39 protein-coding genes and 1 tRNA gene (2 of these 40 running past the window's edge) are annotated in these 57671 nt (G+C 67.1%); 23 read left to right on the plus strand and 17 right to left on the minus strand.

What is annotated here, in order from left to right; all coding sequences use genetic code 11:
* Positions 1 to 596, plus strand: the 3' portion of a protein-coding gene (locus HYV14_01575) for a BamA/TamA family outer membrane protein (GenBank protein MBI2384680.1). It extends 673 nt beyond the left edge of the window; the window shows 596 of its 1269 coding nt (coding positions 674–1269); its start codon lies off the left edge, out of view; the stop codon is at positions 594 to 596.
* On the opposite strand, the gene HYV14_01580 is transcribed toward HYV14_01575, so the two are convergent.
* On the minus strand, positions 593 to 1573 hold the full coding sequence (locus HYV14_01580; GenBank protein ID MBI2384681.1) for an electron transfer flavoprotein subunit alpha/FixB family protein: 981 nt from the start codon (positions 1571 to 1573) through the stop codon (positions 593 to 595). The genes HYV14_01575 and HYV14_01580 overlap by 4 nt on opposite strands.
* 1 nt (position 1574) lies before the next feature.
* Positions 1575 to 2378, minus strand: coding sequence for an electron transfer flavoprotein subunit beta/FixA family protein (locus HYV14_01585; GenBank protein ID MBI2384682.1), 804 nt, complete (start codon positions 2376 to 2378; stop codon positions 1575 to 1577).
* 37 nt (positions 2379 to 2415) lie between these two features.
* Here HYV14_01585 and corA point away from each other — a divergent pair, with 37 nt between their 5' ends.
* On the plus strand, positions 2416 to 3528 hold the full coding sequence (corA, locus tag HYV14_01590) for a magnesium/cobalt transporter CorA (protein MBI2384683.1): 1113 nt from the start codon (positions 2416 to 2418) through the stop codon (positions 3526 to 3528).
* An 80-nt stretch (positions 3529 to 3608) separates the two neighbouring features.
* On the opposite strand, the gene HYV14_01595 is transcribed toward corA, so the two are convergent.
* Together HYV14_01595 and HYV14_01600 are read right to left on the minus strand one after the other, a co-directional pair.
* A tRNA-Tyr gene (locus HYV14_01595) sits at positions 3609 to 3694 on the minus strand.
* A 234-nt stretch (positions 3695 to 3928) separates the two neighbouring features.
* Complete coding sequence (locus HYV14_01600; GenBank protein ID MBI2384684.1) at positions 3929 to 4438, minus strand: hypothetical protein; 510 nt, start codon at positions 4436 to 4438, stop codon at positions 3929 to 3931.
* 549 nt (positions 4439 to 4987) lie between these two features.
* Here HYV14_01600 and HYV14_01605 point away from each other — a divergent pair.
* The 3 genes from HYV14_01605 to HYV14_01615 are packed head-to-tail and all read left to right on the plus strand — an operon-like array spanning position 4988 to position 6355.
* Positions 4988 to 5395 carry a MerR family transcriptional regulator gene (locus HYV14_01605; GenBank protein ID MBI2384685.1) on the plus strand — a complete coding sequence of 136 codons (408 nt, stop codon included), beginning with the start codon at positions 4988 to 4990 and terminating at the stop codon, positions 5393 to 5395.
* Positions 5392 to 6078, plus strand: coding sequence for a hypothetical protein (locus HYV14_01610; GenBank protein ID MBI2384686.1), 687 nt, complete (start codon positions 5392 to 5394; stop codon positions 6076 to 6078). The genes HYV14_01605 and HYV14_01610 overlap by 4 nt, the downstream gene beginning before the upstream one ends.
* Before the next feature lies 1 nt (position 6079).
* Complete coding sequence (locus HYV14_01615) at positions 6080 to 6355, plus strand: thioredoxin family protein (GenBank protein MBI2384687.1); 276 nt, start codon at positions 6080 to 6082, stop codon at positions 6353 to 6355.
* 251 nt (positions 6356 to 6606) lie between these two features.
* On the opposite strand, the gene HYV14_01620 is transcribed toward HYV14_01615, so the two are convergent.
* Positions 6607 to 7005: a hypothetical protein gene (locus HYV14_01620; protein MBI2384688.1), complete on the minus strand. Its 399-nt coding sequence runs from the start codon at positions 7003 to 7005 to the stop codon at positions 6607 to 6609.
* Positions 7006 to 7172: 167 nt separating this feature from the next.
* Between HYV14_01620 and HYV14_01625 the strand changes: the two genes are divergently transcribed.
* The 10 genes from HYV14_01625 (at position 7173) to HYV14_01670 (ending at position 36213) form a co-directional block, all read left to right on the plus strand.
* A complete protein-coding gene (locus tag HYV14_01625; GenBank protein ID MBI2384689.1) occupies positions 7173 to 8294 on the plus strand; it encodes a response regulator in 1122 nt (373 codons plus the stop codon).
* A gap of 125 nt (positions 8295 to 8419) precedes the next feature.
* Positions 8420 to 22168: a hypothetical protein gene (locus HYV14_01630; protein ID MBI2384690.1), complete on the plus strand. Its 13749-nt coding sequence runs from the start codon at positions 8420 to 8422 to the stop codon at positions 22166 to 22168.
* A gap of 52 nt (positions 22169 to 22220) precedes the next feature.
* On the plus strand, positions 22221 to 23111 hold the full coding sequence (locus tag HYV14_01635) for a hypothetical protein (protein MBI2384691.1): 891 nt from the start codon (positions 22221 to 22223) through the stop codon (positions 23109 to 23111).
* A gap of 243 nt (positions 23112 to 23354) precedes the next feature.
* On the plus strand, positions 23355 to 23990 hold the full coding sequence (locus tag HYV14_01640) for a hypothetical protein (protein MBI2384692.1): 636 nt from the start codon (positions 23355 to 23357) through the stop codon (positions 23988 to 23990).
* A 361-nt stretch (positions 23991 to 24351) separates the two neighbouring features.
* A complete protein-coding gene (locus HYV14_01645; protein ID MBI2384693.1) occupies positions 24352 to 24915 on the plus strand; it encodes a hypothetical protein in 564 nt (187 codons plus the stop codon).
* A gap of 25 nt (positions 24916 to 24940) precedes the next feature.
* Positions 24941 to 25489 carry a hypothetical protein gene (locus HYV14_01650; GenBank protein ID MBI2384694.1) on the plus strand — a complete coding sequence of 183 codons (549 nt, stop codon included), beginning with the start codon at positions 24941 to 24943 and terminating at the stop codon, positions 25487 to 25489.
* Complete coding sequence (locus tag HYV14_01655; protein MBI2384695.1) at positions 25486 to 26295, plus strand: hypothetical protein; 810 nt, start codon at positions 25486 to 25488, stop codon at positions 26293 to 26295. Before HYV14_01650 ends, HYV14_01655 begins: the two co-directional genes overlap by 4 nt.
* A 36-nt stretch (positions 26296 to 26331) precedes the next feature.
* Positions 26332 to 27036 (plus strand): rhodanese-like domain-containing protein, encoded by a 705-nt coding sequence (locus tag HYV14_01660; GenBank protein MBI2384696.1) that lies wholly within the window; start codon positions 26332 to 26334, stop codon positions 27034 to 27036.
* A 1-nt stretch (position 27037) separates the two neighbouring features.
* Positions 27038 to 35326: a hypothetical protein gene (locus HYV14_01665; protein MBI2384697.1), complete on the plus strand. Its 8289-nt coding sequence runs from the start codon at positions 27038 to 27040 to the stop codon at positions 35324 to 35326.
* Positions 35323 to 36213, plus strand: a complete 891-nt coding sequence (locus HYV14_01670) for a PorV/PorQ family protein (GenBank protein MBI2384698.1) — start codon at positions 35323 to 35325, stop codon at positions 36211 to 36213. The genes HYV14_01665 and HYV14_01670 overlap by 4 nt, the downstream gene beginning before the upstream one ends.
* A gap of 152 nt (positions 36214 to 36365) precedes the next feature.
* Here HYV14_01670 and HYV14_01675 read toward each other — a convergent pair whose 3' ends face one another.
* The gene (locus tag HYV14_01675; protein ID MBI2384699.1) at positions 36366 to 36938 is read right to left on the minus strand and encodes a hypothetical protein; all 573 of its coding nucleotides are present in this window, start codon (positions 36936 to 36938) and stop codon (positions 36366 to 36368) included.
* A 409-nt stretch (positions 36939 to 37347) separates the two neighbouring features.
* Here HYV14_01675 and HYV14_01680 point away from each other — a divergent pair, with 409 nt between their 5' ends.
* Positions 37348 to 38820 carry a Fic family protein gene (locus tag HYV14_01680; protein MBI2384700.1) on the plus strand — a complete coding sequence of 491 codons (1473 nt, stop codon included), beginning with the start codon at positions 37348 to 37350 and terminating at the stop codon, positions 38818 to 38820.
* A gap of 343 nt (positions 38821 to 39163) precedes the next feature.
* On the opposite strand, the gene htpX is transcribed toward HYV14_01680, so the two are convergent.
* Both htpX and HYV14_01690 read right to left on the minus strand, forming a co-directional pair.
* Positions 39164 to 40030: a protease HtpX gene (gene htpX / locus HYV14_01685; protein MBI2384701.1), complete on the minus strand. Its 867-nt coding sequence runs from the start codon at positions 40028 to 40030 to the stop codon at positions 39164 to 39166.
* Between the two features lie 5 nt (positions 40031 to 40035).
* Entirely contained in the window at positions 40036 to 41115 is a 1080-nt protein-coding gene (locus HYV14_01690) for a TerC family protein (protein MBI2384702.1), read from the minus strand.
* 204 nt (positions 41116 to 41319) lie between these two features.
* Here HYV14_01690 and HYV14_01695 point away from each other — a divergent pair, with 204 nt between their 5' ends.
* Genes HYV14_01695 through HYV14_01710 form a run of 4 tightly spaced genes read left to right on the plus strand, consistent with a single transcriptional unit; the run spans position 41320 to position 43824 of the window.
* A complete protein-coding gene (locus HYV14_01695; protein MBI2384703.1) occupies positions 41320 to 41976 on the plus strand; it encodes a carbonic anhydrase in 657 nt (218 codons plus the stop codon).
* Entirely contained in the window at positions 41973 to 42737 is a 765-nt protein-coding gene (locus tag HYV14_01700) for a glycosyltransferase family 2 protein (protein ID MBI2384704.1), read from the plus strand. The genes HYV14_01695 and HYV14_01700 overlap by 4 nt, the downstream gene beginning before the upstream one ends.
* Entirely contained in the window at positions 42734 to 43414 is a 681-nt protein-coding gene (locus HYV14_01705; protein MBI2384705.1) for an SDR family oxidoreductase, read from the plus strand. The genes HYV14_01700 and HYV14_01705 overlap by 4 nt, the downstream gene beginning before the upstream one ends.
* Positions 43411 to 43824 (plus strand): 6-carboxytetrahydropterin synthase, encoded by a 414-nt coding sequence (locus HYV14_01710; protein MBI2384706.1) that lies wholly within the window; start codon positions 43411 to 43413, stop codon positions 43822 to 43824. Before HYV14_01705 ends, HYV14_01710 begins: the two co-directional genes overlap by 4 nt.
* Here the strand turns inward: HYV14_01710 and HYV14_01715 are convergent.
* From HYV14_01715 to HYV14_01725, 3 genes are read right to left on the minus strand one after another with little or no spacing between them, the layout of a single operon-like run.
* Positions 43821 to 45503 (minus strand): AarF/ABC1/UbiB kinase family protein, encoded by a 1683-nt coding sequence (locus tag HYV14_01715; protein MBI2384707.1) that lies wholly within the window; start codon positions 45501 to 45503, stop codon positions 43821 to 43823. The two genes, HYV14_01710 and HYV14_01715, sit on opposite strands and share 4 nt — an antisense overlap.
* 13 nt (positions 45504 to 45516) lie before the next feature.
* A complete protein-coding gene (locus HYV14_01720) occupies positions 45517 to 45996 on the minus strand; it encodes an Hsp20/alpha crystallin family protein (GenBank protein MBI2384708.1) in 480 nt (159 codons plus the stop codon).
* A complete protein-coding gene (locus HYV14_01725; protein ID MBI2384709.1) occupies positions 45993 to 46931 on the minus strand; it encodes a sensor domain-containing diguanylate cyclase in 939 nt (312 codons plus the stop codon). Before HYV14_01725 ends, HYV14_01720 begins: the two co-directional genes overlap by 4 nt.
* Positions 46932 to 47334: 403 nt before the next feature.
* Here HYV14_01725 and HYV14_01730 point away from each other — a divergent pair, with 403 nt between their 5' ends.
* Positions 47335 to 49893 carry a cation-translocating P-type ATPase gene (locus HYV14_01730; protein ID MBI2384710.1) on the plus strand — a complete coding sequence of 853 codons (2559 nt, stop codon included), beginning with the start codon at positions 47335 to 47337 and terminating at the stop codon, positions 49891 to 49893.
* On the opposite strand, the gene HYV14_01735 is transcribed toward HYV14_01730, so the two are convergent.
* From HYV14_01735 to HYV14_01760, 6 genes are read right to left on the minus strand one after another with little or no spacing between them, the layout of a single operon-like run.
* A complete protein-coding gene (locus tag HYV14_01735) occupies positions 49868 to 50908 on the minus strand; it encodes an AI-2E family transporter (protein ID MBI2384711.1) in 1041 nt (346 codons plus the stop codon). The two genes, HYV14_01730 and HYV14_01735, sit on opposite strands and share 26 nt — an antisense overlap.
* A 40-nt stretch (positions 50909 to 50948) precedes the next feature.
* Complete coding sequence (locus tag HYV14_01740; protein MBI2384712.1) at positions 50949 to 51158, minus strand: DUF2892 domain-containing protein; 210 nt, start codon at positions 51156 to 51158, stop codon at positions 50949 to 50951.
* Positions 51155 to 54319 (minus strand): efflux RND transporter permease subunit, encoded by a 3165-nt coding sequence (locus HYV14_01745; protein ID MBI2384713.1) that lies wholly within the window; start codon positions 54317 to 54319, stop codon positions 51155 to 51157. Before HYV14_01745 ends, HYV14_01740 begins: the two co-directional genes overlap by 4 nt.
* Entirely contained in the window at positions 54316 to 55653 is a 1338-nt protein-coding gene (locus tag HYV14_01750) for a TolC family protein (protein MBI2384714.1), read from the minus strand. Before HYV14_01750 ends, HYV14_01745 begins: the two co-directional genes overlap by 4 nt.
* Positions 55654 to 55711: 58 nt before the next feature.
* Positions 55712 to 55951, minus strand: a complete 240-nt coding sequence (locus tag HYV14_01755) for a hypothetical protein (protein MBI2384715.1) — start codon at positions 55949 to 55951, stop codon at positions 55712 to 55714.
* Positions 55948 to 56517, minus strand: coding sequence for a sigma-70 family RNA polymerase sigma factor (locus tag HYV14_01760; GenBank protein MBI2384716.1), 570 nt, complete (start codon positions 56515 to 56517; stop codon positions 55948 to 55950). The genes HYV14_01755 and HYV14_01760 overlap by 4 nt, the downstream gene beginning before the upstream one ends.
* A 193-nt stretch (positions 56518 to 56710) precedes the next feature.
* Here HYV14_01760 and HYV14_01765 point away from each other — a divergent pair, with 193 nt between their 5' ends.
* Both HYV14_01765 and HYV14_01770 read left to right on the plus strand, forming a co-directional pair.
* The gene (locus HYV14_01765; GenBank protein ID MBI2384717.1) at positions 56711 to 57145 is read left to right on the plus strand and encodes a transposase; all 435 of its coding nucleotides are present in this window, start codon (positions 56711 to 56713) and stop codon (positions 57143 to 57145) included.
* Positions 57146 to 57152: 7 nt separating this feature from the next.
* Positions 57153 to 57671, plus strand: partial view of a PIG-L family deacetylase gene (locus tag HYV14_01770; protein ID MBI2384718.1) — the 5' portion only. 279 nt of this gene lie beyond the right edge of the window; the window shows 519 of its 798 coding nt (coding positions 1–519); it begins with the start codon at positions 57153 to 57155; its stop codon lies off the right edge, out of view.

The following is a 57671-nucleotide window of genomic DNA, read 5'->3' on the forward strand; positions in this document are numbered from 1 at the left end:
TGCGCTCGAGGGGCCTTCGCTCGGGACGGACGGTCTCGCTGACGCCGAGCGTGACCGTCGGACGCCTCGACCGGGACCGCCACCACGTCGTCGGTCACGAGGGCTTCGCGCAGGCCGAGCTGGCCCATCGCGCCTTCGGCTCGGACTTCGGCTTCGCCAAAGGTCTCCTGGGCGCCGCGGGGGGGTGGAGGCCGGCGGAGCGCTGGAACCTCGTCTACCAAGCCCGTCTCGGCAGCAAGACGGGCCGGGAGTTCCAGCATAAGTTCTACCTCGGCGGGCTGGACACCGCCCGGGGCTTCCTGGACAGGCAGTTCCGCGGCGAGCACATGTGGCTGGCCAACCTGGAGGCCCGCCCGACTCTCGTGGACAAGCCGCTGTGGGTGCTGCAGGGCGCGCTGTTCACGGACCTGGCCAAGACCTGGGACGCCCGAAATTTCGGGACGGAAGGCTTCGGCGACCCGATCTTCAGCTACGGGATCGGGGCGCGGGTGATCTTCCCGCGCGTCTACCGGGCGATCCTGCGCCTGGACGCGGCGCGCACCCAGCGGCCGGTCCGGCAGACGGGCGTGAGCCTAGGCCTGCAGCAGTTCTTCTAGGCCGGGACGGCGTGGCCTTTGCGGGCCTTGATCTCGTTGGTGATGAGGGGGAGGAGCTCGGCGTACTCGCCCTGGACGGAGATCGAGGCCATCTGCATCAGCGGGCAGTCCTTGTCCGTGTTGATGGCGATAATGGTCCCGGAGGAGGCCATGCCCGCCAGGTGCTGGATCTGGCCGGAGATGCCGATCGCCACGTACAGCTTCGGGCGGACGGTGCGGCCGGTCAGGCCGACTTGATGCTTGTAGGGAATCCAGCCCGAGTCCACCGCGCGGCGGCTCGCGCCGACGGCGGCGCCGAGGGCGTGGGCCAGGTCGAAGAGGGGCTTGAAGCCCTCGGCGGAGCCGAGGCCGAAGCCGCCGGCGACGACCTTCTCGGCGGCGCCGAGGTCGATCTCCCGGGAGGTCTCTCCCTGGAAGGAGACGAACTCGGTCTTGGGCGCGCCCGGGTCGAAGGCGACGGCCTCGACGGGGGCGGCGGCGCCCGCGGTCTCGGCGCGGGGGAAGGTCATCGGGGCGACGGTCAGCACGCCGACGGGCGTCTTGAACTCGACCTCGGCGATGAGGTTTCCGCCGTAGTAGCCGCGGCGGACTCGGCCGTCCGAGAGGATCTCGGTGACGTCGGTCGCCAGCCCGGCCTTGAGATGGACCGCCAGGCGCGCGGCGAGCGCGCGGCCCGCGATCGTGGAGGGCAGGATGACGCGCGCGGCGCCGGACTTCTCCGCGGCGGCGGCGGCGGCCTTCGCGTAGGCCTCCTCGGTGAAGTCCTTGAGCGAGGCGTGCTCCACGGTGAACGCCTTGGCGACGCCGCGCGAGGCGACGTCGCCCGCGAGGGCGGCGGCGTTGCCGCCGACGACGGCGGCCAGCAGCGGCTGCTTGAGCGCGTCGGCCAGGACCTTGCCGGCGCCGAGGAGCTCGTACGAGGACGGCGACAGCGTTCCCCGCGAGGGGATGACGACGACGAGGATTCCGTTGGCCATGTTAGATGAGCTTCCTTTCGACGAGGATGTCGACGAGTTTGGCCGCTTTCTCGGCGGCCGTGGCGCCTTCCACCTTGAGCCCGGCGGGGCGGGCGGGGGGAAGGGCGGCTTTGACGACGACGGAGCCGGCGCCCGCGGCGCCGACCTGCGCGGGCTGCAGGCCGAGGTCGGCCGCCGTCCACTTGGGGAACACGGCCTTCTTCGAGGCCATCTTGCCCTTGAGCGAAGGCAGGCGCGGCTCGTTGATCTCCTTAATCGTGGAGACGCAGGCGGGAAGCGAGAGCTTCACGGTGTCGACGCCGTCCTCCATGTTGCGCAGGACGGTGACGGACTTGTCGTCGACGGCCTCGATCTTCTTGACGGCCGAGACGCTGGCCCAGTCGAGCCACGCGGCGGTCTGGGTGCCGACGACGCCGGCGCCCGCGTCGGAGGTGTTCTTTCCGAAGAGGACGATGGAGACGGGCTTCTCGGCGTGCAGCTTCTTGAGCGCGGCGGACAGCGCCAGGCTGGTCGCGTAGGAGTCTCCGCCCTCGAACTCGGGGCCGGTGACGAGCGCGCCGGCGTCCACGCCGCGGGCGATGGCCTCGCGGAGGACCTCGGCGGCGGCGTCGGGGCCGACGGTGAGCGCGGTCGCGGTCGAGCCGGGCGCGCCCTCCTTGAGGCGGACGGCGGCCTCGACGGCGAACTCGTCGAACGGGTTCAGCGCGGTCGGGACGCCGGCGATCTTCGGCCGGCCTTCGGCGTCGACGCCGACGTTGACGGTGGAAGGGGTGCTCTTGACGCAGACGACGATGTTGAGTGCCATGGTTTTTCGAGCATAGCAAATTGGCATAATCGGTCAAATGGCGAACCACAAGGAGCTCAAGCTTCCCACCCGCTTCGGGAAAAAGACCCCCGGCGCCGCTCCCGGCGTGTACCCGGACCAGGTCGGGAAGCTGGCCCCGGCCAAGCCCGCTGCGCCGGTCAAGGTCACGGTCATCGACTACTCGCCCGAGCAGGTCGAGATGCGCGGCGCGCTCGACTTCGACGATTTCCTCGCCTCGCACCGCCCGGCGTGGACGACGGTGCGCTGGATCAACATCGACGGCCTCGCGAGCCCCAAGGCGATCGAGGCCTTGGCCAAGAAGTACGAGCTGCATCCGCTCGCCGTCGAGGACCTGCTCAACACGGGCACGCGCCCCAAGGCCGACGCCTACGGCGGCGACCCCGAGGTCGCGGCGCGGCTGTTCATCGTCGCGCGCATGATCGAGCTCAAGGGCGAGCGCCTCGACAGCGAGCAGATCTCGATCTTCCTCGGCCACAAGACCGTGCTCACCTTCCAGGAGACGCCGGGCGACATATGGGACCCGATCCGCTCGCGGATAAACGCCAGGGGCTCGAGACTAAGGACCGCCGACGCGTCCTTCCTCGTGTACACCTTGCTCGACGCGATCGTCGACCACATCTTCCCGGTGCTCGAGCACTACGGCGACCTTCTCGAGGAGCTCGAGGCGCGCGTGCTCGAGGGCAGCCAGGCGAAGATCCTGCGGGACATCCACGCCCTGAAGCGGGAGCTGCTTCTGCTGCGGCGGGCGCTGTGGCCGATGCGCGACGTGGTCCACCAACTGCAGAGCGAGCGCCACGAGTGCCTCAGCGAGACCACCCGCACCTACATGACCGACCTGTACGACCACGTCGTCCAGGCGATGGACATCCTCGAGACCTACCGTGAGATCGTCGCCGGCCTCGCCGAGACCCACCTGTCGGCGGTCAACAACCGCCTCAACGAGGTCATGAAGGTGCTGACCGTGATCTCGGTCGTCTTCATCCCGCTGAACTTCATGGCCGGCGTGTTCGGCATGAACTTCGAGAACTTCCCCTGGAAGGCGCCGCACGCCTTCGAGATCTTCGCGATCTCCTGCCTCGCGATCATCTTCGCGATGGTCGGCTGGTTCCGCCGCCGCGACTGGATATAGTTATAAAAGAAAAACCACTCGCCCTCCAGCTCGGCTGATTTTCAGCCGTCGGGTTCCGGAAAAGAGATCCGGAGGGCGAGTGGTGGTAGGGACAGGATTCGAACCTGTGTAGGCTATTGCCGCCGGTTTTACAGACCGGTGCTTTTGACCGCTCAGCCACCCTACCGTTAAAACTAAACGCTTATCTTTGCTGCGTCTCTTGGCGTCCCGATTTTTCGGGAGTCCGAATTAACCGGATTTTTTGTCGAGATGTCTGTCGAGATTTTCTATCGAGCCGCTTGCTGAGACGCCGCTGTTTCGGACGACTTCCGTCTGCTAATCACTGACAATCGCCATTTCCAGGCGCGTTTCAGCGGAACGGGTACATTATGCCAGTTTTCCGCTCGATTCGAACAACCTTTCACCGTCCAGGCGCGGCGCTCGCCTTTCTCGGGACGGACGCGGCCGGCGCCGCCGGCTTGCGGCCGTTCGGAGTCATCGCTTCAAGGCGCCAGCGGACCTCGCGCTTGCCGAGCTTGCGGACCGCGATCAAGGCCGCGCGGGCCTTGTCGCGCGGCTTGGAGCGGCCGCCTTCCCATGCCAGCACCGCGCCCGCGCTGGCGCCGACGAGCTTGCCGAAGGCTTCGCGGGAGAGCCCGAGCCGCGCTCGCTGCGCGCGGATGAGGCTCGGGCCCAGGTGGGCGTGCTCGAGTTCCTTGCCGGAGGCGACCGCGGGCGCCGCCATCCGCTCTTTGTAGTCCATCAACAGCTTGGCGTTGTCCCGCCGCAGCTGCTCGGCGCTTCGCGTCAGCTCCGCGACCTTGCGTTTGAGGAACACCACGTCCTTGCGGAGTTTGGCGTCCGCTTGGCGCGAGACGCGGCGCGCCAGCCGCTGGATCTCGTCTTTAAGGATTACACCGATGTTGGGCATGGGAACCTCCTGCAGGCGTTACTCGGTCAAGAGCCGATGGACATAATCGACCATCAGCTTCTGACGGCGTTCGCGAAATTTTGGAACCAGGATTTCTCGGACGCGCTTTGCTTTCCGCATTTGCCTGATTGTCTCATTTTTATCTGTCCGGGATCGAACCCCCCCGGGTCAGATGGTTCTATGACGGCTTGTTGCCCAGCGTCGCTACGAGAGGCGGGAGGCCGCGGCTCTCGTCCTGCCCTGGGGGCGGACGGCCCCCAAAACAGTGGCGGACATTGGTCCGAGACGGTGGCGGTCATCGTCCGAAAAACGCACTTATAAACTTCACAGGATTAGGGTCTAAGTTCACCGCGCGCTCGCGCAAACGTGAATGTCAAGAATTAGAAATGAAGGCCAAGGCTCCGGCTCAGCGCGAACTTTCCGCACCGACGGGAGCCCCGTGGCAGAGGGCGGATGGAGTAATGGGCTTCCTGAAAGGCCTGGAGGATGAGGCCGGGAATGCTGCCGGGGCTTGACTCTATACCTAGGTATAGGGTGTAAAATAGAATCATGATCAAAGAGGCGACGATCGGGACGCTCGCCAAGGCGGCGGGCGTCAACATCCAGACGGTGCGCTACTACGAGCGGCGGCGGCTGTTGACGCCGGCGCTGCGGCGCGAGTCCGGCTATCGCGTCTATCGCGAGGACGCTCTGCAGAAGCTGCGCTTCATCAAGAACGCGCAGGAGCTTGGATTTTCCCTCGAAGAGATTCGCTCGCTGCTGCAGCTGCGCAGCGGCGGACCGGCGTCCTGCGAAAGGGTCCAGAAGAAGGCCGCCGAGCATGCTCGCGATGTCAGAGCGCGCATCGAACGGCTGCGCGCGATGGAGCGGGTACTCTCGCAACTCGTCAGGACCTGCCAGAAACGCGGCCGGACGGATGAGTGCCCTATCCTTCGCAGCCTGGAGGCCAAGAAATGACGAGAAACATCCGCTTGCTTTATTTCAAGAACTGCCCAAACGTGGATGCGGCGAGGAGCAGTCTCCGTGCCGCGTTGGCGCAGGCGGGCCTGCCCGTCCACTGGATCGAAACCGATATCGAGGCGCCTGACTGTCCGCCTGATTTGAGGACCTTTCCTTCTCCAACCGTGCTCGTGGAAGGTCGGGATGTCTCCGGTGGAGGGCAAGCGCCGGAAGGAACCGGGGCCTGCCGCCTGGGAGGCGCGCCCAGCGCAGAAGCAATCTCAAGGGTGCTCAATGATCACTCCTGGCTCGGCTCCGTGGCGGCTCTGCCCGCGGCCTTGATTGGTCTTCTTCCCGCGACGTTCTGTCCATTCTGCATCCCCGCGCTGGGCGGTCTGCTCGGGGCGCTGGGTCTCGGGGCCTTCGCAGGCCGCATCCTGGCACCCTTGACCCTGGCTCTCCTGGCAGTCGCCCTGGGTGGATTGGCCTTTCAATCCCGCCGAAGAGGCGATTACCGGCCTCTAATCGCCGGAGCGGCCGGCGCCGCGGCTCTCTTCGCCGGACAGTTCTTCCTCGAATCGGCGCTGTTGAAGGGTCTCGGCATCTCAGTTTTGGTCGGGTCGTCGCTTTGGAATATCATGCCGAGAAGGCAAACTGCAGGCGGAGGACCCTGCTCCGCTTGCGCGAAAGGAGGTGAGTAAAATGGCGAAGCGAAGAGTAGAGGTGTTCACTGCCGGTTGTCCCGTCTGCGAAGACGCGGTCAAGAAGGTCAACTCGGCCGCCTGCTCCGATTGTGAGGTCACGATCTATGACCTCAATCGAGGGTGCGCGACGAATGAATGCCGCGAGAAGGCCAAGGGATACGGCGTCACGCGGCTTCCCGCCGTCGTGGTGGACGGACGCCTGCTCGACTGTTGCAGCAAGGGTTCTGTCGAGATCAAAGAACTCGAGGCTGCTGGAGTCGGCAAGAAGCGATAGAACGCCTGAATCGAAAAGGAGCCCCGGCGCGCGGAATCCGCCGGGGCTCTTTCATTCGGGCTGGCCGTTCTACTTATGTTGCCTAGAACCTGCCGCCTTCGTCGAAATTTGCGGCCATCCGCAACATAAGTGCGACCGCAACATAAATGATGCCGGACGAGGACTAAAGTCGGAGGTCGTCCGCCGAAAGGCGGGCGGCCGCTGCGGCGGGTCGGTCCGCGGCGCTCCACCCCGCAAGCGGGGTCCGAAAGTCAGGAAGTCAGGTCCGGATGATGCTTGAAGCCCGCCTGACGGAGCCGGACATAAAGGGGGAAGGCGTAGTCGTAGATCTCCCGGCCCCGCGCGGATTGCAGGCGGCGGATTTTCCGGGCGTCCAGGCCGAGTTCCTCGATCAACCGGTCGATGAGCGCGAAGAGCCGCGCGGGCGTCATGCCGCGGAGCTTCCGACTCGCTTGGGGGTCGCCGTATGGCTGGTGCAGCTCGTCCGGCCCGAGGATTTTTCTGTAGAGCCCGCCGGGGAGGCGGCAGTGGAAGTTGTTCAGATACGGCCAGCCGTCGCGCCCGAGCTCCCGGCGCTTATGCGCCGCGATCTCTCGGTCGATCCGTTTGAGCAGGTCGCGCCTGGTCCCGCCGCGCTGTCGATTCCACATGGGAGCCTCGCCTTGATCCTGCGCAGGATATCAATTATGGGCGGCGGAACCATGATAAATAGGAGGCTCCTTCGGACTTCCCGGCGGGTGAATTTCCATTGACAGATCGCGAAAGGAGCATTATCCTGGGTCAGTCAGGTTTGCAATACCCTCTCGAGCCCAAATAAATGATGACGCCCGCCGGCGGCTTCCCCGAATCCCGTGCGCCCAGCTCCCAAGCGGGGCTCGTCTTGGTCGTTGACGACGACAACAGCGTCAGGCATACGCTGCTCGACCTCCTGCACGGCACCGAGTTCCGGAGCGCCGGCGCCGCCTCCGCGGCGGAAGCCTTCGAGGCCGTGAAGAAGTGCCAGCCGCGGGCCATCCTCCTTGACTGGGCTCTGCCCGGGGGAATCGACGGCTTGGCCGTGTTGAAGGCGCTCAAGGCGGCCGCATCGACGAAGCACATCCCTATCATCATGATCTCCGGCCTCAAGCGAAGCGCGGCCGAACGGCTGACGGTCAAGCAGGCCGGGGCGGAGGACCTTTACGACAAGACGGACTTGATGAGCCGCAGAGCCGACTTCCTGAGCCTCTTGCGCGACGCCGTGGCCAAGAATAAGGCGCCTTCGACTTGGCGGCTCCTGGTCATAGAGGACGACGCGGAATTCCAGGAGTTCATCCGATTCGCCTTGGCGCGCCGGGAATTCGACGTCCGCTTCGCGGGCACCGGCCGCGAAGGCTGCGCGATGGCGCGGGACCTCAGGCCGAACCTCGTCATCCTCGACATGACCTTGCCTGATATCAACGGAGTCGACGTCTTCAAGTCCCTCCACGCCAACCGCGAGACGCAAGGCATTCCCGTCCTGGCCATGAGCGCCCTGGACAGGACGGCGGGGCCCCTCGAAAGCGCCCTCAAGGAGATAGGCGTCGACGATTACCTGCCCAAACCTTTCGGCGAGAACGAGATCCTCCAGCGCATGTCCAAACTGCTGGGACGAACCGCCGCGGGACAGCCGAACGGCGGAACCCTCGCGCGCGGGCGCGTGCGCCTGGAGATCGACACCAGGCGCGTTTGGGTCGGGGAACGCCTGATCGAGCATATCGGCTACAAGCAATTCGACCTGCTGCGCGTCATGATGGAAAGCGCAAGCGGAGTCTCCAGGAAGGAGATTCTCACCCGAGTCTGGGGCGGCGACGAGAACGCCACGGTCGTTAACGTGACCATCCTCCGGCTGCGTCGGGCGCTGGGGTTCGCCGAGAAAGAGGGAATACTCTCGATTCCCGACGGCTATATGCTCGTCGGCTGAGCCGCTTCCTCCCGCGAACCGTCGCCCACGGGAGGGTGTAATCAACTGTAATTGACATCCCCGGATTCGGGGGTTATGGTTGGGGTGGCCGTTGCCGGGCGTCGTTGAGTCGCGGCAGGCCGCCGATGGCTTCAACAGACGAACCGTCTTCGCCGCCGAGCAATCTTCTCCGGCCGCGCCGTCTTTTCGCGGCGGCCGCCGTATCGGCCGCGCTGTCGCTCTCGGCGCTCGCGCTTGACGCCGAAGCCGCGACGGTCTCCTGGACGGGCGCCTCCGACGGCAACTGGTTCAACGCCGCGAACTGGTCTCCAGCCCAAGTCCCGACCTCCGCCGACGACGCCGTCATCGACCTGAACGCGACGGTCTCCGCATCCGGCGGGACCTCCATCGCGTTCGCCACTCTGACTCTCGGCGACGCCGCCGGAAACTTCGCCCCGACTTTGCGCCTCTCGGCGGCCCAGAGCACCAGCGGCTCGGTGACGATCCATCGCGGCGCGAGGCTTCAGCAGGACACGAACCAGCAGATCGTCTTCGGCGCGCTGGACGTGAAGCCCGGCGGGTTGCTGACTCACACGGCGAACACGTCCGCGCGCTCGTTCCTCCTTAATCTGAGCGTGACGGGGAACTTCGACCTGCAGGCGGGGGCCACGATCGCGGCCAACGGTCAAGGCTACGCGCCCGGCGTCGGGACGCAGAACGGCTTCGGGCCGGGCGCGGGCGTGTACGGAGGCGACGGCAGCGGCGCCGGCCACGGCGGCGCGGGCGGACGCGGCAGTTCCGGGGCCCTGGGCGGCGGGGCCTACGACAACACGACGAATCCGACGGAGCTGGGGTCGGGCGGCGGCGGAAGCTACAGCACGACGGGCGGTGCGGGCGGCGGCGCGGCGCTGATCACGGTGGGCGGGGCGTTTTCGCTCAACGGCCTCGTCAACGCCAACGGCAACGACGGCGTCCGCAGCCCCCAGGACTACGGCTCGGGCGGCGGGGCGGGCGGGACCGTCAATATCATGGCGGCGTCGTTCAGCGGCATGGGCTCGGTCCTGGCCAACGGCGGCACGGGCGGCGCGGGCGGCAACAGCCGCGGCGGCGGGGGCGGCGGCGGACGGGTCTCGATCGCCGTCACGGGCTCGGACAGCTCGAACCTGAACCTCCAGGCCAACGCGGGCGGAAACGGCGGCTCGGGCGCCGCGAACGGCGGCGCGGGCGTGATCGCTCTCAAGGGGCCGGGCGCTTCGATCTACAGCCTGACGATCGGCGGGGCGAGTCTCGCGGCCCAATCGGCCACGCCCATCACGGGCCCTGCGCCGACGTTCGCGAGCGTCACGATCAACAACGCCGTCGTGACCTTCGACGCGGGGAGCACGGCGAGCATCGACGTCCTCGCGACGACGAACACGGTGAGCATGACGGCGGCGACGCTCTCCGTCAACGGCCTCGTCGTGACGAGCACGATGAGCCTCACGGTCGGAACGCTCGCCCTGAACGGAGGAACCCTTGAGGTCGCCAAGGGCTCAAGCCTGAAGCTGACGGCGCAATCCTCCTCCGGCGGCGACTTGGTCGTCGACGGCGGCGGCGCCTTCGTGCAGATGAACACGGCGGCGCTGAACTTCACGGCGGTGACGGTCCTGCCCGGGGGCCTGATCACGCAAGCGGCCAATACCAACACGCGCGCGGCGGTCTTGAACCTGAACGTGAGCGGGAACTTCGACCTGCAGCCCGGCGCGACGGTCTCGGTGAACGGTTTGGGCTACGCGGGCGGGACCGCCAACGGCAGCGGCTACGGCCCAGGCGCGGGAATATACGGCGGGGACGGCAGCGGCGCCGGCCACGGCGGCGCGGGCGGACGCGGCAGCTCCGGCGCCGGCGGGGGTGCGGCCTACGACAATGTGACGAGCCCGACGGACCTGGGCTCGGGAGGCGGGAGCAGCTACAACAGCATGGCGGGCGGAGCGGGAGGTGGAGCGGCGCTGATCACCGTGGGCGGGGCCTTCTCGCTCAACGGCGTCATCAGCGCCGGCGGCAACGACGGCGTCCGCAGTCCCAATGACTACGGCTCGGGCGGCGGCGCGGGCGGGACGGTCAATATCACGGCGGCGACGTTCAATGGCACGGGCTCGATACTGGCCAACGGCGGCGCGGGCGGCGCGGGCGGCAATCAGCGCGGCGGCGGAGGCGGGGGCGGACGGATTTCGATCGTCGTTACGGGCGCAGATAACTCGAACCTGAATCTCCAAGCCAACGGCGGAACCGGCGGCGGCTCGGGCGCGGCGAGCGGCGGCGCGGGCGTGATCGCGCTGAAGACCTCGGGCGGGGCGAATTACAATCTCAGCATCGGCGACTTGAACTCCGCGGCGCAGACTGGAACGGCCGTCGCCGGCTCGACTTTGGCCTTCTCCACGGTCACGCTCAACAACAGCATCGTCAGCTTCGACGCCGGCAGCACGGTCAACATCAACAATCTGATCGTGGCCGGCGCGGTGAACCTGACGGCGGCGACGCTCGCGTTCAACGGCGGAACGCTTGAGGTCAAGAGCGGCGGCACCCTGCGGCTTTCCGCCCAGGCGACATCCGGAGGGAACCTCATCGTCGACGGCGGCGGCGTCTTCCAGCAGATGAACGCCGTGCCGTTGAACTTCGTCTCGATCAACGTCTTGCCCGGAGGCTCGCTCACGCACGCGGCTAACAACGCTTTTCGTTCGGCGGTTCTCAATCTCAACGTGGCCGGAGACTTCAACCTGCAGGCGGGGGCCACGATCGCGGCCAACTCTCAGGGCTACGCGGGCGGGACCTCCAATGGCAGCGGCTACGGCCCAGGCGCGGGAATATACGGCGGGGACGGAAGCGGCGGCGGCCACGGCGGCGCGGGCGGGCGCGGCAGTTCCGGCGCCGGCGGGGGTGCGGCCTACGACAACACGACGAGCCCGACGGACCTGGGCTCGGGAGGCGGGAGCAGCTACAACGGCGCGGTGGGCGGCGCGGGCGGCGGCGCGGTACTGATCATGGTAGGCGGGACGTTCTCGCTCAACGGCGTCATCAACGCCAACGGCAACGACGGCGTCCACAGTCCCTATGACTACGGGTCGGGCGGTGGAGCGGGCGGGACGGTCAATATCACGGCGGCGACGTTCAACGGCACGGGCTCGATACTGGCCAACGGCGGCGTAGGCGGGGCGGGCGGCAATCAGCGCGGCGGCGGGGGCGGAGGGGGCCGGGTCTCAATCGTCGTCACGGGAGCGGACGGCTCGAACCTGAACCTTCAAGCCAACGGCGGAACGAGCGGCGGCTCGGGCGCCGCCAACGGCGGCGCGGGCGTGATCGCGCTTAAGACCACTGGCGGGGTCAACTACAGCCTCTCGATCGGCGACCTGACGTCCGTGCCGCAGACAGGCAGCGGCGTCGGCGGAGCGGCGCCGGTATTCTCGACCGTCACGCTTAACAATAGCATCGTGAATTTTGATCCTGGCAGCAACGTGACGATCAACTCGCTGGTGGTGGTCGGCGGGGCCGTCCTCTCGGGTCACAATCTTTCCTTTGGAAGCGCCGTCCCGATCCAGGTACGCTCTGGCTCCTTAAAGGTGACGGCCAACCAATTGACGGTCCCCACCGGCTCGCCCATCGAGGTCCAAGGCGGCGGAAGTATGGCTTTTGCAGTCGCCGGCAACTCGGGCGGCGCGCTCATCGTGCGCAACGGCGGCTCTTTTCAGCAGCTCAACGCGCAAGTCCTCAGCTTCGACTCGGTCCTTGTCGAGCGGGGCGGGATGCTCACGCACGCGCCCAACAGCACGACGAGATCTTCCGTCCTGAACCTGGCCGTCAGCGGGGCCTTCGACCTGCAGGCAGGCGCCACGATCGCGTTGAACGGCTTGGGCTACGCGGGCGGGACCGCCAACGGCAGCGGCTACGGCCCAGGCGCGGGAATATACGGCGGGGACGGCAGCGGCGCCGGCCACGGCGGCGCGGGCGGGCGCGGCAGTTCCGGCGCCGGCGGGGGTGCGGCCTATGACAACGTGACGAATCCGATGGACCTGGGCTCGGGCGGCGGGAGCAGCTACAACAGCATGGCGGGCGGAGCGGGCGGCGGCGCGGCGATGATCACCGTGGGCGGGGCATTCTCGCTCAATGGCGTCATCAACGCCGGCGGCAACGACGGCGTCCGCAGTCCCTATGACTACGGGTCGGGCGGCGGGGCCGGCGGGACGGTCAATATCACGGCCGCGACGTTCAACGGCACGGGCTCGATACTGGCCAACGGCGGTGCGGGCGGAGCGGGCGGCAATCAGCGCGGCGGCGGGGGCGCTGGCGGACGCATCGCGATCGCGGTGACGGGGGCGGACGGTTCGACCCTGACGCTGCAGGCCAACAGCGCGGTCGGCGGCGGCTCGGGCGCCGCGAACGGCGGCGCGGGCGTGATCGCGCGCAAGGCCCCGAGCGCATCCAGCTACAACCTGACTATCGGCGATCCGAGCGTCACGCCCCAGTCGGCGACGCCGCTTGCGGGGGCTTCTCCGACGTTCGCGAACCTGACGATCAACAACGGTGTCGTGACCTTCGACGCGGGCAGCACGGCGACGGTGACCGCCCTCGTGGTCAAGGGGACGGCCAGCGTGACGGCGGCGACACTGGCGCCGGGTACTTTGGAAGTGGCGAGCGGGGCGGTGCTGAAGTTGATGGCGCTGGCGACGAGCGGCGGTCTGCAGGTGGACGGCGGCGGGACGTTCGTTCAGATGAACACGGCGACGCTCGGCTTTGCATCGGTGTCGGCGCTGCCCGGGAGCGTGCTGACCCACAACATCAACTCCAACACGCGCGCGGCGATCTTGAACATGAACGTGGTCGGCGACTTCGACCTGCAGGCGGGCGCGGCGATCGCGTTGAACGGCTTGGGCTACGCGGGCGGGACCGCCAACGGCAGCGGCTTCGGCCCGGGCGCGGGGATATACGGCGGCGACGGCAGCGGCGCCGGCCATGGCGGCGCGGGCGGGCGCGGCAGTTCCGGCGCCGGCGGCGGCGCGGCTTACGACAACGCGACGAGCCCGACGGACCTGGGCTCGGGCGGCGGGAGCAGCTACAACAGCATGGCGGGCGGAGCGGGCGGCGGGGCGGCGCTGATCACCGTGGGCGGGGCGCTCTCGCTCAACGGCACGATCAACGCCAACGGCGTCAACGGCGCGCGCAGTCCGAATGACTACGGCTCGGGCGGCGGCGCGGGCGGGACGGTTAACCTGACGGCGGCCGCGTTCAACGGCTCGGGCACGATCTCGGCGACTGGAGGTTCAGGCGGCCCCGGCGGCAATCAGCGCGGCGGCGGAGGCGGCGGCGGCCGTGTCGCGCTCGCGGGCTGCAACGCCAACAAGGTGACGAGCGGCGTGAGCGGCGGCGGCGCGGGAGGCTCCAGCGCGGTGGGCGGAAGCACCGGGACCGTCAACCCCACGATCCCCGCCGGCTGCCCCAGCGCGCCGCCCGCCCCGGTCAATCTCGCGGTCTCATCTGCCGGCGAAGACGCGTCCGGCAGCACCTTCATCACGGCGACCTGGGACCCGGCCCCGTCTGCCCTCTCCTATACATTGCAGGCGTCCACCGCCGCCGACTTCAGCGGCATCGTCCATGCCGCGACGAGCGCGGCGACGACGGCGACCATCCTCGGGGTGACGCCGAACGCGACCTACTTCCTGCAGGTCGCGGCCTACAATATCGTCGGCTTCTCCGCTTTCTCATCCGCCGTGACGACGCGCACGCCCGCGGACCTCACGTCGCCACAACCGCCGTCGCTCGTGAGCGCCTCAGGCGGGCCTGGGGGCCGCATCTCGTTGTCGTGGCAGGCTGCGGCGGCCGGCGAGCAGACGACTTCCTTCAACCTCTACCGCGCGACCGAGGCCTACACCTCGACTACGGGCCTGACCTCGATCCAACTCCATGCGGCCGCGACCTTCTACACGGACGTCCCGCCCACCGATGGGACTTACTTCTACGCCGTGGCGGGACTTGACCCTTCCTTCAACGAGAGCGGGATATCGAACATGCTCTCCGCGCAGTCCCTGCACGCGGGACCGGCCGCGCCCAGCCTCGCCGCCGTCTTCAGCGCGGCGCAGAAGCATATCGCTCTGTCGTGGACGGCCTCGACCGGCACGGTCGTCGGCTATAACGTCTACCGCGCGACTTTCTCGGCGTCGAGCGTCGCCGGCCGCGCGCCGCTGCTGAGCGGAACAACCGCGACGGCCTTCGTCGACGCCCCGTCGATCGCGTCGGACTCGACGTACTACTACCTGGTCACGGCCGTAGACCCCGTTGGAAACGAGGGCGCGCCCTCCAACCAGTCCGCCGTCGCCTTCGACGTTCACTCGCCGGCGATCACGATCACCGGCGTCTCGAACGGCCAGTACGCGAGCGCGAACCTGACCCCGGCCGTGACGATCGCGGACTTCAGCCCGTATGTCGCCACCGTCAGCCTCAACGGCCAACCCTTCGCGGGCGGCGTGACGCTGACCTTGCCCGGCACCTACTTCCTGTCGGTCGCGGCGTCCGACGTGTTCGCCAACGCGAGCTCGGCGACCGCCTCCTTCACGATCGACAAGGCCACGCCGACTTTCGTCCTGCTCTCGCCGCAAAACGGCCTGATCACGAACCAGAACGTGCCCGTCTCCTACCAAGTCTCCGACGACCTCACGCCCGCCGCCCAGATCGTCGTCAAGGACGAGCTCGGCATCGTGGTTCCATCGTCCTACACGATCACGATCGAGGGCGCGCGCAACCTGACTTTGACGGCCCGCGACCTGGCCGGCAACGCGGCTTCGGCGAGCTCCGTCTTCATCCTCGACAAGACGCCGCCGGTGGTCGTCTCGGACCTGCGCGTGACGGCCAAGAACCCCGCCGCCGGACAGGCGACGTTGGCCTGGACCTCCCCGCACGACGCGCTGAGCGGTGTGGCGGGCTACATCGTCAAGGCCGCGGGCTACCCGATAGACGCCGCGAACTTCGACGCGGCGCCGACCGTCGCGGTCTCCACGACGCCGCGCGCGGAGGGTGCCGCCGAGCAGTTCGTCGTCACGGTCCCCACGATCTCGACCGTCTACTTCGTGATGAGGTCGTCCGACGAGGCGGGCAATCTCTCGGCGATCTCCAACATCGCCTTCTGGGACCTCAACGGACCCGTCCTCTCGGGCCTCAATCCCGCTCCCGGGGGCGTCGTCTCCCGTCCGGCGAACGTGACGGTTCAAGCCGGCGACCTCACCGGCGTAGCGTGGGCCGCGTTCGCGGTGGACGGCGTGGTCCTTTCCACGATCACGACCGCGCCTTACAGCTTCCTTTGGAACACCCTCGCCTACGCCGACGGGACGCACTCGGTCGCGTTCAACGCCCTGGACGTCCTGGGAAACGCCTCTTCGCTCTCAGCCGCTTATACCCTCGCCTATCAGCCGCCGCCGACGCCGGTCGTGACCGCGCCGAGCGCGAACTTCACCACGTTCACCGCGACGGTCACGGTCGCGGGCACGGCGGAGCCGGGGACCACCGTCCAGGTGCTCATCGACGGCTTCATCCTGGCTTCGGCCCTGACCAGCTCCACCGGAAGTTTCCAGACCGTCGTGACCCTTCCCGCGCAGGGCAGCCCGCTCATGACCGTGCTCGCGAGCGACTTCAAGGGCGCCGGCACACCCATCTCGCCTATCGTCATCAACTACAACCTGACGCCGCCCGGCGTCCCGGGGAATTTCTCCGCGGCTTCCTTGCCCGCGGGACGGGTGCGGCTGGCCTGGGACGCGCCGGCGGGCAAGGTGCCTTCGTTCTACCGGATCTATCGAAGCAGCGATGCGGCGGCTTTCTCCCCGGGCGTCGTCCCCGCCGCGGCGCTGCTGATCAAGGACTCGCTGAACGCGCGGACCTACGACGACCTGCCCGCGCAGGACGGCGTCTATCACTACGCAGTCACCGCGCTCGACGCGAGCTTGAACCAGAGCGGCGCCTCGGACTCCTCGAGCGCGGTCTCCGACCGCGCCGTCCCGACCGCGGCCTTGACCTTCCTCGACGGCGTCCCGCCGTTCGGACCGGGCGCGAAGCGCCTCCAGCTCTCGCTCTCCAAGGTGCTGGCGTCGCCTCCGCTCCTGCTGTTCCGGCCCTTCACCCAGACGCCGCTCAGCCTCGCGCTCAGCGCCTCAAGCCCCACGGTCTGGCTCGGCACGCTCACCGTGACCTCGGCCATGAACTCGGGAGTGGGCGCCTTCTCCTTCCAGGGCTCCGACTTCGTCGGGAACGTGGGGACGAGCCTCACCGCGGGAGCGACGGCGCTCCTCGACCTAGCGGGCCCCTCAGGCTCCATCGCGCTGGTGCCCGCGTCCCCGGTCAAGGCGGGGACAGTTGCCCTGAGCCTGAACTTGACGGAGCCCGTCCCCGTCGCGCCGCAGTTGGCCTACGTCACAGCCTCAGGCTCGACCGTGCCCGTGACTCTCTCCGGCGCCGGTACCGCGTGGACGGGAACGCTCACGATCGTCCCCGGCTCCGACGGGCCCGCATCCTTCGCCTTCAGCGCGACGGACGCATTGGGCAACGTCGGCGCGAGCTTGACCGCGGGCGGGAGTTTCGTCATCTTGACCGAGGCTCCCGGCGCGCCGCTGTTCCTGCGCGCGATCCCGCAGAAGGCGGGCGCGGTGCGGGTGACCTGGAGCGCGCCGGTCGGCGGGACGCCGGCCTCCTACAACGTCTACCGCGACTCGGTCAGGATCTCGTCCGGCGTCGCGCCGCTGTCCGACGGCAGCGGCCTGTTCGTCGACAATCCCGCGGACGGCCCTTACGTCTACGCGGCCAGTGCCGTCGATGCCGCGGGCAACGAGAGCCCCCTGTCCACGGCCGTCTCCGCGACCGCCAAGTCCTCCTCTCCGGCCGCTCCGACGGCCTCGACCGCGACCTTCTCGTCGTTCGGCCACATCGAGGTGAGCTGGGAGGCGGGCAGCGCGGACTCGACGCTCTACCGTATCCACCGGACGAGCGCGGCGGGAGGCTCCTTCGCGAGCGCCTCCTTCAGCGCGCTCGCCAGCACTCCGCCGTTCGTCGATACGCCGCCCCAGAACGCGCGCTACTTCTACTACATCACGGCCCTGGACTCCGCGGGCAACGAGTCCAGCCCGTCTCAGGCGGCCGAGATCGTCTGGGACCGCGCCCCGCCCTCGATCGTGATCGCGGGCGTGCAGAACGGCGTCCTCTACAACCTGGACGTGGCCCCGGTGTTTACCGCGACGGGCTCGGCCACGGCCGTCACATTGAGCGCGACCCTGAACGCGGCGCCGTTCGTCTCCGGCTCCACCGTGAGCGCAGAGGGGGACCATACTCTGACGGTGAACGCCGTCAACCAGTCCGCCGCCGGCTCGACGACGACGGTCCACTTCACGATCGACAAGACCTTCCCGGCCGTCTCGATCACGGGCATCCCGTCGGGGACCTCGGTCTCGCCGGTCCTGCCTCAGGTCACGGTGACCGACCTGCACCTGGGCGCGGTGACCTTGACCCTCGACGGCGGCTCGTATCCGCAGGGAACGCCCATCAGCGCCAACGGCGCCCACGTGTTCACGGTGACCGCCGCGGACCTGGCCGGGAACGTCTCCGTCTCGAGCAAGACCTTCACTTTGAACCTCCCTCCGTCCGCGCCGGCCAACTTCACGCTCACGGGCGCGGAAGGCGCGGGCGCGGCCTTCACCTGGGAGAGCCCCGCCTCTGGCCTCGCCGGCTACCGCTTCTACAAGGACGGAGTGCTGCAGTCCCAGGGCCTGCTGAGCGGGCTGCAGTTCCAAGACGCCGCCTTCGCTCTGGGAACCGCCCACGTCTACGAGGTCCTGGCGGTGGACGCCTCGGGCCAGGACGGCGCCCGCGCCCGGATCAGCGTGCCCGCCGTCGACTTCACGCTCGACTCCTACGGCGTCAACTTGAACGGCGTCCAGGCGCTGACGCGCGGCTTCTTCGACACGGTGCGCTTCCGGGTTAGTAACACCGGCGCGCAAAGCGCGCCGGTGGGGCCGGCGGCCATCGAACTCGTCTCGGCGGGAGCGACGGTATTCAGCGGACAGGCGCCGTCGGTTTCCGTGCCCGCGGGGGGAGCCGTCTTGATGCCCGCGGTCGTGGCCGTGACGCCGGACATCGCGGACGCGCCGACTTTGCGCGCGACGCTGACTTTGCCCGTCGGTCTCGGCAGCCGGGCGACGGTGAAGAAGACCTTCCCGCTCGCCGCCCGCACGCCGCTGGGCTCGCCGGTCGAGCTCTTCGCGGGCCCCATGATCTTCGGCGCCAACGCCGCGGTGCAGGTCAAGTTCAACAACAAGGGCTCGGCGCCCATGGAGGTCCGCACGGCCATCAACAGCGACGTGTCGGTCTCGCTCGCGACGCCGCAGGGCACGGTGCTCTCGCAGGCGACGTTGTCCCAGACGGGCAACGGCGCGCAGGCGGGTCCCACCGGCTATTTCGTGTCGATCGCGCCCGGCGCGAGCTTCCTCTTCGACGGGGTTCAAGTTTTCGTGCCCGAGGCGCTGGGAAGCGGCGCGGTGCTGGCGGCTTCGATCAGCCGGACCTTCAACGGCTTGATCGGAGACACGATAGACGGCACGCGCGCCTTCGACGCCTCTCAGACGATCACTGGCGTCGCGGCGCCCGCCTACTCCGCCACGATCTCGCCGGACCGGCCGGTGTACGACCAGGGCCCGACCGTGATCCTCTCAGGCGAAGCCCGGGACACGGCCGACGCGCTCGTGCCCGGCGCGACCGTCCAGGTCGGCGTCTCGGTGCAGGGCTTCGTTCGCAGCCTCAGCGCGAAGACCGACGAGACCGGGCATTATTCCATCCCGTTCAACCCGGCCCCGACCGAGGCCGGCACCTACACGCTATGGGCCTCGAACCCGGCTGTGGTGAGCCGCGTTCCCCAGTCGAGCTTCACCATCGCCGGCTTCTCGTTCCAGTACACAAGCTTCAACGCCGCCGTGGTCCGCAACTCGACCTTGCCGTTCACCGTCTCGCTGCTCAACACCGGACAAACCGCCTTGACCGATCTGACGGCGCTGGTCATCTCCACCTCGGGCGTCGCCGGGGTCGGCCTGACGCTGAACCCGGCGAGCGTTCCTTCTTCCTTGGCGGGCGGGCAGAGCGCGGCGCTCTCCTTCTCCGCCTCCGCGACGGCGGACGCGCCGCTGGGACCGGTGTCGTTCACCGTGGAGGCCCGGGAGTCCAACGGCTTCGTGCGCCGGATGCCGGTGACCTTGAACGTCTCGGCCGGCGCGCCCGGCCCTTCCGCCGACCCCCAGGCCTTCACCATCGGCATGAACGCCGGCCAGACCCGCGTCCAGACGGTCGTGCTCAAGAACCTGGGCACCTCGGCGTGGACCGGGGTCTCCGTCAGTTCCTCGGCCCTGAGTTGGGTGGCGGTCCAGGGCAACAACACTCCCAGCGCCGCGTACACTTTGGGCGACGTTCCCGCCGGCGGCCAGGTCCAGTTCAACCTCGTCGTGGCGCCGCCCCTGGGTCTTGCCAGCCAGGCCTTGGCGCTCAATCCTCTGGTCACGGTGAACTCGACCAATGCCCCGGCCCTTCCTGTCAACGCGCTCATCACCATCACGGCCGGCACCGACGGCGGGATCATCTACAACGTCATCAACGCGGACAAGCCCCGCAACCAGTTCGGCAGCGGCGTCCCCGTTCCGGGCGCTCAGGTCCAGCTCGTCAGCCTGGACATCGCGGGCCTGAGCTTCAGTGCGGTCGTCGATGCAAACAGCGTCGCTCGCTTCAACAGCGTCCCCGCGGGCCGCTACAACTTGACGGCCAAGGCCGCGGGCTTCAGCGACTTCCTCGGCACCGAGACCATCCAGCCGGGCGTCACCAACACCCGCGAGGTCCTGCTCCTGACCGAGATGGTCAGCTACGTCTGGTCCGTCACGCCGACCACGATCATCGACCAGTACACGATGAAGCTCTCCATGACCTTCAAGACCGACGTCCCGGCGCCGGCGGTCATCATCTCGCCCGCCGTATTCAACTTCAATTTGGAGTCGGAAGGCAGCGTCGACGCGCAGTTGACCGTGAGCAATCAGGGCCTCATCTCGGCGTTCGACGTCGCGCTCCTGCCCAAGATCGACCATCCGCATCTCACGATCGACATGCCTTACTCGACGATCGCCGAGCTCAAAGCGGGGCAGACGATCACCGTTCCGATTCGCGTCACGCTTCACTCAGATCCGTTGGTCTGTTACAAAGGCAAAATCGTCGGCTCCGGCACGTATCTCGCAGCCTGCGGCACCGCCGTGAATGCTGTATGGCCAGGACCTGAGTTCAACGCGAACTGCGGCGTTACTCCGAGCCTTATCGTGCCCGAGACGACCACGGGCCCCGCTCTTCCGATCCCCGATATCGCCGGCGTCCTTCCCGCCGCCCCGCTCGTCACCGCGGCGGTCGTGAACGTGATCGCCGCCGCCGCTCCGGCCGTCACCGGCTGCTCCTGCTCGATGAAGATCACGGGCGACGATAGGCTGCCGCTCGGAACCGGCACGAAGACCTATACCGCGACGCTCAATGCCGACGCCAGCTGTCCGTCCTGCTCCCGCCCGTGCGCTCTCGGCACCGAGTGGATTGCGTCGGGCGTGGAGATCGTGAGCAAGAGCGGCTGCGTCGTCGAGGTGCGGCCCACGAGCGCAAGCGGTGGAACGCTGAACGTCACGAACGGAGCTCCGAACTTCTGCAAGTCGGACATGAAGAAGATATCGGTCTGCGAGCCGATCATCACGCGAAGCTCAGAGCTTACCGGCATCAGTGGGGGACCGATTACGCTGACCGCTGCACTTCCATCGGGGTGCCAGTCGCAGAGCATTTCATGGTCTCCGGCTTCTTCTCCTCAGGGAACGCTCGACCCGACGACCGGACCTTCAACTACCTTTACACCGTCGTCGACTTCCGGCGAACTAGTGATTACTGCACACGATACCACTGCAGGTTCGACTCTGGCGACCAGCACTACGGTTTTAGTCGCGCAATTAGTCATTGTGCATCCTACTGGTGATCCCAGGGTTCCCTCACAACGATCAACCACAAACCAATTCGTATTTACTGGCGCAAACGGTATTGTCCCTATCCGAGTCGAAGCTGATATCCAGCCAGCAAGTGCACGTGCAATTGTGGATGGAACCCAGATAAAGTGGCATTTGAACAGAATTCCATCGGGGCCGGCGCTCTCGTGGAACAATGCGTGGCCCGCGGAACCTACTGCGGGCATGACTTACAATGCAGTTGCGACTCTCACCGGTTATCCAACCAATAATTCAGATTTCGGAAACTTCGGGATGATTGCCCAGGTCTTAAGCGGAGGTGCCGTTAGCTCGCAGTCGACTCCAATACAATTGTTCTTTGATGCTCTAACTGTTGCGGCTGGGCGAACTGTTCCGAATTGGTTTGTTTACTGGACCAACGCACTCGGATTTACAGGACAGTTTTCATTTGACCCGAGCCTGGCAACCAACGATACGACCGTAACATCCGCAACCACCTGGACGATAAGAATTGCACCAAGCGCTTATTGGCCGGACGTAGCGGGCAACCCTCCGACCGGACATAGATACATAGATGGCTTCAGAGCCAGCATCTATCATGAATTCTGGCATCGCGACCACCGTGTGCATAACTTTACGGTTCACGGCGCTTGGACTCCGCCCATCACCGAGGATATTGATGGCGATGGCATTTGTGATCGCGAACCGACTGATCCGCCAGGTCATAACGGGGGCTACGAAGCGATGATTGGAAGTAACCCGAACTCCGCCGACAGCACCGAGGTCGGTGCTGATTGGGCAGAGGCGCATGGAACGTACGGAAACGAGGGACTCGACTGGGCGCATCCGGGTAGTCAATGGGAGCCATGAAATGAATTCACGCCTTAGCTGTTTCATATTCTTAGGCCTTGCAATCGGCCACATGCCGGCAGCAGCCGAAGGGAAGCTCGATCATGAATCGTCTTTGATGTCCCATGCCCGAAAGATTCAAAATTTTGAAACCGCGCTGAAGACCGGCGCAGGCTGTTCCGCCGCATTGCGAATTGTCCTCAAGGACACCGACCCTTACTCCCGTCGAGTTGCAGTCGAGCGTTGTGGGGATCAGCTTGATGCTCGCGACGAGGACCTGCTAAAGAAGGACGGCTCTTGGATATTGCAGGACGCTCTGCGATCTCGTCGTGTTAAATCGCAACTCGCCAAGCTGCCGCCAGAAGCGCGTTGGAAATATTTTCAGCGAATTACTCGAGTGGCTCCGCAAAGAATCCCCGATACGGCCGAGATGTTCATAAATCAAGGCTGGGCTAAATCCATCGACGATGTGCATCTGCGGATACCGGAAGCGACGAACAAAACCGAGAGACTTCGCGACAAAGCACGTGCCGCGTCGAAACTCAAGGCGCTATCATCTTCGGCTGAAATCGCCGAAGCACTACGTATGCTCGGTGATCCAGAATCTCCTGCGGCTGCGGAGGAAGCCTTGCGCAGCCTTGTCACGCTTGGAGGACCTGCGCTTCAAGCCGCCCTCTCGGGACTAAAAGCCGCAACCCCCCGGCCCGAACCTCCTCCCTGGACTCCCGAGCATACAGCCTTTCAGCGCCGCATGAAGCTAATTATGGCTTTGCCTGACGTCCGCTCAGTTCCAGTGCTTGAAGAAATTCAGTCTTCCGGATCTGCGTTCGTGCGCCGCGAAACGTCGCGAGCTTTGAAATGGGTTCGATCTGGGACCAGGTATCCGGTTGACCACGAGTCCATCTTGCTTCTCTCTGAGGATGATAGATCACCGTTATTGCCGGAGGCTGATGAACCCCCGTAGGCTAATGAGCGCGTCTCTCACAACTCCGTCGCCTGCCGTCAGGCTAGCGACAATGGGAACGGTGCTGTTCACCCTCCTTTGTGTCGGCATTGCCACAGCGGCCGGAGGTGTGAATCCTGACAGAGGAAATACGGTCATTCCCATCGAAGGTCGGAGACGAAATCCATGATGAGCAATATTCGGTCGCGTTGTCTTTGGGTCGGTATTCTTTTAGTACTCCCATACGGTGCGCATTCGAAGTGGATGTTCAAGAACTATGAAAAAAACGTACCCACGGAGGAACTGCGGGCGAGAGCTGATCGGCTCGATTCCGAGGCAGTATTAGCCCTGGGATTGAGGAAAGACAAGGCATCTGCTGCGCTGTTGCGTAAGTTGGCGGGCACGCGTTTCAGGGAAAGTGAGATGCGCGAAAGGCTCAAACTCGACGAATCCGAATTCGAACAGAAAAAGAAAGTCTATGGCGCGCGCTGGACCGAGGAACATCGGGATGCTTCCTTTTCGGCGAAAGCGGCTCTGACTAGGATGAAAGAGGCCGATTACTTGAACGACTTCATCGTCGAACTCTCAACGACGAACGACGAATGGAAGAAAGAAATCGTCGAATATCTGGGCTATATCGGTGACTCGCGAGCCATCAAACATCTTGGCCCTTTACTTGGAGTCGACACCTGCACTCCGCCGCAGGCGCGAGTCAGGCGGCCTGGAGCCGTAGGTGGCCTGATCATGTGCAAGACCCTGGGCTCAGTCGCTGCTGAGGCACTCGGGAACATCGTCCAACCTCCATTCATGGATATTCAGAAAAAGGAACCCAACAAACAGCACTTCTTTTATACGGAATGGAAGCAATGGTGGCAAGATCATAAAGGGGAATATCGGTGAGCACATTGATTGTTTTGTTCGGGATACTTCGAAAAGGCCACTCTCAGCAAGGAGCAATGTCAATCGAGGTCCTATGAATACATATCCCGATCCAGTGAGTTTTCTGAGAGGTCCCGGTAAGGTTGCGGCGTTCGCGACGCTCGTAGTTGGCCTCGCACACGGAGCACCTGTGGACAGCACAGATGAGCTGCAAAGCGACATGAATTTGATTACGACGGCCGGCCGGTCTGCGGGTGGGGCGGAGCTAGAGCGGGTTGGCGATCGTCTTCACGACAAATGGAAAGCTAGAGATAATTGGCGTCATGCTGACGTGATGCTGAAACTCTGTCAGGAGGTCGGTTCGGGACCGTATCCACGAGCGATGAAGCATAAGCTCCTGAGAAAGTACTCACTTGCGGGGCTGGCGGATCAGGCTCAAACGCCGATTGAGACGTTGATGGGACTTGCGGATTATGTCGGTTCCGACTTAGCCGGTTCTCGAGCGGCTCAAACAAGCGATGAGTGGGCAGGTCAACGCCGAGCTGATGCGATCCTTCGATTGCAGGTGTGGAAGCGGTTGCTGGCTTCTATCGATCCTACTTGGAACCCTAATGATAAGCCGTTGCTCAACGTCGCGCCACCCGCATCCACTGGATTGCCTGCTGGGATCGGTCCGAGCGAGGTCAAGTCACCGCAGCTTCGCGCGCAGTACGAGGCTACAATCGACGCGAATAACCGGAAAGCGGCGAGATATCACGAGCAATACACTTTGAGAAACCGTCAGAAGGGTTTCGTGAGGAGAAATGAGGAGTTTCTTGTTGAAGCCTATTCAAAACCTCCGAGACGCATGGATGAGCTCGAAGGATTGCTGAAGGAGTATGTACCGAACGAGCAGACATCTATAACTCGAATATTGAAGGCCGTAGATGACCGGAGAGATCGCTAATGTCCAATGATCCCGAGGACAAGAGATGATTAGAAGAGACTGCGCAGGCGTTGCGGCGTTCCTGCTTATGCACTGCATTGGCATGGCGGCGGCGGCCGGAGGTGTGAATCCTGCTGCTCCTAAGCCGGAGATGCCGCGTATTTTGAAAACAAACAGGGCAGCGGTAGCGAACTTTAAACATTGGATCGCACTTCAGCATATAGGAGTCAGTGATAAGCCGGTATCGGAATTCATTATTGCATTCTCGCCCGGTGCGTCGAATGGCGAACTGAAATATGCGCAACTCGCGAAAATCATCGTTCTAAGCGATACCGATTATGCGCCCATCTTGGATTTTATTCACGGGTCCGAAAACGCAGGTTCGACCGCGTCCGCTGATAGGGGCTCGTTCCAGATTTCCGTTTTTTCAATGCTCGATATGAACGAGGTTTTTTATATGGCACCTCTGCAATCGGAGGCTTTTTTCTCCTTTTTGTCCGCGCATTTGCAAAAGAATAAGAACATCAAGGCCGACGTGAAGAAGACGGCGGCTGACATGAAGGAATTTTTGTCGCGTATCAAAGCCAAAAAATGAGGCAGAAGGCCATAGCCGGCATGCTCTTTTCGCTTCCCGCGCTCGCGGCAGCCACCGCTTATGGCGGCGAGAATCCTGCGGTTCCGTTACAGCGAGATGACATCGTGAAGATGTCTCCGGCGAAGGCTGCCGCGATCTTGCGAAGCGACGCCAGGAATTATGACGGCTGGTGTGCCGTCGTCACGTATGCGCCTACTGCTCTATTTGCCGACGAGACCGTCAAATCTTCGTTGATCGGCCTTGTCGAGCGAATCAATAAGATCAATGAAGACTGGCGCCATGCCTATGATCGGGGCGAGAACCCTGCCGGTCTCAAGTCCCAAATTGGGGAAGGCTTCGGCGAGTGCCAAGGAGAACTCGCCACTCGTGCGGTCCCAGTCCTCAAAGGAGATAAGCGGGCGCTACGGGCCTTGGTCGAAGGACATCGAGATGCGGCTTTGGATTTCGGCGATGAGGCTGGTCGATTGGCCATTCAGGAGCGGGCCGATCCGAGCTCGTCTCTGGCACTGCGCGCCGAAATGATCGATTTGCTCGGTCGACTGAAAGAAAAGGGAACGTTATCACCATCACTCCAGGAGCAAGCAGAGAAGACAGTGTTCGATGCCTCATCCGATGAGAACGACGGAATCAAAAGAATCGCTATCAGGAACCTGCGGCACTTCTCGAAAGCTAAAGCACTAAAGAGGTTGAAGGAAATATCCGCGACGGACTCGCGGTCTTTCATCCGGAAGAGCGACCAGGAGCAAGTGTTCCCTATTCGAGAGGAAGCAAAAAAGGAACTTGATCGCCTGTTAAAAACGAAATGAACCATGAACACAATGAATAGGACTGTGCTCGGCGGCATGTTCATCGCGCTTCCTGCGCTTATGGGAGCCGCCGCTTTCGGCCAAGAGTTGGTCTTGCCGGAAAGACTACGGCAGTTGCAGGTCGACAAGGGCTCCTTCACTTTGGTCGACGTGCGCGACGTCGGTCAGTACCAGATCCGCCACATCGACGGCGCTATCAATATCCCGAAGGACGCGATTGGATCGGCTGACCTGCCCAAAGGCGGACGGATCATCCTCTACTGCGGCGACGCGCATTGCCCGCTCAGCCACGCGGCGGCCAAGACTTTGATGTCGAACGGCGTCGAGAACATCGGAGTGCTCTACGGCGGAATCGCCCAGTGGGAGAAGAGCGGCTATCCCGTGCTGCCTGTGCCCATCGAGAAGGAGAAGGTGAAGGGCGACATCGACGCGGGGGAACTGCAGGACCGTATTCACAAGACCGGTGCGGTCGTCGTCGTGGACGTGCGCTCTGCCGAGGATTTCACCGCCGGGCATCTTCCAGGAGCCCGCAGCATTCCGCTGGAAAACCTCTCGAAGTCGGTGAAGTCACTCCGAAAGCATTCGGATATCGTGGTCTACGATCGCGTCTCGCAGCGCAGCAAGACCGCAGTGCGGCAGCTGGCCGAGGCGGGCGTCGGCGCGCGTGCGCTGGCGGGCGGAGTCGGGGCGTGGGCGATGAAGGGCTTTCCTTTAGAAGCGGGGTCTCAGAAAGGCTCATAACATGAACAGCGAACGGATTCGCCGCCTGGCGGTTCGGACAGCGCTCGGGTTGTCGCTCGTCGCGGCATCCTGGACCGGCTTCGTCCGTCCTCCGTTCGCCAGGGCCGCCTCCGTCTGCACCGTCGTGAAGCTCGAGCTGGAGCAGAAGGCCGCGCTCGAGCGCGAGGCGTTCAACGCGCACCTCGTCCTGACGAACAACCAGGCGGACACGCCGCTGTCGAGCCTGCGCGTGACGATAAGCATCAAGGACTCGCTCGGCAACCCGGCCGACGCCCTCTTCTTCAATAAGGTGACGGACATCGCCGGCGTCTCCGCCGTCGACGGGACCGGCACGATGCAGCCGGCCGCCGTGGCGGACATCCGCTGGCTCATCATCCCGTCGCCGGGGGCGGGCGGCTCGCAGTACGACGGCACCCAGTACCAGGTCACGGCCCAGATCTCCTACGTCTCGGGAGAGACTCCCGGCCTGAACCCCACGCAGCCCGCGTACATCACGGTCTACCCGCAGCCGCTGCTGAGCCTGGAATACCTGATGCCCTTCGAGGTGTTCGGCGTCGATCCCTTCACCTTGACCGGCTCGACCGAGCCCTTCCCGCTCGGGCTGCGCGTGTCGAACGTGGGCGCCGGCACGGCGGTCAACTTCCAGATCGACTCCGCCCAGCCCGGTATCACGGACAACAAGCAGGGCCTGCCGATCTCGTTCCAGATCGTCGGGGCGTTCCTGAACTCCAGCCCCCTGCCGGCCAACACCTTGACCGTCCCGTTCGGGAACATCCCGCCCGGCGGAAGCTCGCTCGCCTCCTGGCAGATGACCTCTTCCTTCTCCGGCCGCTTCACGGACTTCACCGTCACGGCCACCCACGACGCCTCGCTCGGCGGCGCCCTGACGTCGCTGATCCAGAGCGTGACGACCTACACCTTGATCAAGGACGTGCTCGACGACCAGCCCGGGCGCGACGCGCAGTACGACCTGCTGGTGAACGTGGGCACGCCGCGCAGCCGGATGGAGTCGGACTATCAGTCGGGCCTGGAACCCAAGCCGGACGCCCTCATCGACTCGGACCGCCCCGGCTTCACGCCGGTGCGCAACGTCCCCGCGCACCTGGGCGGGGGATTGTCCGGGTCAAACGGCGTCCTGAACGTCGTCTTCGATCAAGCGGTGCCGACCGGCACCTGGGTCCATACCTCGATCCCGTTCCCTCAGGGCGACTCGGTGCCGCTGACGTCCGTCAGCCGCTCCGACGGCAAACCCATCAACCCGCGCAACGCTTGGATCGCCAAGCACATCGACAAGCTGACGAACACCCGCACCTATTTCCTCCATCTGCTCGACTTCACGTCGTCGGAGCCGGTCGGCTACGCCATGACGTTCAACGCCGCGTCCTTGATCGTCCCGCCCGACCCGATCTCGAATTTGAGCGCGCTGGCGTCCGGACCTGGAGCTTTGTCCTTGAGTTGGAACGCGACGGGGGCGGAGGGCTCAAGCGGCACCATCGTGGGCGGACGCTACGCGATTTTCGCCTCGACCGATCCGTCCGCGGTCCCCGGCGTCGCGGGCGCCGCTGTGAGCTTCTCGACCGTGACGCAGGCCCTGGCCGGGCAGGACTACCTGCTCTCGGGCCTGCTCGGCAACGCCACCTATCAAATCGCGGTCTTCCTGGCCAACGCCGCCGGGCAGTTCTCCTCGGTCTCCAATATGGTCGTCGTTCAGACGTTGGCCAATCCGCCGACGGCCGTCCAGGTCACGTCAATCACGGCGTCCGGGTTCGCCTTGAGTTGGACCACTTCAGCCAACGGCGCCGGGACCGAGTATCAGGTCGCGCTTTCCAGCGGCGAGCAAACGGCCTTCACGGCCGATCAGTCCTCCGCCGTCTTCTCGGGCCTCAACGCCAATCAGACCTATTCCGTGACCTCGGTTGAGCGCAACGGCGCCCAGGCCCTCACGCCGGCCGTCGTCATCGCCGGCGTGACCACGTTGGCCCTCCCGCCGGCCACGACTTCGCCGGCCTTTGTGAGCATCACGACAGACTCGGCGCAGGCGCAATGGCTCCTCGACGGCAACCCGACCGATACGGAGTTCTTCAGCGAGCTTTCCACTTCCGCGTCCCGCGCGCCCGTCTTCGCCGCGAGCGGCTGGGTGCGCGCGCACGACTTCACCTTCGCGGGCCTACCCTCGGGGACCACCTTCTACGGCCAGGTCAAGGCCCGCAACCGGGCCTTGACCGAGACGGCCTACGCCGATTTGGGCGCGATGCGGACCGCGCCCGTGGACAATCTGCCGCCGCTCACGTCGTTGGCGGTGGGCTTGCCGCAGTTTGGCGCGTCGCCGGTCTATATCGCCACCGGCACGATACTGAGCCTGTCCGCCGTGGATGACAAGGCCGTGGAAGGCGACGGCATAGGGCTGGGTGTGGCGCAAACGCTCTTCGCGATCGATTCCAGCAGCTTTACGGCCTACACCGGGACCTTCACGCTCGTCGCCCAAGGCACGCACACGATCCAGTTCTACAGCGTCGACGTGCTGGGCAACGCGGAGATCGCGCGCAGCGCTTTGGTCGCCGTGGCCGCGCCGCCGGCCGCCGTCGTCGATCTCGCCCTTGCCGCCGTCCACCCGTCCTCCGTCACGTTGCGCTGGACCGAGCCGGTCGGGGCCATACCTCAAGTCTCTTACGACTTGAGGCGCGCCACCTTCCCCATTACAACGGACAACTTCGACGCGGCGACGGCGATTCCGGCGCCCGCTCCGGCCTCGTCGGGCACCGTCTTGTCGATCGACGTCGCCGGCGTCACGGAACCCGGGTTCTACGCGGCGCTCGTGAGCCGGAACGCCCTCGGAGGCGTTTCGCCTCTGAGCAACGTGGCGGGGCTCATCCGCAGCACGGTGACCGTGAACGGCTACCCGGAATTGGCGTTCTCGGCCAATCAATCCGTCACCGCGACGTTGCTCTCGCCGGCGGAGGGCAAAGGCGCCGTCGCGTTCGCGAGCGCGGCGCCCGTCGGGCTGATCTTGGTGAGTTCGATCTACGACCTGGGACCCGAGGGCGCCGTCTTTAATCCGTACGCGGCGCTGACCCTCCGCTACTCAGCCGCGACGCTCGCAGCCCTCGGCTTGGTCCCGAGCGATCTGGCGATCTATCAGTACGTCGCGGGCTCGGGCTGGGTGGCGGTCTCGGCCCAAACGCTCAGCGTGGACGATCAGAACGTCATCGCGACCATACCCAGCCTCGCCTCGATCTTCGCCTTGCTCGGCAAGTCGCACGTGCCGCCGACCTTGGCGCTCACGCCGATCAATGGAAGCACGGTCACGACCCCGACGCCTCGAATCACCGCCGTTTATTCAGCAATCGGCCCCGGCGTCGCCCCCGCCACGGTGCGCCTGACGCTCGACGGCGCGGACGCGACCGCGTCGGCGGTCGTGACCGCCTCCGAAGCGAGCTTCACGCCCGATGCGGCGCTCGCCCAGGGCAGCCACACGGTGACGGCCGCGGTCGCCGACTACGCGGGCAACGTCGCGACGGCGAGTTCGACGTTCTTCCTCGACAGCGTCCCGCCGGAGACGACGTTGGTCGTCGGAGACCCTCTGTTCAGCTCGACGACGCTTTTCGTGACCGCCGCGACCCCGCTGGGCTTGACCGCCTCCGAGCCCGCGAGGACCTTCTACGCCGTGGGTTCAAGCACTTTCGCGGCTTACTCCGGGACCTTCACGCTCGTGGCCCTGGGCACTTACACCGTGCAGTTCTACAGCGTCGACCTGGCGGGCAACGTGGAGGCCACGCGCAGCGCGCAAGCGGCCGTGGACGGCCTGCCGCCGCGCACCGCCGCCGCTTTCGGGGAGCCGAAGTTCGCGGGGGACCGGCTCTACGTGAGTTCCACGACGCCGATCGAGTTCTCCGCGGCCGACGACCTGGCCTCCCTGGGCGACGGGAGCGGGGCGGGGGCGGCGCAAACGCTTCTGTCCGTCGATTCGGCCGCTTTCGCGGCAGCCGTCTCCGCGATCAGCCTGTCGTCCGAAGGCGAGCACGCCTTGAGCTGGTACAGCCGCGACTTGCTCGGCAACTCCGAGATTCCCGTGAGCACCTCGATCGTCGTGGACTTGACGCCTCCTCTCACCCAGCTTCTGATCTCCTCGCCGTCCATTACGCAGGCCTCGGGCACGGTGGTCGGACCGGCGACCATCCTGAGCCTTTCCGCCCAGGACCCGGTCTCGGGCGGCGTGGCCTCGGGCGTCAAGGACACGTTCCTCTCCGTTTCGACGAACGTCTTCGCGCCGGCCCCGGTCACCTTCACCCTCTTCGGCGCGGATGGCCCGCGTACCGTTTCCTTCTACAGCCGCGACAACGTCCTCAACGCCGAGCCGCTCGCGAGCGCGACCGTCCTGCTCGACGCGACGCCGCCGGTCAGCGCCGCGACGATCGCTGTACCGCTTTATGTCGCCGCGGACGGCACGCGGTACGTCACCCCGGCCACGCCGATCTCCTTCTCGGCCCAGGACGCGGCCGTCGACGGGGTCGCATCCGGCGTGGGTCGCATCGAGGTCAGCGTGGACGGCGCGGCCTTCGCCGTTTACGCGGCCGGCTTGACCTTCGCCGAAGGTCGGCACGTCGTGCGCTACCGAGCCGTGGACAACGTCGGCAACGTGGAGGCGGAACGCGAGCTCCTGCTCCGCTCGGACGCGACGCCCCCGCTCACGGTGTTCGCGCCTAGCGGGACGTTCTTCACCGCGGCCGACGGCGCGCGTTTCGCCCCGCTGAGCTTCTCTTATTCGCTCCCGGCCGCGGACCCGGTCGTGGGCGACGTCGCCTCGGGCCTGGCCTTCACGCGCTACGCGCTCGATTCCGGGTCCTTCCAGGCCTACGCGACGACGTTCACTTTGACCGAGGGCGTGCGGCGCGTGGACTTCCAGAGCGAGGACAACCTGGGGCATCTCGAACTGCTTCAGAGCGCTACGGTCTTCGTGGACGCCGCGGCGCCTCTCACGGCGCTCGCCATCGGCGCTCCTCAGTTCATCTCCAGCGGCACCGTGTACGTGAGCACGGCGACGCCGTTCTCCTTGAACTCGCAAGACCCGACGGTCGCGGGGACCGCCTCGGGCGTGTCCGGGATTTCCTTCCGGCTTGACGCCGCCGCGTTCGGGCCTTATCTGTCCGTCTTCACGCTCCCCGCGCCGGACGGCCTGAGGAACGTGGCGTGGTCCGCCGCGGACAACGTGGGCAACGTCGAGGCGGAGAAGACCTCAAGCGTGGCGCTCGACGCCACCGCTCCGCAGAGTTCGCTGGTCGTCGTCGGCGGCCGCCAGGTCGCCGGTCCCGATGCCGCGAGCTTCTATGCCTCCTCGGACACTCGCGTGGCCTTCATGTCCTTCGATCCTGTAACGAGCGGAGTAGCGTCAGGCCTGGCCGCGGTCCGCTACCAGGATAACGGCGGGGCGTTCCAGAACTTCGCGGCTCCGCCGGCCCTGGGCGAGGGTCGGCACGCGCTGGGTTATCAGGCCCAGGATAACGTCCTAAACCTGGAGGTCCTGCGCTCGACGACCGTGCTGGTGGATGCGACGCCGCCGGTGACCGCGATTTCCATGGGTGCCCCGACCTTCACGGCCGCGGACGGGACGGTCTACGTCGCCCCGGCGTCGTCGATCTCCTTCTCCGCCGCCGATCCATCCCTGCCGTCGGGCGAGCCCGGCTCGGGGGCGGAGCGCGTCGAGGTCTCCGTCGACGCAGGCGTCTACGCCGCCTTCAACGCCCCGCTCACCTTCTCCGAGGGCCTCCACACGGTCCGCTACCGGGCCTTGGACCGGGTGGGCAACGTGTCGGCGGAGCGCACGCTGGAGCTGCGGTCGGACGCCACGCCTCCGGCGAGCGAGCTGGCGATCGGCGAGCCGAGTTTCTCGCTTTCCAGCGCGACCGTCCTGGTCAGCTCGATGACGCCGTTGTCCATCGCGGCGCAGGACCCGACGGTCAACGCGGTCGCCTCAGGGGTGAAGGAGACGTTCTACCGTTTCGTCGACGTAATGCCTAGCACGGCTCCCTTCCTGGTTTACACGGCTTCATTCACATTCACGGGCGCCGATGGGGCCGGTACGGTCGAGTTCTACTCGCGCGATCAGGTGCTCAACACGGAGCCGGTGCGCTCCCGCGCGCTGCTGCTGGACTCCACGCGTCCCGTGGCCGTCATCGACTCGCCGCACGGCGGGCAGGGCATCTGCTCGGTGGTCAAGGGGATCATCCCGGTGCGGGGCACGGCGCGGGACCTGCATTTCGCGAGTTATCTCCTTGAGTCCGCTCCGGGACGCGACGCCGCCGCCGGCTTCGTGGCGGCGAGCTCCGGGACGGCCGCGGTGGACGCGGGCCTATTGGGGACCTGGGACGCTCGGTCGTTGTCGGGCTGGCAGACCTTGCGGCTGACCGTCTTGGATCAGGTGCGCAACGCCTCCGTCGCGACCCTCAGCGTCTTCGTGGGCGACCCCGGGCGGCTGCTGGTGTTGGGAAGTCACGAGACCTTCAACATGCCCCAGGGCGTGGCGGCCGGCGCGGACGGCCGGATCTACGTCGCCGAGACCAACGACGACCAAGTCCAGGTCTTCTCCGCCACCGGGACTGCGTTGGTTTCCTTCGGGCGCGGCCACGGGCGAGACAATGACGAGGACGCGGGCCTGCGGCTGAACAAGCCCAAGAGCGTGGCGGTGGATGCCGCGGGAGCCATATTCATAGCCGATACCCACAACGACCGGATCTTGAAACTCTCCGCCACGGGACAGGTGCTGCTCGAGGTAGGACGGCGCAAGCCCGGAAGGAAGGACGACGACAAAGACGGCAAGGACAAGGGGAAGAACGAATCTCAGGAGTTCCAGTCGGGGAAGGGGCCGGGAGAGTTCCGCAAGCCCTCAGGCGTCGCGGTCGACGGCGAGGGGAACATCTTCGTCGCGGACACCGACAACAACCGGGTCCAGAAGCTGGGGCCTGACGGTGCTCCTCTGCTCGCCTTCGACCTGCCCCCCGCCTCGGGCGATGGCGAGGACGAGGACCGCGACTGCGAGAGGCCCGAGCTCGGGCGTCCCGTCGGCATCGCCCTGGACGGCGCGGGCAACATCTACGTCGCCGACCCGCGCGGCGCGCGGGCGCTCAAGTTCAGCCCGGCCGGACAACTCCTAATGACTTTGCCCATCCATTCGGAGGGCGAGGGGGGCCGCGGCAAGCCCGGCCGTCCCGAGGGGGTCGCGGTCTCGCCGGACGGCAGCTGCGTGCTGGTCTCGGACCAAAGGTCCTCGCGCGTGATCAAGTTCGACGCGGCGGGCGTCCAGACGCTGGCGTTCGGGGAGCCGGGCAAGATCAAGGACAACAAGCCCCTGCCCAAGCGGCTGGTCCTGCGCAAGCCCGCGGGCTTGGCCCTGGACGCCGGCGGCAAACTCTACGTGGCCGACCGCAACAACGACCGCATCCAGGTGTTCGGGCTTTCGACCGGCGAACCTGCGCTGGTGGTCCCGCCGCCCGCGCATGACCACAACGACGAACATGTCGCCCGGGAGGTGGTGGACAGGGAGGAGGGCGGCAGCGTGGAGCGCGACGACCAGGCCGGGGTGAACATCCCGGCCGGAGCTTTGGCCGAGGACCTCAAGATCACCGTGTCCACGCCTTCCGTCTCCGTTGAGGGCGACCGGGACCGGAACAGGGATGAGCAGAACCTCAAGGTCGTCTCGGCGCCGGTCGAGTACGGCCCCGAAGGGACGAAATTCAAGGAGCCGGTGACCTTGATCCTGCCGTACACTCCCGACCTGATCGCCGCTCAGGGGGTCGCCGAGGACAGCCTCAAGATCCACTACTGGAACAAGGGAAAGGGCGAGTGGGAGGCCCTGGAGTCGGAGGTGGACAAGAAGAACGGCACCATCAAGGCGAAGACCCCGCACTTCTCGCTCTACCAGGTCCTGGGCTCGACGGGACCCGGGACCGCCGCCGCCCCCCTGGCGGCCGACGCCTCCTTCGGCTTCAAGGACCTGTACGCATTCCCCAATCCCGTGCGTGGGCAGGGGCCGGTCACGATCCGCATCCAGCCGGGCCTGGCCGACTCAATCACAGTGAGGGTCTACGACGTGTCGGGCCGTAAGGTCCACGAGTCGTCGAACTTCGTAAACCGCGGCGCCTTCGACGACGGGAACGGGAAAGGCCCGCAGTACACCTATGACCACATCTGGGATGTCTCCGGCGTCGGCTCGGGGGTCTACACCTTCGTCGTGACCGCGACCAAGAGCGGCGAACGGGACATCCATAAGACGGGGAAGGTCGGCCTCATAAAATGAGAGCACTCAAGGTCGCCGGACTGATCGTCCTCTCCGCCCAGGTCTCCTGGGCCGCGGAGACCGCGTCGTTTCTCGACATCGGCGTGGGCGGACGCGCGCTGGGCATGGGCGGCGCCTACACGGCCCTGGCCGACGACGCGAACGCCCTCTACTGGAACCCCGCGGGCTTGGCGCGCCTGGAGAAGCGCGAGGCGACGGCGAGCCATGCCGAGCTGTTCGAGAGCACGCGGCTCGACTTCCTGGCGTACGCGAATCCCACGACGCAGGGCGTCCTCTCGGCGGGGCTCACCTACCTGAGCCAGCCTAAGATTCCGGGGCGCGACAGCCTTGGACGCCCGACGGGAGGATATGACGCCTCGGACGCCGCCGTGAGCCTCGGCTTCGCCCGCAAGCTCGACATGGCCGATTTCGGCGTCTCCGTGAAGTACGTCCGCAGCCACATCGGCTCCGTCGAGGCGCAGACCGTCGCCGTGGACGTGGGCGCCAAACGAGCGCTGGGAAGCCTGGTGTTCGGCGCAGCGTTTCGCAACCTGGGGCCTGGGCTCAAGTACGACAACGAGCGCAACGACCTGCCCCTCAGGCTCGCCGTCGGCGCCGCCTACAAGTTCGCAGGAGGGCACGCGGCCGCAGTCGAGGCCGTCAACGGCCCGCGCGGCGCGGGAACGGACGGCTCCTTCGGCGGGGAGTTCCAGGCGCTCAAGAACGTCTATCTTCGTGCCGGCTACACCACCCAAAGCGCCGTCACCGGCGGCGCAGGCTTCGACGCGGCGCGCGGGTTGACCTTCGGCCTCGGCATGCGCAACGAGAAGTGGAGCATGGACTACGCGATCCTCCCGACCGGCGAGCTCGGGCGATCTCACCGGTTCAGCCTTGGTGCTCGATTTTAGCAGTCGCCTCTATACGGCTAAACCGGAGCAAACTGGAATATGCCGACCAGCCTATCGAGCGGCCATTATCATGAATGAAGAGAAAAAGATGCCTACTTCAGTACGCTACGACGCAGCTCTCCAGCTCGCGTCGCTGAAACGCCCCCGCGATATTAGGCTCGTCGTTCCGCGTCGATGAAGTATGAGCGAACGCCCGCCGAAACGGCGACGGCCATCACCAGACAGCCGATGACCTGGACGGCCGCGCCCAAGCCCACGTCGTGGGTGAGCAGGCCCGCGGTCTCAAGCAGGTAGGTCCAGTCGTGGACGCCGCCGGCCACGAGGTCCAACTGCTGAGCTCTCGCGTCCGCGACGTAGTGCCCGATGCCGAGAAAGTTCTGCCCGAGCCAGAACAGCGCGACGCAGGCGGAGAGCCTCTCCCCGCGCTTAAGGAAGTGGAGCATTGCCGCCCCGGGCAGGAGCAGCTGCATCAAGGTCCCGCCCGCGACCATGATGAAGCGCGCGCCCAACAGGCCGAAGACGACGTGGCCGCCCTCGTGGAAGGCCAAGTTCACGAAGTCCGGCAGCCAGAACGCGCGCATGAGCCACTGCCTGGCCGGGACCATGACAGCGAAAAACAGGACGGCGCCGGCGATATAGGGCGGCGTCCAGAACGTCAGCGCGGCGGCATCGGCCGACTGTGAGGCGGCCATCGGCCTCGCGGACTGCGGCTTCTTGCTCAGCATCTCTGAGCAGACCTGGCAAAACAAGGCGTCGGCGGCATTGTCGTTCCGACAGGACGGGCAGTTCATGTTCAGGAGAGCATGGCGTGTCCGGCGCTTCTTGTCAAGATGGCCGGACTTGGTGAGTTTGCGAACTTTGACGCCCTCGGGCCGCCCTCTCCGACGAGGATTAGGGCTAGACCTGAGCGGTTGTCAGGCGGAGGCCTTTCACCTCACAGAAATAGCGACTGTGATCGTCGGGAAGTGAGAATTCGCATAGCCATCCTGAATGTCATTGAGTAACCCATAAAGCGGGCGTATTATTTAAAAATAGGCCTTTAAACATTATAGACTTGAAAAAATAGGCCTCTTCTGTTATATTAGAGTTAGATTATAGGCCTCCAAGTCATTCTCAGGCTCATAAGAGTGAAAAATGACGCCCTTATCAGAACTCATCTTTGGGACATCAGAAAACAAGGAGGCCAAGCGCCTGCGCCGCTTATTGCGTGCAGGACAGGCTAGAAAGATTGCGCCACGCCTATACACAACCAATCTTACGGACCTGCCCGAGAAGATAGTCCGAGATAACTACCACGAAATCCTTGGGAGGCTTTTTCCCAAAGCAGTCATCAGCCATCGGACCGCGCTGGAAGGAAAGCCTACAGCAAGCTGGGAAGTATTTCTTACCAGCTCTTATCCCCGAAAAGTCGTATTGCCGGGCCTTACAGTCAGAATCATGAAGGGTCCGCCCGCTGGAATTGCGGACAAGCCCTTCATGGTGGGGGACCTCTTCCTCGCATCGGAACCACGAGCATTCCTCGAGAACCTCCAGCCAAGTCGCCGAGGAGCGACCACGTCAAAGGCCATTTCCCGTCAAGAGCTAGAAGAACGTCTTGAAAGAACCCTTCGCCTAAGGGGCGAGAAAGCCCTAAACAATCTACGTGATGAAGCTCGGCGCGTCGCTAACGAATCCGGCTTCCTCGAAGAGTTTAAGTCGCTGGATGCGATCATCGGGGCAATGCTCAAGACAAAACCGGCTTCTGGACTGCAATCAGCATTGGCCAAGGCACGGGCAGCAGGAGAGGCGTTCGATCCGGAGCGGCTAAGAGTATTCGAGGCTCTTTTCTCTGCCCTAAAACAAACTCCGCTACGAGAGACTGCTGAGGCGCATACAAATTCAGAAGCTTTGCGAGTGCTCGCCTTCTTCGAGTCCTACTTTTCAAATTATATTGAAGGGACAAAATTCGAAGTTGATCAGGCGCATGAGATCGTATTTGAAGGGAGGATCCCAATCACGCGTCCAAAGGATGCGCATGATGTCTTAGGAACTTATCGAGTTGTCTCGAACATCGCAGGGCTGAGTGAACGGCCTCAAGCCATGGATTCGTTTTGGACGCTGCTCTCAACTCGCCATGAAGCTATGCTCGGCGCCAGGCCAGAAATTCGGCCAGGCGAGATGAAGATGGACGTCAACCGCGCCGGGGACACGGTATTTGTCGTGCCAGATCTCGTAAGAGGGACGCTGGCAAGAGGCCTTGAGTTTTATAAGGTCCTGGATTCTCCATCGGCTCGGGCGGCGTTCATGATGTTTCTGGTTTCCGAGGTTCACCCTTTTAACGATGGCAACGGCCGTATTGCTCGCGTGATGATGAATGCCGAGCTGGTCGCGGCAGGTTTACGACGGATCATCATCCCAACAGTATTTCGCGACGATTACCTCGGCGCGCTTCGAGCTCTTAGCCGGAGAGGCGATCCTGGCGCTTATCTGCGCATGTTTGATTACGCCCAGTTATTTTCAGCAAGCATCGATTTCTCCGACTTTCCAACTGCGCGGCGGGCATTGGAAGCGGCGAACGCTTTCAAAGACCCCGGAGAAGCGAAGCTCGTCATCCGAAAGAGCGAGTAAGAGGAGTTTCCGTCTCTGGGACTAGTGCCTGAACTGCCGCTGATCCAGAGCCGGAGGTTGTCGCCGATCCGGCACCCGCACCAAAATCCTTGTCGAGATGCGTGTCGAGATGACGCCAAAAACCAACAAAAAACCGCAAACTCGAACAAACTCAAGTTTGCGGTAATTGTCGATTTCTCGACGAGAACTCGATTCTGACAGCGGAACTGCTTCCTGCGCCGGGGGCACCCGTCAGTTTTACAGACCGGTGCTTTTGACCGCTCAGCCACCCTACCATTGCGGCTGCGACAGGGCATTATGGCATTTCAGGGTCGCAGCCGCAACGGTATCAATAAACGGCGGTCTAGGCCCTGCGCAGGGCCGCGATGCGGTCCGCCAGCGGCGGATGCGTCGAGATCAGCGCCAGGAAGCCGCCGCGCCCGCCGGCGATCTTGAGCGTCGCCAGCGCCTCCTGCGTGTCGTGGGGCTCGAAGCGGCGCTGCAGGGCCTGCAGGGCGGCGATCATCTTCTCGCGGCCGCCGAGCTTGGCGCTGCCGGCGTCGGCGCGGAACTCCCGGTGGCGGGAGAACCAGGCGACGACGACCATGCCCAGTATTCCGAGAGCGATCTCGAGCGCGAACACCGTCAGGCGGTCCATCCCCCGGTGGTCGCGGTCGGAGCCGCGGCTCAGCGCGAAGGCGATGACCCGGGCCAGGAACATGACGAAGGCGTTGACCACGCCCTGGATCAAGGTCATCGTGACCATGTCGCCGTTGGCGACGTGGGCGATCTCGTGGGCGAGCACGCCCTCGAGCTCGTCCTGGCTCATGCTCTCGAGCAGGCCGGTCGAGACGGCGACCAGCGCGCGGGACTTCGTCGGGCCCGTGGCGAAGGCGTTGGGCTCGGGGCTGTCGTAGATCCCGACCTCGGGCATCGCCGGCAGGCCCGCGCGGCGCGCGAGGCCGTGGACGGTCCCGACCAGCGGGTGGCCGGAGCGCGCGTCGAGGACCTTGACTCCCATGCTCCACTTGGCCATCACGCGCGACAGGGACAGCGAGACGAAGGCGCCGCCCATGCCCCACGCGAGGCAGAACGCGGCGAGCGAGCCGTAGTCGATGCCCCTCGCGCTCAGGTACGGTCCCACGCCCAGCACCGACAGCAGGACGGAGATGGTGAGGACCACCAGCAGGTTCACGGCCATGAATAGGAACACGCGTTTCATCCAGGTCATTTGATTTACCTCTCCTTGATTTTAGGAAAAACCAGCGAGGCGATCACGCCGCCCGCCAGGATCGTCAGCACGAGCAGAAGGATCCAGAGGTTGAAGTTGCCGCCGAGGACGGCCTTCAGCCAGGTGTGCGCCATCATCTTGATCCCGACCAGGAGCAACACGAGGGCCAGGGCGGTCTTCAGGTGATGGAAGCTGTCGATCATGCCCTCGAGCGCGAAGTACAGGCTGCGCAGGCCGAGGATCGCGAAGACGTTGCTCGTGAAGACGAGGAACGGGTCGGTCGTGATCGCGAATATGGCCGGGATCGAGTCCACCGCGAACACCAGGTCGGTGAACTCGACGACGATGAGCGCCAGCAGCAGCGGCGTCATCATCCACGTCCCGTGCTTCGCCCGGTCCACGGCGTGGTCGACCTGCTCGTCGGCTCCGGGGACGGGGGCCTCGTGGGAGGCCTTGGTGCCCGCCTTCACGAAGAAATGCTCCCCGTGGAAGCGGTCGGTGACGGGGAGGACCTTGCGCGCCCATCGGATGAACGCGCTGCCCGCCGGGTCGGCCTCGTCCTCCTTGATGAGCATCATCTTCAGCGCGGTCAGGATCAGGATCCCGCCGAACAGGTAGATGGTCCAGGAGAAGCGCGCGATCATCTGCGCGCCGACGGCGATCATGACGCCGCGCATGAGCAGGGCGCCGAGGATGCCCCAGAACAGCACGCGGTGGCGGTACAGCGCCGGGACCTTGATCATGCCGAACACCATCGCGATCACGAAGATGTTGTCCACCGAGAGCGACTTCTCGATGAGGTAGCCGGTCAGGAACTTCAGGGCCGCCGCGCGGCCGTCGTTCTGTCCGAGAGGGTTCGCCGCGGACACCGACATCAGGTCCGCGGTCAGCCCGATGCCGTTCCAGTGGCTTTCATAAAGGAAGTAGACCACGGCGGTGAAGGCCAGGCCCAGCGTGATCCACGCCGCGGACCACTTCAGGGCCTCCTTGGTCTTGACCACGTGGGCCTCGCGGTGGAACACCCCGAGGTCGAGGGCCAGAAGGGCGAGGACGAAGGCGATGAACGAGGACCAGATCCAGATCATGCGGCGCTCCTTTGCGACGGCGCCGCGCGAGCACATAAAAAAAGACCTCGCGCGTGCGCGCAAGGTCTTGATCGGCCCTTTCGGGACCCGCTGGACCGGCTCTTTCGAGCGTATTGACGGCCCAGCAGCCGAGGATCTACTCCCCTTACTGAAAACGAGTATAGCATAGGTGACTGATTTTGTCAAGTATGGTATCCTGTACGCATGAGAAAGCTGGTCGAGGGCATCGTCAGGTTCCGCCGCGAGATGCGGCCAGAGTACCGCGCGCAGTTCGCCCACCTGGCACTCGACCAGAAGCCCGACACTTTGTTCGTCGCCTGCTCCGACAGCCGCGTCGTGCCCAACACCTTCGCCTCGACCGACCCCGGCGACCTCTTCGTCCTGCGCAACCCGGGCAACATCATCCCGAGCGAGGCGGCCTCGCGCGCGCCCGCCGCGGCGGGCGCGGCCGCGGCCGTGGAGTTCGCGGTGCGCCGCCTCGGCGTCACCGACGCGGTCGTGTGCGGGCATTCCGACTGCGGCGCGATGAAGGCGCTGTCCTCGGGCACGGAGGCGAGCGGCGGCCCGTTGGCGGCCTGGCTCGAATCGGCGGGGGACTCGCTGCGCGAGCTGGAGCGGCGCCCGGAGCTCTCGCCGGAACGCCCGCTCCACGACCGCCTGGCCCAGGCCCACGCGCTCGTCCAACTCGAGCACCTGAAGACGCACGGGCCGGTGCGGGAGGCGCTGGCCGCCGGACGCCTGCGCCTGCACGCCTGGTGGTTCGACCTCGCCGGCGCCGACGTCCACGCCTGGGAGCCGGAACTGGGCCGGTTCACGCTCATCGACGAGAAGGAGGCGGAGCGCATACTCGCCCGCTCATGAGCGCGCTCACCGTCGTCGTCCCCGCGCACGACGCCGGCCCCTTCCTCCGGGAGGCGGTCGACAGCCTTCTGGCCGAGCGCCTGCCCGGCCTCGAGATCGTCGTCGTCGACGACGGCTCCACCGACGGAAGCCTCCGGTCCGTCGAGCGCCTTCCCATCCGGCTCGTGCGGCAGAAGAACAGGGGCGAGGCGGCGGCGCGCAACGCGGGCGTGCGGGTCGCGACGGCCCCGTTCGTGACCTTCCTCGACGCCGACGACGTCCTGGCCCCGGGGGCGCTCGCCTCCCGGCTCGAGTTCCTGTCGGCTCATCCGGAGGAATGCGCCGTCGGAGGCCTGCCCTCGCGCCTCATCGACGAGAGCGGCCGGACCGCGGCCGAGGTGTTCGCGCGGATGTCGGCGAAGCTCGTTTTCCCTTTCCGGTTGAACGACGCGTTCTATCGCGCCGGGAATTTCTTCCCCGTGTCCTGCTCCCTCTATCTCTACCGGCGCGAGGCGTTCGACCGCGTCGGCCCTTACGACGAGGCCTTGCCGGCCGCGCCCGACTGCGACTTCCATTTCCGGCTCCTGAAGTCCGTCGAGATCCCGGTCCTGCGGGTGCCGGTCTTCGACCGCCGCCTCCACGGGGGCAACCTGTCCTTGACGGGCGCGGGGGCGAAGGCGCCGTCGTTCCGCCCCGAGATCCTCGACGCGGTGCGCCTGATCAACCGCCGCCACGGCTTCGACCCGAAGGAGATCTCCCCGTGGGAGAACGAGTATCTATGAATGAAGGCGCGGTCCTGATCACCGGCGGGGGGAGCGGCATCGGCGCGGCCTGCGCCGCGGAGTTCCTGCGCCGCGGACGCTCCGTCGCCGTCGTCGGCCGCACGGCGAGCCGCCTGAGGGCCGTGAAGGGCGCGCTGGCGCTGGCGGGAGACGTCGGCGACGAGGCCTTCGCGCGCCGCGCCTTCGCGGCGGCGCGCAGGCGCTTCGGCTCCGTGGACGTCCTCGTCAACAACGCGGCCTGGCTCGTCAAGAAGAGCCTCGTCGACACCACGGCCGCGGAGTGGGACGAGACCATGCGCACGAACCTGCGCGGGCCTTTCCTGTTCAGCCGCGAGTTCCTCCGCGCCGCGAGGCCCGGCCGGGCGATCGTCAACATCGGCTCGCTCGGCGGCGTCCAGGGGACCGCGAAGTTCCCCGGCCTCTCGGCCTACACGGTCAGCAAGTACGGGATCACGGGGCTGACCGCGGCGCTCGCCGTCGAGGCGCGGCCGCGGGGCGTCGCGGTGTTCTGCGTCGCCCCGGGCGCCGTGGACACGGCGATGCTCCGCAAGGCGGCGCCGGGCCTGAAGGCCGGGGCCCTTCCCCCGGACGTCGCCCGCGTCGTGGCGGACCTGGCCCTCTCCGACCGCCCCGACCTGCTGTCGGGCGCCGTGATCCCGCTGGACACCAACCGATGAGCGCCAAGGCCTTCGTCACCCGCCGCATGACCTTCTCCGCGGGCCACCGCCTGCACAACGACGCCCTGTCCGCCGAGGAGAACCGCCTCCTCTACGGCAAGTGCGACAACCCCAACGGCCACGGCCACAACTTCACCGTCGAGGTCACGGTCGCCGGCGAGATCGATCCCCGCAGCGGCATGGTGTTCAACCTCCGCGACCTGAAGAAGGTCATGGTCGAGGTCGTCGAGGACGGTCTCGACCACAAGAACCTCAACCTCGACGTCCCCGTGTTCAAGGGCGTGATCCCGACGGCGGAGAACATCGCCGTCGTGATCTGGGACCTGCTCGCCGCGCGCCTGCCGAAGGGCGCCCTCCACGAGGTGAGGCTCGTCGAGACCGAGAACAACTTCGTCTCCTACCGCGGCTAAAGCCGTCCGTGGCGCAGGATGGCCAGCAGGAGCCAGAACGCCATCACGGCCGACAGCAGGAAGCCGCCCAGGCCGAACACCGGGATGCCGCGCCAGTGCGGCGGGATGCCGGCGTGCACGAGCAGCGCCGAGCCGATGACGAGCGCGCCCAGCAGCAGGGCGTAGGCGAGGCGGTTGCTGGCCTGGTCGAGCCCGGTCAGGACCGGCTCGAGGCCCTTGTGCTCGAACTCGATGAGCAGGCGCCCGCGGCGGGCCTGGCGGATGAGCTCCCGCAGCTCGGAGGGCGCCGAGGCCAGCAGGTCCAAGGTCTCGCGTCCGGCGTCCGCGAGGCGCTCGGCGAAGCGGCCGGACGACGCGCGCTCCTCGTGCACGCGGCGCACGAACGGGGCGCAGGCCGTGATCGCGTCGAACCGGGGGTCCAGCCTCAGCGCGAGGCTCTCGAGCTCGGTCAGCGCCTTGACCATCAGGTAGAGCTCGGGCGGGATGCGCACGCCGTGCCGGGCCGTGATCTGGAAGAGCTGCTCGAGCATCCGTCCCAGGCGCCACTCGGCGAGGGGACGGTAGGCGTACTGGTCCATCAGCTCGCCCATGTCGTCCACGAACAAGCGGGGGTCGGGCTCCTCGTCGTAGTCCGCGAGAGAGAGGAGGGCCCGGCCCAGCAGGGCCTCGTCGCGCTCCGTGACGGCGAAGAAGACGTCGGCCAGGCCCTCGCGCGTCGCGCGGTCGAGCCGGCCGGTCATGCCGAAGTCCACGTAGGCGACGACGTGGTCCGCCTGGACGAACAGGTTCCCCGGGTGCGGGTCGGCGTGGAAGAAGCCGTGGTCGAAGATCATCGCGAGGTACTGGCGGCCGAGGTTCTCGGCGACGATCCGGGGATCGAGGCCGGCGCGCTCGATCGCCGCGACGTCCCCGGCCTTGATCCCGCCGACGCGCTCCAAGGTCAGCACGCGCGAGGAGCTCAGGGCCCGGTGCGCCTCGGGGACGCGGACCGTGGGATCGTCCTCGAACTGGCGGGCGAAGCGCTCGGTGTGCGCGGCCTCGAGCGCGAAGTCCATCTCCCGGTCGAGGGAGCGGGAGATCTCGGAGATCACGCGCGTCGGCTTGCGCCGGCTCCACTCGGGGGAGTGCTTCTCGGCCATGGCCGCGAGATGCGACATGATCTCGAGATCCACGGCGACGACGCGCCGGATGTCGGGCCGCTCGATCTTGACGACGACCTCGCGCCCGTCCGCCAGGCGGGCCGCGTGGATCTGCGCGATCGAGGCCGCCGCGAGCGGGCGGGCGTCGAAGCGCGTGAAGAGCTTGGAGACGGGCCGGCCGAGGTCCTCCTCGACGATGCGCCGCGCCTCCTCCTCGGGGAACGGCGGGACGCTGTCCTGGAGCTTGGACAGCTCGCGGAGATACTCGGCGGAGAACAGGTCGGCGCGCGTGGACAGGTACTGCCCGGCCTTGACGAAGGTCGGGCCGAGCTCCTGCAGGGCCAGGCGCACGCGCTCGGCGCGCGACGCCGTCTCCACCGGCGGACGGCTCATGAAGCCGCGCAGGCCGGCCTCGAGATGGGAATCGAGGCGCATCATGTGCAGCAGGTCGCCGAAGCCGTGCTTGGCGAGGACCGCGGCCACCTCACGATAGCGGTTCAGGTGGCGGTACGTCCGCCCCAGGACCTGCAGGCCGCCCATGGCTCCTCCCGCGCTATTCGACTTTGACGCTCCGGCCGGCGTGGACGCGGGACCGGGACAAGGTCACGCGCAGGATCCCGTTGCGGCACGCCGCTCTCGCCGTGGACGGCTTGACCTGGTCGGGCAGGCGCACCCGGCGCAGGAACTCGCCCCGCGGCAGCTCGCGCCGCCCCGCCCCGTGCGCGCGTCCCTCCTCGCGCCGGCGGCCGCTGACGGTGAGCATGTCCTCGGTGACGCTGACCTTCATGTCGGCCTTGTCCACGCCGGGGAGGGCGAAGCAGACCGTGATCTCGTCGGCGCGCTCCTCCACGTCGGCTTCCGGGACCCAGAGCGCGAGCTGGGAGGGCGCCGCCTCGGCCAGCCGGGACATCAGCATGCGGCGCGCCGGGTACCAGCCCCCGGCCACGGCCTGCTCCACGCCTTCCAGGATGTCGTGCACCGGCTCCCAGCCGGAGCCGTCGGTCTCTCGCGGCGAGCGCTTGTTCGTGGTCATGGCGTCCTCCTGCTCCCTGACGGCTTACGACGCAACGAAACGGCGCGGCCCCAGAACCGCAGGTCGTTGCGGCCCAGCTTCTTGACCGCGTACATCGCCCGGTCGGCCTTGGCGAGCAGTCGTTCCGGCGTGGTCCGGCCTTCGATCATGCAGCCCCCGATGCTGACCGAGGTCCGGACCCGGCGGCCGCGCAAGGTGAACGGCCGCCTCATGACGTGCAGGATCTTGCGGGCCACCCGGGCGGCGTCCTGCCGGCCCGAGACCGGGTCGAGGAGCAGGGCGAACTCGTCGCCCGCCCAGCGGGCCACGACGTCGGTCCGCCGGACGCAGCCGCGCAGGCGCGCCGCCACCGCCATCAGGAAGGCGTCGCCCGCGGCGTGGCCCCAGCGGTCGTTGACGTCCTTGAAGTAGTCGAGGTCGAGGAAGAGGACGCAGAGCTGGTCGCGGGAGGGGCGGCCGGCCAGCGCGCGCCGCAGTCGCTCGTTGAAGAGGCGGCGGTTGGGGAGGCCCGTCAGGGGGTCGTACTGGGCGAGATGCGTGAGGCGCTCCTCGTTGAGCTTCGGGCTCGTGATGTCGCGCGAGATGCCGATGTAGCAGCGCGTGTGGCCCCAGGCGTCGGTGATCGCGCTGATCGTGAGCCATTCGAGGTAGACCGCGCCGTTCTTGCGCCGGTTCCAGATCTCGCCCTGCCAGCAGCCGGCGCGGCGGATGTCGCTCCACATCCGGCGGAAGAACGCGCGGTCGTGCTTGCCGGAGTGTAGGATGCGCGGATTCCGGCCGATCAGCTCCTCGCGCGGGTAGCCGGTGACGGAGCAGAAGGCGTCGTTGGCCGCCATGATCGAGCCGTGGGGGTCGGTGATGACGACGCCGTCGTGCATGGATTGGATGACCTGCCATGCCGTGATGGACAGCGCCGGCTCGCGCGACCTGGCCATATCGTCGGGTCGTGCAATGGACCGGCCAAGGGGGGGAAAAGCATGCCCGGGGAGCGGGCACGGTCGACGCGACGTACGCGTCCGAGCTCGCTGCTCCCGGGGGAGGTGACGGGTCATCCCGGCCTCCGCATAAGGGAGGTGCAATGGAACGGCCAGGGCGGGCCGAGTCGTAGCGTTGCACCAGGGTTTTCGACGCAGGAGGGTCTATGCCGCGGACCATCGAGTTCGGCCGGCGGCGGGACGAGTGCGCCGCATGACCGCCCCGCACGAGCCCGCCAAGGCGGTATCCCGCATCCTCGAGGCGCTGTCCCGCTTCGAGCCCGCTCCCCGTCCCGTCTCCCTGCTCCTCAAATAACGCGGTCGCCCACCCGGTGGAGCATTCGTTGCTGGCGAGGGAATGACCATGTTGAAAGACCGCGAGACCGCCGCCTGGCACCGCCTGCCTCCGGAGGAGGCCCTGTCCGCCCTGGGCTCGTCGGCCGCCGGCCTGAGCGCCGCCGAGGCCGCGGCGCGCCTGGCCGAGAACGGCCCCAACGCGCTGGCGTCCGCGCCCCGCCGCTCCGCCGCCGCGATCTTCCTCGCCCAGTTCGCCGACGTCCTCGTGGTCGTCCTCCTGGCCGCGGCCGTGGTCTCGGGGGTGATCGGCGACCTCGAGGACACGGTCGTGATCGCCGTGATCCTCGTCCTCAACGCGGCGATCGGCTTCTTCCAGGAGTACCGCGCGGAGAACGCCCTGGCCGCGCTCAAGGCCATGACCGCGCCGACCGCGCTCGCGCGGCGCGACGGCGAGCTCGTCACGGTGGCGGCCGCGGACCTCGTGACCGGGGACGTCGTGGCCCTCGAGGCGGGCGCCGTCGTGCCCGCCGACCTGCGCCTGCTCGAGGCGGCGCGCCTGAACGTCAACGAGTCCGCGCTCACCGGCGAGTCGGTGCCCGTGGAGAAGTCCGTCGCCGCCGTGGACAAGGACATCCAGGCGCTGGGCGACCGGCGCAACATGGCCTATGCGGGGACCATCGTCACCGGCGGACGGGGGACGGGCGTGGTCGCGGCCGTCGCCATGGCCACCGAGTTCGGGCGCGTCGCCGGCCTGTTGCGGGACACGGAGGAGGTCGGCACGCCCCTGCAGAAGCGCCTGGCCTCGTTCGGACGGCGGCTGGCCGGCGTCGTGCTGGGCATCTGCGCGCTCGTCTTCGCCGCCGGCGTGCTGCGCGGCGAGCCGGTCCTCCAGATGCTGCTGACCGCCGTGAGCCTGGCCGTCGCCGCGGTGCCCGAGGCCCTGCCCGCGGTGGTGACGATCTCGCTCGCGCTCGGCGCGCTCAAGATGGCCAAGCAGAACGCGCTCGTGCGCCGCCTGCCCGCCGTGGAGACCTTGGGCTCGGTCACCGTCATCTGCTCCGACAAGACCGGGACCTTGACGCTCAACAAGATGCGCGTCGAGGAGATGCACGGGGAGGGGGAAGGACTCGTCGCGGCGATGGCGCTGTGCAGCGACGCCCGCGAGGACTCCGAAGGGCGGATCACGGGAGACCCGACCGAGGCGGCCCTGCTCAGCGCGGCGCTGAGCGCCGGGGCGGACCTGCGCGCGCTCGCGCGGCTCTATCCCCGCCTCGAGGAACTCCCCTTCGATCCCGAGCGCAAGCTGATGACCACCTTCCACCGCCACCCCGAGGGAGGGTTCGTCTCTTTCACCAAGGGCGCGGCCGAGGCCGTGCTCGAGCGCTGCGACGCCGCGCAGCCCGAGGCCGCGAAAGCCGCCGAGAAGCAGGCGGCCTCCGGCCTGCGCGTGCTGGCCCTGGCCTCGCGCCGCTGGGCGGAGCGCCCCGCGACCCTCACCCACGACCGGGCCGAGGCCGGGCTGACCTTGCTCGGCGTCGCCGGCCTGCTGGACCCGCCCCGGCCCGCGGCGCGCGCCTCGGTGCTCACCTGCACGGAAGCGGGGATCAAGACGATCATGATCACCGGCGACCACCCGCTCACGGCGTCGGCGATCGCGCGGCGGCTGGGCATACTGAACGGGGACGACGGGGTCATGGACGGCGTCGAGCTCGCCTCGCTCGGCGACGAGGAATTCGCGCGCCGGGTCGAGGGCGTGCGGGTCTACGCGCGAGTGGCCCCCGAGCAGAAGCTCCGTATCGTCAAGGCGCTTCAGCGCCACGGGGAGGTCGTCGCGATGACCGGCGACGGCGTCAACGACGCGCCGGCCCTGCGCCGCGCCGAGATCGGCGTGGCCATGGGGGTCGCGGGGACCGACGCGGCCAAGGAGGCCTCCGCGATGGTGCTCCTCGACGACGACTTCGCGACGATCGTCGCCGCCGTCCGCGAGGGACGGCGGCTGTACGACAACATCCGGCGCTTCGTGAAGTACCAGCTGACGACGAACTCCGCCGAGGTCTGGATCATCGCGAGCGCGCCCGTGCTGGGCCTTCCCATCCCGCTCCTGCCCATCCACATCCTGTGGATCAACCTGCTCACCGACGGCCTGCCCGGGCTGGCGCTCGTCGCCGAGCCGGCCGAGGCCGGCCTCATGCGGCGCGGCCCGCGGCCGCCGGGGGAGAGCATCTTCGCCCACGGCCTGGGCCTGCACGCCGTCTGGGTGGGCGTGCTCATGTCGTTCCTCGCCCTCGGCGCGCAGTTCCTCCTCGTCTCCCGGGGCGACGCGCATTGGCGGACGATGATCTTCACCGTGCTGGTGTTCACCCAGATGGGCCATGTGCTCGCGATCCGCTCGGAACGCGAGTCGCTGTTCTCCCAGGGGCTGCTGTCCAACAAGCCGCTGTTCGCCGCGGTGGCGGGGATGATCCTGCTCCAGCTCGCCGCGGTCTACCTTCCGCCTTTCCAGCGCGCGCTGAAGACCCAGGCGCTGAGCCCCGGCGAGCTGGCCGCGGCGGCCGGATTGTCCACGGTCGTGTTCTTCGCGGTGGAGCTCGAGAAATGGCTCAGGCGCCGCGGCGCTCGCGGATGATGTCGTAGAAGCCGAAGGCGAGCGCGATCGCGAGCGGGCCGATGAACAGGCCGGCGATCCCGAAGGCCTTCAGCGCCCCGATCACCGCGACGAACACCAGCGGGATCGGGAGCTTCGTCTGGGCGCCGAGGAGGATGGGGCGCACGACGTTGTCCGACAGGCTCACGACGAGCACGAACCAGAGGGCGAGCGCCGCCGCCTTCGCCGCGGCCCCCTGGAGCGCCGTATAGGCCACGACCGGCACCCAGATCACCGCGGAGCCGACGAAGGGGATCGGCGAGAGCAGGACGCAGGCGGAGCCGAGGAGGAAGGCGAAAGGCACCCCGAACAGCGCGAAGCCCGCCCAGGCGAGCGTTCCCTGGAGAAGGGCGACCGCGAATATGCCGTTGGCGACGGCGAGCAGGACGCCGCGGATCCGCGTCAGCAGCCGGGCCTTGTCCGCCTCCGGGAGCGGGATCAGCTCGCTGGCGCGGCGGACGACGTCCTCCCCGTCGCGCAGGAACAGGAACAGCGCCGCGGCGAACACGGCGAAGTTGAGGAAGACGACCGCCGCGTTCTTGGCCAAGGCCCGCGCCGCGCCGCCCGCCCAGGCGCCGACCTGGTCGAGGTTCTCGAGCACGGCCTGACGCGGCTTGAGGTTCAGCGCCGCGGCCAGGTCGCGGCCCGTCGCGACGACGCCCGCGAGCCTCTGCGGCGGCTTCCAGCCGGCCCCGCCGTTCTCCGACAGCACGGCCAGCCGGTAGCGGGCCGCCGGATAGGCCTCCTCGGCCTCGCGCAGGAGGGCCCAGCCGCCGAAGAAGAACGGCACGGCCCCGGTCAGGCACACCAGCGCCGTCAGCGCGGCGGCCGCCGCCCCGGGACGGCGCGGCGCGCGGCCCGCGCAGGACTTGTGCAGGGGGGCGAGGACGAGCGCGACCGAGGCGGCTGCGAGCAGCGCGCCGAGGAACGGGGCGAAGAGGCGCGCCGCGAGCAGGGCCAGCAGCAGGCCGGCGACGGCGAGGAAGCGGGTCTCCATACCGGGTGAGCCAGCAACGTTCCTGCCCGCCTCGCGCCGGTCATCGCGTATCCGCGGGGTCGCGGGGGGCCGTCCCGAGCCTGCGCAGGACGTCCTCCATCAGGCACCAGCGCGTGAACGCGGACTGGAGGAGGTTCGCCCCGACGAAGGCGGTGAACCAGAGGAACCGCGCGTCGACCCAGTGGGCCAGCGCGAGGCTCGCGAGGATGAAGCTCCCCGCGATGGCGCGTATCTGTCGTTCGATCGTCATCGGTCTTCCTCCATCATGAAGTAGAGTACGGGCACGGCGATGCGCGAGAGCACGGTGGAAGCGACCTCGCCCGCCATCAACGCCACCGCCAGGCCCTGGAAGATGGGGTCGAACAGGATCACGCCCGCGCCCGCGACGACGGCCGCCGCGGTCAGGAGCATGGGCCGGAAGCGCACCGCGCCCGCGTCGATCACCGCGTCGCGCAGAGTCATGCCCTCGCGGCGGCGCAGCTCGATGAAGTCGACGAGGATGATCGAGTTGCGCACGACGATGCCCGCGCCCGCGATGAAGCCGATCATCGAGGTGGCGGTGAAGAAGGCGCCCATCGCCCAGTGCGCGGGCAGGATGCCGACCAAGGTCAGCGGGATCGGCGCCATGATGACGAGCGGGACGGTGAAGGACTCGAACCAGGCCACGACGAGGCCGTAGATGAGGAGGAGCACCAGGGCGAAGGCGACGCCCATGTCGCGGAACACCTCGTAGGTGATCTGCCACTCGCCGTCCCATTTCAGCGCGAGCTTGGAGCGGTCGTCGGGCAGGCGCGTGTACCAGGTCTCGAGGTCGACGCCGGCGTCCCTCGCCAGCCTCTCGATGCGCGGCTTCAAGTCGAGCAAGGCGTAGACCGGACTCTCCGTGCGGCCCCCGACCTCGGCGATCACGTAGGACACGGGCCGCAGGTTCTTGTGGTAGACCGGGCCGTCCGCGTCGAGCCTCGATTCCCGCGTGAGCGCGCCGACCGTGATGGGCGCGCCGGAACGGGCGATCAACGACACCGCGCGCGCCCCGTCGAGGGAGCGGCGGCGGTCCTCCGGAAGGCGCAGGGCGATCTCGACGGGCTCGAGCTCGCCGTCCATGTGCGCCAGGTCCAAGGTCTCCCCGGCGAGGCCCAGGCGCGCGGCGGCGGCGACCGAGGCTGGCGCGATGCCGTTGAGCGTCGCCTTCTCCCGGTCGACGACGAGGCGGCTCAGCGGCTCCGGCGAGGGGACATAGGTGTCCACGTCGGTGACGTCCGGGGTCATCTCGAGCAGAGCCTTCAGCCGCCGGGCGAAATCGTCGCGCTTGGCGGCATCGGGCCCGTACACCTCGAACACCAAAGTCGACAGCACGGGCGGGCCCGGCGGGACCTCGGCCACCTGCACGCGCGCGCCGTATTTCCGGGCGATCTCGGTGACGGCCGGCCTCACTCCGCGGGCGATCGGGTGGCTCTGCCGCCGCTTGCCCTTCGGCGTCAGCCGCACGACGAGGTCGGCCTGATCGGGATTCGTCCGCAGGAAGTAGTGACGCACGAGGCCGTTGAAGTTGTGCGGCGCGCCCACGCCGAGGTAGGCGATGACTCTCTCGACCTCGGGGACAGCCCGCAGGACCGCGGAGAGCTCCGCCACCGCGCCCTTCGTCGCGGTCAAGGACGAGCCCTCGGGCATATTGAGCACGACCTCGAAGTCGTCCTTATCGTCGAACGGGAGCATCTTGATGACGACGGCCTTCAGCGGCACGAGCGCGGCCGCGGCCAGGAGCATCAGCGCGGTCGCGGCCAGGTACCAGGCCCGCGCCTTGCGGTCGTCGAGAAGGCGGCCCATCACGCGGCGGTACAGGCGGTCGAGTGCGCCTTCCTCCGCGTGCGCCTTGGCCGGGCTCGGCTTCCAATAGGTCAGGATCTTCACGAACGCCCAGGGAGACACGACGAAGGCGATGAAGGCCGAGAACAGCATCGCGAACGAGGCGCCGACCGGGATCGGGCGCATGTACGGCCCCATGAGGCCGCCGACGAAGGCCATGGGCAGGATCGCGGCGATCACGGCCCAGGTGGCGAGCAAGGTGGGGTTGCCCACCTCGTCGGTGGCGTCCACCGCGAGCTTCCACAGAGGCCGTCCGTCGCCCATCGCGAAGTGACGGTGGATGTTCTCCACGACGACGATCGCGTCATCCACTAGGATCCCTATTGAAAAAATGAGCGCGAACAAGGTGATCCGGTTGAGCGTGTAGCCCACCATCCAGTACACCAGCAAGGTGAGCGCGAGCGTGACCGGCACGGCGATCAGCACCACCAGCGCCTCGCGCAGACCGAGGGCGAGGGCCACCAGCACGGTGACCGAGAGCGTGGCGAGCAGCATGTGATAGAGGAGCTCGTCGGACTTGTGCTTCGCGGTCTCGCCGTAGTCGCGCGTGACCGTGACGGTCAGCGCGCCCGGAAGGGACTCGCGGGCCTTCTCCACCCGGGCCAAAGCGGCGCGGGTGACGGTGGTCGCGTTGGCGCCGCGGCGCTTGGACACCTGGAGCGTCACCGCGGGGACCGCCGCGCCGGAGGGCCCTTCGTAGACGGCGACTTCCCGCTCGTCCTCGTCGGGGCCGTCGACGACCTTGGCCACGTCGGCGACGCGCACCGGCCGCCCGTCGGAGACGCCCAGCACCACGGCCCGCAGATCGTCCGCGCCGCGGATGAAGGCGTCCGTCTCCACCTTCACCGCGCGCCCGCCCGCGTCCACGGTGCCGGACGGAAGGCGGCGGTTCGAGGCTCTCAAGAGCCCCGCCAGATCGAGCGGGGACAGACGGCGGCGCGCCAGCGCCGCCGGGTCGAAGAACACCGACAGGCGCCGGCGCCGGCCGCCCAGGATCTCGACGTCGGCCACGTTCTCGACGGTGGTCACCACGCGGCGCAGCTCGGCGGCGGCGCGGCGCAGCTGGAGCGGGGAAAGTCCGGCGCCCGTGAGGGTCAGGGCCAGGACCGGCACGTCGTCGATCGAGCGGGGCTTGATCAGGGGCTGCCCCGCGCCCGGAGGGAGCAGGTCGAGGTTGGCGAAGGTCTTGGTGTAGACGCGCGTCATCGCGTCGTCGGGGTCGGTGCCGACCTTGAAGCGCACGATGAAGAAGGCGCCGTTGTTCTGGGCGGTCGCGTACACGTACTCGACGCCGGGGATCTCCATGAGGCGGCGCTCGCCGACGGCGACGACGCGCTCCGACACCTCGGCCGCGCTCGAGCCGGGCATCGGCACCATGACGTCGAACATCGGCACGTTGATCTGCGGCTCCTCCTCTCGCGGCAGGCGGGCGGTCGCCATCGCGCCCAGCGCGATCGCGCCGAGCACGATCAGGGCCGTCAGCTTGGAGCGGACGAAGGACTGGGCCAGGCGCCCGGCGGGTCCGAGGGGGGGGTGGGCGTTCATCGCGGGACCTCCAGGCTGCGGCCGAGCACGGCCACGGCGTCCGGGTCGAAGCGCCCCTGCGCGGCGCGCAGGGCCGCCCATTCGGAGCGCTGGCGGCAGACGGCCTCCAGCCGCGCCTCCTCGAGGCGGGCGACGGCTTCCTCCGCGCGCAGGACCTCGAGCACGCTTTGTCGGCCTTCCCGATAGAGGGGGCGGACCTGCTCGAGCGACTCTCGCGCCCGGGACAGGGCCTCGCGCAGCTCCGGGAGCGCGGCGGCCAGGCCCCGGAGGCCCGCGGCGCGGGCCAGGACCTCTCCGCGGGCCGCGTCCTCGGCGCTCATCCGCGCCGCGCCGGCCGCGGCTTCATCGGCCGCGGCGCGCGCGCGCCGCGAGGCGTACGCGGGGTCGCCGAACAGCACGCTCGCGCGCACGCCCACGAGGCGGCTCGCGGCGCCGGAGTTGAAGCCGTCGGCGGAGTTATTCACCGCGGCGAAGGCGTCGACCGTCGGCAGCAGGCTGTGCCTGGCGCCGTCGCGGCGCACGCCGGCCGCCCGCTCGCGCAGGCCGGCCGCGCGCAGGTCGGGGCGCGCGGCCAGGGCCGCGGCGACGAGGGCCTCGTCGCTCTCCAGAGGGGCCGCCCAATCGAGCAAAGCCCCGGTCGTCTCGGGCGCGGGCCCGCCGAGCAGGACGCCCAGCTCGGAGCGGCTCGCCTCGCGCTCGGCCGCGGCGCGCGCGCGCCAGGCCTTGAGGCCCGACAGGACGGCGAGCGCGGCCTGGTGATCGGAGCCGAGCACGAGGCCCTGCTTCTTGAGGCGCTCCGCGCTGTCGACCGCGGCGCGCGCCGTGGCCAGGCGGGCGTCGAGCTCCTCGAGGACGCCCTCCGACTTCAGGGCGCGCAGATAGGCGCCGGCCGTCCGCAGGCGCACGGCCTGGGCGGCCGCGCCGCCCATGACCTCCGCCTCGTCGGCCGACAGCGCCGCGAGCCTCCCCGCCCGCGTCAGCTCGAAGCCGGTGAACAGCGGCACGCCCAGCTCCAGGCTCCCGTGCACGGCGGTGCGGTAGCCGGGATGATTGAGCGTGTCGGGGTTGAAGTCGGGGGCCGTGACGGCGCGCCGCGTCATCAGCTCGCCGAAGGCGTACAGCGGGTCGTCGCCGCGCATCGCCGACGCGCGGGCGCTCAGGCGAGGCCAGCGGGTCCAGAACGCCTCGCGTCCGGCGGCCTCGGCCTGGGCCCGGCGGGCCTTCGCCTCGGCGGCCGCCGGCGAACGCAGGACGGCCGCCTCCGACGCGGCCGACAGGTCCAGCGCCGCGGCGGGCGCGGCGGCCAGGATCAGGAACAGCGGGAAGACTCTCATGGTTCGATACCCCTCACCTGTTGGATGCGGGCCGATCCAAAAGGATTCAGGGATCGCGCTATCGGCGGCGCAACGCGGCGGCCAGGGCGCGGCGGGCCGAGGCGGGGGGAGGGGAGGCGCGCTTGAGCGCGCGCAAGGTCAGGACGGTGTGCTCCAAGGTCTTGAGCAAGGAGGCGCAGGAGCGGCACGAGGCGCGGTGGCGGGCGAGGAGCTTGCGCTGCGGCGCGGGTAGCTCCTGGTCGAGGTAATCGAGCAGGAGGCCCACGCGCCGGCGGCAGGACATCTTCTCGAGCTTCATAGGGAGCGCTCGAACTCGTCGCGGAGGAACAGCCGCCCGCGATGGAGGCGGGATTTGACCGCGGGGATGCTCAGCTTCAGGATCTTCGCCGTCTCCGCCGCGGAGAGCCCCTCGACGTCGCGCAAAGTCAGCACGAGCCGGTACTCCATCGGCAGCTTGGCCAACGCCCCGGAGACTTTTCCGATGAGCTCCTTCTTGTTGGCGGCCTCCTCCGGGGTGGGGGCCCAGTCCCGGAATTGATGCGACGGGGCGTCCTCGTGGTCGTGCGGGCGGTCGAGGAGCGGCACGAACGGCTCGCCGCGCTTCTTGCGCCGCTTCATCAGGCACAGGTTCGAGGCGATGCGGTACAGCCAGGTGCCCAGCTCCGAATCGCCGCGGAAGGCCTTGAGCTTCTTGAAGGCGGTGATGAAGGTGTCCTGGTAGACGTCGTCGGCCTCGGCGGAGAGGCCCGCGCAGACGGTCTTCGCCAACCGGTAGATGCGGTCCTCGTAGCGGCCGACGAGGCTCGAGAAAGCCTCGGTGTCCCCGTTGCGGCTGCGTTCGATGAGTTCTTTTTCCGCCTGCACGCGCTGATTATAGTGCATCCGGCCCGCCGGGCATGCGCCTTTTTTTATTTTTCATTTCTCCCTCAGGGGTTTTGAGCAGAAATCTGCGCAAAACCAAACACGCGGGTTTTGAGCTGGGATTCGATCAAAACCCTCTTCGAGAAAATCAAATAGGGCCGAGGGAACAATTCGGGGGGCTCGATCGTATGAGAGGATGCGATTTCGCAGATACCCGTATGAATGGCCGGGAATCCCGGCGTGGTGCTGGCCGCGCGTCGCGCGCGAGCTTCCGTCGATCAGGAAACAGCCGTTCCTGAAGGCTCTGCGAAAGGGCGGGCGGCCCCGCTGCGACGACCGGTTGGCTCTCGGGGCGATCCTCTGGCGACTGCGCTGCGGCGGCACCTGGAGCGAGCTTCCGGAGCGGTTCGGCTCCGCCGCCACGGCGCGCCGGCGCCTGGCGAAATGGCAAAGGGGGTGCATTTTGGAGCGGGCCTGGCGCGCGTATCTTTATCAGCAAAGCAGGGGCGAGCTGGAGCGCTGGCGGGACTGCTTCGAGGCTGGCGCCTTCCGGGGCGAGTCGTTCTGGCGCTACGATCTAGACCGCGTCTGGAGGACGGAGTTCGCGCCGATCGTGGCGGAAAAACTATGATGGACGGGTGAGCCAGCCCTACGCCGACTTCGTGCGGGAGTTCGAGTCGCTTCTCGAGCGGGCCGTGCGCCTGCCGCGCGGGGGCCTGCGCCCCGCGCCCCGTCCCGCGCCGAAGCCGGACGCTCCCCTGGCGCTCATCCTCGCGCCGCATCCCGACGACGAGTGCATCGTCGGCGCCCTGCCCCTGCGCCTCCAGCGCGAGGGAGGTTGGCGCGTCGCCGTCGCGCCGGTCACCTTGGGCTCGCGCCCGGAGCGCCGGGAGGCGCGCCTGGCCGAGTTCCGCGACGCCTGCGCCTTCCTCGGCTGGGACGCTCTGTCCCTGCAGGACGGCGGCCTGGCCGACCTCCTGCGCCGCGAGAGCCCTCGTCTCGTGCTGATCCCGCACGCCGAGGACGCGAACTCCACTCACCGCCGCGTCCACGGCCTCGCCGTGTCGGCGATGCGCTCGCTCGGGTCGGGCTTCCGATGCGCCGTCGCGGAGACCGAGTACTGGTCGACCATGCCCGACCCGAACCTGATGGTCGAG

Source organism: Elusimicrobiota bacterium, assembly GCA_016182905.1.
In the GTDB taxonomy this organism is placed as follows: domain Bacteria; phylum Elusimicrobiota; class Elusimicrobia; order UBA1565; family UBA9628; genus GWA2-66-18.

Bases quoted from the DNA above. Each gene is read 5' to 3' on its own strand.
- HYV14_01580 (MBI2384681.1), bottom strand. From the start codon at position 1,573: ATGGCCAACGGAATCCTCGTCGTCGTCATCCCCTCGCGGGGAACGCTG.
- HYV14_01585 (MBI2384682.1), bottom strand. From the start codon at position 2,378: ATGGCACTCAACATCGTCGTCTGCGTCAAGAGCACCCCTTCCACCGTC.
- corA (MBI2384683.1), top strand. From the start codon at position 2,416: ATGGCGAACCACAAGGAGCTCAAGCTTCCCACCCGCTTCGGGAAAAAG.
- HYV14_01600 (MBI2384684.1), bottom strand. From the start codon at position 4,438: ATGCCCAACATCGGTGTAATCCTTAAAGACGAGATCCAGCGGCTGGCG.
- HYV14_01605 (MBI2384685.1), top strand. From the start codon at position 4,988: ATGATCAAAGAGGCGACGATCGGGACGCTCGCCAAGGCGGCGGGCGTC.
- HYV14_01610 (MBI2384686.1), top strand. From the start codon at position 5,392: ATGACGAGAAACATCCGCTTGCTTTATTTCAAGAACTGCCCAAACGTG.
- HYV14_01615 (MBI2384687.1), top strand. From the start codon at position 6,080: ATGGCGAAGCGAAGAGTAGAGGTGTTCACTGCCGGTTGTCCCGTCTGC.
- HYV14_01620 (MBI2384688.1), bottom strand. From the start codon at position 7,005: ATGTGGAATCGACAGCGCGGCGGGACCAGGCGCGACCTGCTCAAACGG.
- HYV14_01625 (MBI2384689.1), top strand. From the start codon at position 7,173: ATGATGACGCCCGCCGGCGGCTTCCCCGAATCCCGTGCGCCCAGCTCC.
- HYV14_01630 (MBI2384690.1), top strand. From the start codon at position 8,420: ATGGCTTCAACAGACGAACCGTCTTCGCCGCCGAGCAATCTTCTCCGG.
- HYV14_01635 (MBI2384691.1), top strand. From the start codon at position 22,221: ATGCCGGCAGCAGCCGAAGGGAAGCTCGATCATGAATCGTCTTTGATG.
- HYV14_01640 (MBI2384692.1), top strand. From the start codon at position 23,355: ATGTTCAAGAACTATGAAAAAAACGTACCCACGGAGGAACTGCGGGCG.
- HYV14_01645 (MBI2384693.1), top strand. From the start codon at position 24,352: ATGAAGCATAAGCTCCTGAGAAAGTACTCACTTGCGGGGCTGGCGGAT.
- HYV14_01650 (MBI2384694.1), top strand. From the start codon at position 24,941: ATGATTAGAAGAGACTGCGCAGGCGTTGCGGCGTTCCTGCTTATGCAC.
- HYV14_01655 (MBI2384695.1), top strand. From the start codon at position 25,486: ATGAGGCAGAAGGCCATAGCCGGCATGCTCTTTTCGCTTCCCGCGCTC.
- HYV14_01660 (MBI2384696.1), top strand. From the start codon at position 26,332: ATGTTCATCGCGCTTCCTGCGCTTATGGGAGCCGCCGCTTTCGGCCAA.
- HYV14_01665 (MBI2384697.1), top strand. From the start codon at position 27,038: ATGAACAGCGAACGGATTCGCCGCCTGGCGGTTCGGACAGCGCTCGGG.
- HYV14_01670 (MBI2384698.1), top strand. From the start codon at position 35,323: ATGAGAGCACTCAAGGTCGCCGGACTGATCGTCCTCTCCGCCCAGGTC.
- HYV14_01675 (MBI2384699.1), bottom strand. From the start codon at position 36,938: ATGCTGAGCAAGAAGCCGCAGTCCGCGAGGCCGATGGCCGCCTCACAG.
- HYV14_01680 (MBI2384700.1), top strand. From the start codon at position 37,348: ATGACGCCCTTATCAGAACTCATCTTTGGGACATCAGAAAACAAGGAG.
- htpX (MBI2384701.1), bottom strand. From the start codon at position 40,030: ATGACCTGGATGAAACGCGTGTTCCTATTCATGGCCGTGAACCTGCTG.
- HYV14_01690 (MBI2384702.1), bottom strand. From the start codon at position 41,115: ATGATCTGGATCTGGTCCTCGTTCATCGCCTTCGTCCTCGCCCTTCTG.
- HYV14_01695 (MBI2384703.1), top strand. From the start codon at position 41,320: ATGAGAAAGCTGGTCGAGGGCATCGTCAGGTTCCGCCGCGAGATGCGG.
- HYV14_01700 (MBI2384704.1), top strand. From the start codon at position 41,973: ATGAGCGCGCTCACCGTCGTCGTCCCCGCGCACGACGCCGGCCCCTTC.
- HYV14_01705 (MBI2384705.1), top strand. From the start codon at position 42,734: ATGAATGAAGGCGCGGTCCTGATCACCGGCGGGGGGAGCGGCATCGGC.
- HYV14_01710 (MBI2384706.1), top strand. From the start codon at position 43,411: ATGAGCGCCAAGGCCTTCGTCACCCGCCGCATGACCTTCTCCGCGGGC.
- HYV14_01715 (MBI2384707.1), bottom strand. From the start codon at position 45,503: ATGGGCGGCCTGCAGGTCCTGGGGCGGACGTACCGCCACCTGAACCGC.
- HYV14_01720 (MBI2384708.1), bottom strand. From the start codon at position 45,996: ATGACCACGAACAAGCGCTCGCCGCGAGAGACCGACGGCTCCGGCTGG.
- HYV14_01725 (MBI2384709.1), bottom strand. From the start codon at position 46,931: ATGGCCAGGTCGCGCGAGCCGGCGCTGTCCATCACGGCATGGCAGGTC.
- HYV14_01730 (MBI2384710.1), top strand. From the start codon at position 47,335: ATGTTGAAAGACCGCGAGACCGCCGCCTGGCACCGCCTGCCTCCGGAG.
- HYV14_01735 (MBI2384711.1), bottom strand. From the start codon at position 50,908: ATGGAGACCCGCTTCCTCGCCGTCGCCGGCCTGCTGCTGGCCCTGCTC.
- HYV14_01740 (MBI2384712.1), bottom strand. From the start codon at position 51,158: ATGACGATCGAACGACAGATACGCGCCATCGCGGGGAGCTTCATCCTC.
- HYV14_01745 (MBI2384713.1), bottom strand. From the start codon at position 54,319: ATGAACGCCCACCCCCCCCTCGGACCCGCCGGGCGCCTGGCCCAGTCC.
- HYV14_01750 (MBI2384714.1), bottom strand. From the start codon at position 55,653: ATGAGAGTCTTCCCGCTGTTCCTGATCCTGGCCGCCGCGCCCGCCGCG.
- HYV14_01755 (MBI2384715.1), bottom strand. From the start codon at position 55,951: ATGAAGCTCGAGAAGATGTCCTGCCGCCGGCGCGTGGGCCTCCTGCTC.
- HYV14_01765 (MBI2384717.1), top strand. From the start codon at position 56,711: ATGCGATTTCGCAGATACCCGTATGAATGGCCGGGAATCCCGGCGTGG.